Consider the following 57,387-nt stretch of genomic DNA (forward strand, 5'->3'; position numbering starts at 1 on the left):
ACGTAGAACGCATCCGGCAAGTCGCGCCCGTCGACCACCGAGTTGTGGCGTACCACACAACCATTGCCGACTACGCAATTGAACAACACGCTGTTGAAGCCGATGAATACTCGGTCGCCGACCACGCAGGGGCCGTGCACGATCGAGCGGTGGGCGATGGACGTGTATTGGCCAATGGTCACCGCCGCGCCGGACTTGGAATGGATGACCACGCCGTCCTGAATGTTCGAATTGGCGCCGATGGTGATTGGCTCCATCTCGCCAGTCGCGTCGACTTCGTCGGCGCGGATAACCGCGTAGGGGCCGACGAAAACGTTTTCGCCGATCAGCACTTTGCCGCAGATGATCGCGGTTTTATCGACGTAGGCCGACTCGGCAATTTGCGGCAGATCGCCTGAAGGATTTTTGCGGATCATGGTTGGCTCAGCGCGTCGTAAAGGGTGTTGAGGTTGTATTCGAACAGCCCGGTGAAGGTGCTGGCCGGGCCGCTGGCAGCCAGGGCATCGGAGTAGAGCGTGCCGCCAATGTGTGCGCCGCTTTCGTCGGCGATCTGTTTGAGCAGGCGCGCGTCCTTGATGTTTTCCATGAACACCGCTTTGACGTTGGCCTGACGGATCTGGGTAATCAGCGCCGCCACTTCCGCCGCTGACGGTTCACGCTCGGTGGACAATCCTTGCGGTGCCATGAAGTCGATGCCGTACGCCTGACCGAGGTAACCGAAGGCATCGTGGCTGGTGACGATCTTGCGATTGCCCGGCGGCAGCGAACCTAGTTTGGCCTTGGCTTCGGCGAGCAGGGCGTAGATCTGCTTCAAATAGGATTGGCTGTTGCGCTCGTAGTCCGCCTTGTTCGCCGGGTCGGCGGTGATCAGCGCCTTGGTGATGTTGGCGATGTACAACTCGGCGTTGGCCAGATTGTGCCAGGCATGTGGATCGGGAACGGTTTCGCCGTCCTCATCCAGCGAACGCGGAATCACGCCATGGCTGGCACTGATGATGACGGCTTTGGTTTCAGTGCTGGTTACCAGACGATCAAGCCAGGGTTCAAAACCCAAACCGTTCTTGAAGATCAATTTGGCCTTGAGCAACGCTTTGGCGTCGTCCGGCGTCGGTTCGTAGGTGTGCGCGTCAGCGTCCCGGCCGACCAGATTGGTGATCTGAATGTGCTCGCCGCCGACGTGATGAACCATATCGGCGAGGATGCTGAAACTGGTGACCACTGGCAATTTCTCCGCCGCCGACAACGACATCGACAGCATCAGGCTGAACAGCACGAGTAGAACACGCATCGGGAAACACCTCATTGGGATGTGAGCAACGGTGGGCGGCGCAGCAGCCCATGTACCGGTCCGAACACCACGGACAGCAGATAACCAACGCCGGCTACCAATACGATGGCCGGGCCGCTGGGTAGCGAGTAATAGAAAGACAGCAACAAGCCGAGCCACACCGACAAGCAGCCGAGGAGGGCGGCGATGGCAATCAGGATCGGCAAGCGTCGACTCCAGAAACGTGAGGCAGCGGCGGGTAGCATCATCAATCCGACGACCATGAGCGCGCCGATTGCCTGGAATCCGATCACCAGATTCAGTACGACCAGGGTCAGGAACACGCCGTGGGCGAGTGGGCCGAGGCGGCTGACCGTTCGCAGGAACAGTGGATCGAGAGTGTCGAGCAGCAGCGGTTTGTAGATAAACATCATGGCAATCAAGCTGAATGCCGAGACCCACAACATGCCGGTGAGGGTCGGGCCATCGACGGCCAATGCTGAGCCGAACAACAGGTGCAGCAGGTCGAGGCGTTTACCGGCCATACCCAGAATCAACACACCGCAGGCCAGCGATATGGGATAGATCGCCGCCAGGCTTGCGTCTTCACGCAGGCCGGTACGGCGGGTAATCCATGCAGCGAGGCCGGCCATGCTCAGGCCTGCTCCGAGACCGCCGAGTGTCAGCGCCGGCAAACTCAGGCCGGCGAACCAAAAGCCAAGTGCTGCTCCGGGGAGGATGCCGTGGGCGACGGCGTCACCAATCAGGCTCATGCGCCGCAGGATCAAGAACACCCCGAGCGGCGCAGTGCTGCAGGCCAACACCAGGCCGCCAAGCAATGCGCGACGCATGAAGACGAACTCGTAGAACGGTTGCCACAGGGTGACAGTGAGCATCAGGCCACCTGCATGTGCGGGGATTGCTGGATGAGTTCTGCGCTCGCGCCGTAAACGCAAATTCGGTTTTTGATCAGCAACGTTTTCGGGATGTGTTGGCGAACGGCGGCGAGGTCATGGCAGACCAAGACCAGCGTTCGTCCTTCGGCGTGCCAGGCGTGGATGTGTTGCCACAGGAGCTGTTGACCCAGTTCATCGAGTGCGGCGTGGGGTTCGTCGAGGAGCAGCACAGGCGAGTCGGTCAGGCTCAATCGCGCGAGGAGCGCGCGTTGTAGTTCACCACCGGACAGCGCCATCAGCGGGCGATTGTCGAGGCCATTCAGGTGCCAGGCTTCCAATGCCGCGGCGAGGCGCTGGGCACGCAATTGGGTGGAAAGTCTGCGACCCCAGAATCCCGCGGCAACCAGTTCCTGAAGGCTGATCGGGAATTGACGATCCAGATGCTGTTGTTGTGGGAGGAAGGACACACCACTTTGACGTGGAACACTCAGGGTGACCTGTCCTGCCAAGGGTTTTTGCAGTCCGGCAATGACTTTCAGCAGGCTGCTTTTGCCACAACCATTGGCTCCGATGATTGCCGTCAGACTGCCGCTTTCAAGCTCAAGGGTCAGAGGCGAAGTGAGTGCTTGGCCGGGTGCGCCCCAGCTCAGGTCCTGGCAGCGAATCATGCTAGCTCCCGGTGCCAGGTGCTTTCCGCGACAGCGTCATGGGCATGGAGGCTTTCGGCGTGAATCACTCGCAGGTGGAGTGCGCTGACTCCCGGGGAGCGGCGTAGCGCGAGATTCAATCGGCGTGCGGCGTCTTCGCAGAACATCAGGTTCTGCCCATTGGCCAAGGCGAAGGCTTGTTCGTCCGCACGTTTCACCGCTGTTTGTACGGCGGTGCCGAGCGCTGCTTCAGCGTCGTTGATGATCGTGCTCAGCGGCAACTCGTCTATAAATTCGTCGAGGTGCACGTGCAGTTGGGCGGTGCTGCGTTGACTGTGTGGCGTGGCAACAATGCCTTGGGACGAGCCTAGCCAGGTTAGAACTTCGGCATGTTGCAGTGGCTTATTGGCGAAATCATTGATGAATTGTTGCTGGATCAATTGTCTCGCCAAGGCTGCTGAGCATGGACAAGTTGAAGAGTATGGCACCTCGATTTTGAGTTCCACGTGGAACACTGTGTTTTTCAGGCTGGCTGAAATGATCGCGGGGTAGGACTTCCACCCAGCCAGAGGACTGACCATCGCCGGCCTTTTCAGCAGCAAATTGGTATGAATATTCAGGTAGGCGTTAGTGGATAAACCATGGTGGCTGTCGAGGAAAAACTGGAGAAGTCGGCGCAATAGAGCAGGGCGGAGGTTCTCCTCCTCAAGGGCTTCCAAAGCCAGATACAGGCGCGACATGTGAATACCGCGCGCTTCACCATCGTCAAGGCTCACGCCTGCATCAGCCTTCGCGGTCAAGCGTTGGCCATCTAACAAGACCGGTAGCGCTATGCCGCACATGCCCACCCATTCGAGCGGCAAGGCTTGGCGAGCAGATTGTGCGGCGATATCCGGGAGTGTCAGCGAATTCATGTTCGGAACCATCGTGTTGATTGAATTGAATGTTACATTATAACAATTCAAATCACGATGCCTTTTTCATGAACAGGCTTTCATATGCACAGACGTCATTTGCTCACTCTGATTCTAGCCAGCGCCGCCTTCGCTTTACCTATAAGTGGCTCCGCGACACAAATCCGCCAAGCGAGGTTCTGGCGCTCCGATAAAAAGCTTCGGTTGGTGTTCGATTTAAGCGCACCTGTTCGATACAAGGCGTTCAGCCTCAGCGCACCAGAGCGGCTTATTATTGATTTGAGCGGTGCAACGCTCAGTGGAGATTTGAGCCAACTGGCTCTCAACGACACGGTGATTCGTACGATTCGATCAGGGCAAACGGGGCTGGGCGACACCCGTATCGTTCTCGATCTGAGGATTCCAGTGCTGGTTAACAGCTTCCTGTTGGCCCCTCAGGATGGTCAAGGTCATCGTCTGGTTCTGGATCTGGTCAGCGCAAAACAAGAGTCGACAGTCGCAATGGTTCCACGTGAAACACCTGCGATTAAGGTCCATCGAAAGCGCGACATCATTGTGGTTGTCGATCCTGGCCATGGCGGCAAAGATCCCGGCGCAGTTGGTGCGAAAGGTGAGCGTGAGAAGGACGTTGTACTTTCAATCGCTCAGATGCTCGCCAAGCGCCTGAAAAAAGAGAAGGGCTTTGACGTAAAACTAGTGCGAAACGACGACTTTTTTGTGCCCTTGCGCAAGCGGGTGGAGATTGCCCGTCAGCATAAGGCTGACCTGTTTATCTCCGTGCATGCTGACGCAGCGCCGCGACTGACGGCCTCAGGCGCATCGGTTTACTGCCTCTCCGAAGGTGGTGCGACATCGGCGACTGCGCGGTTCATGGCGCAGCGCGAGAACGGTGCGGATTTGCTTGGCGCAACAAGTCTGCTCAACCTCAAAGACAAGGATCCGATGCTTGCGGGTGTCATCCTCGACATGTCGATGAACGCCACCATTGCTGCCAGTTTGCAGCTTGGCAGCAACATTCTGGAGAGTCTGGCGGGGATTACCACACTGCATCAGAAGCGTGTGGAACAGGCAGGATTTGCAGTGCTCAAGTCACCCGATGTGCCATCGATCCTGGTGGAAACCGGCTTCATTTCCAATGCTCGCGACAGTCAACGTTTAGTCACCAAGAGACATCAGCAGGCCATTGCGGACGGGTTGTACGAGGGCTTGCAGCGCTACTTTCAGAAAAATCCGCCAATCGACAGCTTTCTGGCCTGGCAGCAGGAGCAGCCCAAAAGCCTGGTTTAGCAGCCGCTAATCCGGCTACAGGTAAATTTTGCGCTACTGCCTCCCGAGCTGGAGAAACGATTGATCGTCGTCCAACCCACGCGTCGGGTGTAGCCCACCCAGGCTTCACCGTCGGAGGCGATACCGGTGAAGAACGTCAGTTGGCCGAAGCGGCTGTTGGTTTGTGCCCAATAGCGTTGGCCGTTCTTCTCGAAACCTCGCAGGTAGAGCGTACTGCCAACAGTGTTGACGCTGTAGGCATTGCCGTCGACATCCATGCAGGCCAGCAGATTGGCGCTACGCGTGCAGGTGGCGGGCGCAGGATTTTTCCCCCAGGCGCTAGCGGCTGTTAACAACGCCAGACTCAATATTGAGCATTTCAGCGCTTCTTTCATGACATTTCCTGAGCGGCGTATTGATCGCAGCTTCCGACTCTTGGTCGTGAAGAGCAAGGGCGGGGCTGGCTAATTCACATTGTTATACTATAACATCAATTTGAACTGAGCCTGATTCGGTCGATTTCAAGCGTTTAGCTTCATGCGAATCCATTGTCTGAAGCCCAAAAACGTCCAGCGCTACGCAAAAGCGCAGATCGGCTGCCACCTGTAGAGGATTACCCAATGTCAGCCGCACTGCCTGTGACCGTTCTTTCCGGATTTTTGGGCGCCGGAAAAAGTACACTTTTGAATTACGTACTACGTAATCGGCAAGGGCTGCGTGTGGCAGTCATCGTCAACGATATGAGCGAGATCAATATCGATGGCAGCGAAGTTCAGCGTGATGTAAGCCTGAACCGCGCTGAAGAAAAGCTTGTGGAAATGAGTAATGGCTGTATCTGCTGTACGTTACGCGAAGACTTGCTTGAAGAAGTCAGCAAACTGGCCCGCGATGGACGATTCGATTACTTGTTGATCGAATCCACCGGCATCTCCGAGCCGCTGCCGGTCGCGGAGACCTTCACCTTCCGCGATGAGCAGGGCCAAAGCCTCGCCGATATCGCCCGGCTGGACACCATGGTCACTGTAGTCGACGGGGTGAATTTCCTCCTCGACTATCAGGCCGCAGAAAGTCTCGCCTCCCGCGGGGAAGTCCTTGGCGAAGAGGACGAACGCTCCATCACCGACTTGTTGATCGAGCAAATCGAATTCGCCGATGTACTGCTGATCAGCAAGATCGATTTGATCAGCCAGCGGGAGCGTGAAGAACTGGTCGCCATTCTCAAGCGCCTCAACGCCCACGCCGAAATCATCCCGATGGTGATGGGGGAGGTACCGCTGGAGAGCATTATCAATACCGGCCGTTTCGACTTCGAGAAAGCCGCACAAGCGCCGGGTTGGTTAAAGGAATTGCGCGGTGCGCACATCCCGGAAACCGACGAGTACGGCATCGCATCCACTGCTTATCGCGCGCGCCGACCCTTTCACCCGCAACGCTTCTTCAACTTCATCGACCGCCCGTGGCTCAACGGCAAATTGCTGCGCTCCAAAGGTTTTTTCTGGCTGGCCAGCAAGCCGAATGACGCCGGCAGTTGGTCGCAGGCCGGCGGTTTGATGCGTCATGGTTTTGCCGGGCGTTGGTGGCGTTTTGTGCCAAAAGACCAGTGGCCGCAAGATCAGGAAAGCACCCTGGCGATCATGGAAAACTGGACGCCGAGCGTCGGAGATTGTCGTCAGGAGCTGGTGTTCATCGGCCAGAACATCAATTTCCCTCAGCTCTCAGGCGAACTCGATGATTGCCTGCTGACCGACGAGGAAATGGCGCTCGGTGTGGAAGGCTGGCGGTCGCTGCCGGATCCGTTTGGCCCTTGGCACGCAGAGGTGGCCTGATGCTCGCGTTGAAAATGCTCCACGACCGTACGCGTCATCAGCATCAAGGCAATACGCCAAAAGCACTGATACGGATTCTTGAAGATGACGTAAACCTCGCCATATGGCAGCGTCAATTGCCGCTGCACATCGCCGACTTTGCCAGTTTGCTGCTGTCACTCAACGTACCCTTGGCCGAGTCGCTGTGCCTGGAGATCAATGACGAAGACGCCGATCCTGATCTCACTGGGCTGGCCACAAGCTTCCGCGAACTGGAGGGCTACGAAGGCTTTATCGCTGACTTGAAATGGCTGGTCGGCGCGTTCGCCTGCCTGCTCGGTGCGCGACGCATTGGCCTGCGCTTGCGCGTGCTGGATAAGGCCATGTGCCCGCGTTTCCACGTCGACCATGTTCCGGTGCGGCTGATCACGACCTATGCGGGCATTGGCAGTGAATGGCTCAAGGAAGGTGCAATGGATCGTCGTCAGCTTGGCCAGGCAAACGCCGAGCCGCACGAGCCCCGGCAGATTCAGCGACTCAAGAGTGGCGAAGTGGCGCTATTGAAAGGCGAAAAATGGCACGGCAACGAAGGTTTCGGGCTGATCCACCGCTCGCCGCAATTGGCACCCGGCGAGCGTCGGTTGATGCTGACCCTTGACTGGCTCGGCTAGCGCTTCAAGGCTTGAGCCACGCGCCTTGGCTCTGACTTTCGCAATACGGCTTCAAGTAGGCCGCATCGGTGGCGACGCCGTAATAGTGGATATCCTGGCGATAGGGCATATTGGCGACTTGGGCGTTGCTGCACACGCCAAATGCCCCGCTCGGGCATTGATCGACGTACTGCACGTCGACCTTTTGCCCGGCCAGCGTTGGCTGACAGAAGCCGTCGTTAAACAGTTTTTCCGGGATGTTGCGGTTCTGCTGGCAGACTTTGACGTCGAGCCGTTCGCCTTGGCTATGCACCACGCAGGCCTGGGCCAGGACTTCGCTCGACACCAGCAGCAACAGCAACGACCATCCGTTTAAACGCATCTTCGACCCCCTCAGAAACTCTCCTCAGACAAGTGCCAGCCATGTTGCAGAACATTCCTACCCATGTCATCGCAGGCCCGCTGGGCGCTGGCAAGACCAGCCTGATTCGCCAGCTCATGGCGCAACGGCCGGCGGATGAGCGCTGGGCGGTGCTGATCAACGAGTTCGGTCAGATCGGCCTCGATGCCGCGCTGCTGACCAGCGACGGCGATGGTATCGCACTGGGCGAAGTGGCCGGGGGCTGTTTGTGTTGCGTGAATGGTGCGCCGTTTCAGATCGGCCTTGGACGGTTGCTGCGCAAAGCCAGGCCGCATCGGCTGTTTATAGAACCGTCCGGACTGGGCCATCCTGCGCAATTGCTCAAGCAACTGAGCGAGGCGCCATGGCTGGGTGTACTGACGGTTCAGCCGTGTGTTTTGGTACTGGATGCTCAAGCACTCCAGGCGGGTAAACCGTTGCCGGCAGCTCAACAGCAAGCATTGGCCAGCGCCGGTTTGCTGTTGCTGAACAAGGCTGAAAATCTGGATGAAGCCGCCCGACAGACGATATCCAGTCAGTTGCCGCCAGTCAGGCAGATCTGGACACAGCAGGCACAACTGTCAGTGAGCGAATTGCCGGGGTTGGCCATTCGAGCGGTGGCAGCTGTGGATAACCGGATCATGCCAAACGGTGCCGCGCCAATGCCGGCGCTCTGGAGCGACCCGACGCTGCCGATTTGTCTGAGTCAGGCGCAGGAGGGCGGATGGAGTGTCGGTTGGCGCTGGCATCCGAGCCAGACATTCGATCGACAAAGCCTCGACGATTGGCTCAGCGGTCTTACCTGGAACAGAGCGAAAATGGTTATCCACAGCACCGATGGCTGGACGTCAGCCAATGCTCTGGATAACGCAGCGCTCATTTGGCAAATCAGTGAATGGCGCAAGGACTCACGGATCGAACTGATTTTCGCCGATCCACAGAGCATCGCCGAGTTGCAGGCCGGGTTGGCGCAGTGCCGGATTCAGCCGAGCTGATTCACGGCTTCCACTTGGTGTGTTCCTGCCGCCACTGACTCAGCTCGATCACCTCGGCCCGGGGCTTGTGCACCTCGACCACTGGCGGCGTATCGTCGAACGGTGCCGGGTAGGGCGCTAGCTCGATCTGCGCACTGTGCGCGCCAAACTGGGTGATGGTGCCGTTGTGACGGGTCTCGCCGGTCACGGTGAACTCGAAGTTGTACACCCGCGCCAGACGTCGACGGCCGTTGGCGTCCTTGATGAAACCGATTTTCTTCAGCGCCACGTTGCCGTCGAGCAGCTCGACACGCACGTTCAGGCAATGCTGCTTGACCCGTTCCAGCGCCCGCTCGCGCAAACCATGGTTGTGCCACAACCAGGCGCCGGCAGCGGCGAACAGCATCAGCACGAAGATGTTTTCGAGGGTCAGCATCAACAAGGGACTCCAAAAGATAGCGTCAGCTTAACTGCGTCGCCGGTCTGTCGTACAGGCTGCGTTTCGTCGCATACTGCGCGGCTTGAATTTCAATCGTTTTACGGAAAAACCCGAATGAAACGTACGCCTCATCTGCTCGCCATCCAGTCCCATGTGGTGTTCGGCCACGCCGGCAACAGCGCTGCGGTTTTTCCGATGCAGCGCGTCGGGGTGAATGTCTGGCCACTCAACACCGTGCAGTTTTCCAACCACACGCAGTACGGCCAATGGGCGGGCGAAGTGCTGCCGCCGCAGCAGATTCCCGAATTGATCGAAGGCATCGCGGCCATCGGCGAGCTGGGCAACTGCGACGCGGTGCTGTCCGGCTATCTCGGCAGCGCGGCGCAGGGCCGGGCGATTCTCAGTGGTGTGGCGCGCATCAAAGCGGTCAATCCCAAGGCTTTGTATCTGTGCGATCCGGTGATGGGGCATCCGGAGAAGGGTTGCAGTGTGCCCGCCGAAGTCAGCGACTTTCTGTTGGACGAGGCGGCCGCCGTGGCGGACTTCATGTGCCCGAATCAACTGGAGCTGGACAGCTTCTCCGGGCGCAAGCCGCAGTCGCTGTTCGATTGCCTGGCGATGGCGCGGGCGCTACTGGCGCGTGGGCCGAAAGCCGTGCTGGTCAAGCATCTGGATTACCCGGGCAAGCCGGCGGATGGTTTCGAGATGTTGTTGGTAACCGCCGAGGGCAGTTGGCATCTGCGTCGCCCGCTGCTGGCATTTCCGCGTCAGCCGGTGGGCGTGGGCGACCTGACGTCCGGATTGTTCCTGGCGCGGGTTTTACTGGGCGACAGTCTGGTCGCTGCGTTCGAATTCACGGCGGCGGCAGTGCATGAAGTGCTGCTGGAGACTCAGGCGTGCGCCAGTTATGAGCTGCAACTGGTGCGGGCGCAGGATCGGATTGCGCATCCGCGGGTGAAGTTCGAGGCGACCGCGATCAGTCTGTAAGACCGCGTTACCCCATTCGCGAGCAGGCTCGCTCCCACATTTGGTTTTGTGTACGCCACCGATCCTATGTGGGAGCGAGCCTGCTCGCGAAAGCTTTCGTCAGAGCGCTACCAATCTCAGGCGTCGCCCTTGATCTCCTGATAGCGCTTTTCCAGCTCCTGGCGAATCTGTCGGCGCTGCTGAGCCTGCATGTAGCGGCGTTTGTCTTCACTGTTTTGCGGTTGCAGCGGCGGCACGGCGGCCGGTTTGCGCTGGTCATCCACCGCGACCATGGTGAAGAAACAGCTATTGGTGTGGCGCACCGAGCGCTCGCGGATGTTTTCCGTCACCACTTTGATGCCGACCTCCATCGAGGTATTGCCGGTGTAGTTGACCGACGCGAGGAAGGTCACCAGTTCGCCAACATGAATCGGCTCGCGGAAAATCACCTGATCCACCGACAGCGTCACCACGTAGCGGCCGGCATAACGGCTCGCGCAGGCGTAGGCCACTTCGTCGAGGTATTTGAGCAGGGTGCCGCCGTGGACATTGCCAGAGAAGTTGGCCATGTCGGGGGTCATCAGTACCGTCATCGACAGCTGGGCGTTTCCGGGTTCCATAACGTTCTCACGGATCAAGGCTGGTTTGCTGGAAGCGCCTCTGCGGGCGCCTGGTCGCTTTTCAAAAGCACCGTTATCGGGACGCCGGGCGACTGGCCGCCGTCACGCCGGGATCGATCTGTTTCCATATATTGCACCGCCTTTCAGGCGTAAGTCGCGGTGTTACCCTGCAAAAGCCCACCCCAAGGGCAATTCCCACACGAAAAGCGGATTTTTACCCTGCTCGCTCAGATCTTTCTGACGCCTGACTGCGAGCCTCGTCATTCAAGGAGCCCACGCCATGCATGCCATCAGTTTTATTCAGGACCTGGCAGTGATCATGTTGGTCGCGGGTGTGGTGACTGTCCTGTTTCACCGTTTCAAGCAGCCGGTGGTGCTGGGCTACATCGTCGCGGGATTCATCATCGGCCCGCACACCCCGCCATTCGGCCTGATCCACGATGAAGAAACCATCAAGACCCTCGCCGAGCTGGGGGTGATCTTCCTGATGTTCTGTCTCGGGCTGGAGTTCAGCCTGCGCAAGCTGTTCAAGGTCGGCGCCACGGCGTTTATTGCGGCGTTCCTCGAAATCGTCCTGATGATCTGGATTGGCTATGAAATAGGTCGCTGGTTCGACTGGAACACCATGGATTCGCTGTTCCTCGGCGCAATTCTGGCGATCTCCTCGACCACCATCATCGTCAAGGCGCTCAATGATCTGAAGATGAAGAACGAGCGTTTTGCGCAGTTGATCTTCGGCGTGCTGATCGTCGAGGACATTCTCGGCATCGGCATCATCGCTTTGCTCTCGAGCATCGCGGTCAGCGGCACCGTCAGTTCCGGCGAAGTGTTCTCCACGGTGGGCAAGTTGTCGCTGTTCATGATCGTCGCACTGGTCATCGGCATTCTGCTGGTGCCACGTTTGCTGGCCTACGTCGCCAAATTCGAAAGCAACGAGATGTTGCTGATCACCGTGCTGGGCCTGTGTTTCGGCTTCTGCCTGCTGGTGGTCAAGCTCGAATACAGCATGGTGCTGGGCGCGTTCCTGATCGGCGCGATCATGGCCGAGTCGCGGCAACTGCTGAAGATCGAGCGGCTGATCGAGCCGGTGCGTGACCTGTTCAGCGCGATTTTCTTTGTCGCCATCGGCCTGATGCTCGACCCGATGATTCTTCTCCAGTACGCGTGGCCGATTGCGGTCATCACTGTAGCGGTGGTGCTTGGCAAGATGCTGTCCTGCGGGCTCGGTGCGTTTATCGCCGGCAATGACGGACGCACCTCACTGCGGGTAGGGATGGGGCTGTCACAGATTGGCGAATTTTCCTTCATCATCGCCGCGCTCGGGATGACTTTGCAGGTCACCAGCAACTTCCTCTATCCGGTGGCCGTGGCGGTGTCGGTCATCACCACGCTGCTGACGCCTTACCTCATTCGCGCGGCTGACCCGCTGTCGATCAAGCTGTCCGCCGCAATGCCTAAGCGTCTCGGGCGTGTGTTCGGGATGTATGGCGAGTGGCTGCGCAGCATCCAGCCGCAAGGCGAAGGCGCCATGCTGGCGTCGATGATCCGGCGGATCCTGTTGCAGGTGGGGGTCAATCTGGCGCTGGTGATTGCGATCTTCTTCGCCGGAGCGTACTTCGCAGAACGCATCTCGCTGTCGCTGCACGACTGGATCAACGATCCGAGCTGGCAGAAGGCGCTGATCTGGGGCGGGGCGTTGCTGGTATCGTTGCCGTTCCTGATCGCCGCCTATCGCAAGCTCAAGGCGTTGTCGATGCTGCTGGCCGAGATGGGCGTGAAGCCGGAGATGGCCGGAAGGCACACGCAGCGAGTGCGCCGGGTGATCTCCGAGGTGATCCCGATTCTCTCGCTGCTGGTGATTTTCCTGCTGCTGGCAGCCTTGTCGGCCAGTATTCTGCCGACCAACAAGTTGCTCGTGCTGATCGCCGTGGTCGCGGCCGCCGTGGCGGCGCTGCTCTGGCGCTGGTTCATCCGCGTGCACACGCGGATGCAGGTGGCTTTGCTGGAAACCCTCGACAATCACAAGGAGTCGTCGGGGCATTGACCACCCGGGGCGTTTGGCAAATCAGCTTTCCAGCCAGACGTCCCGCGCCCAGTGCCACACCGATTCCCAGGATTCTTCGGTGATCAGCTCTTCTTCGCCGGACCACAGCACCACGGTGCCGTCTTCTTCGACACAGTAATAGTTGTCGCCGTCCTGGCAGATCGGGATCAGATCGCGCGGCACGCCGGCGTCCCAGGCATTCGCTGCCACATCCGGCAAATAGGTATGCGATTGCGGGTCGGTGACAGTCACCGGCTCCAGGCTGCCGTAAACCACGTCGCTGACGGTCAGCAAAAACTCTTTGAAGACGAACGGAATGTTGATGAAGAGTTCTTCTTCGACTTCCACCAGTTGGTCTTCGTCAGGCAACTCCAATGGAACCGGTACGGGTTCGTTGGCTTCGCGCAGTTGTTCGATGATTTCTTCCACGTCCGGGATCCTCTTGCTTGAATGGCGCGGTTTATATGGGCCGGTTTATACAGTAGCTCGCTATAGATGCAACCGCGAAATAGAAAAACCCCGGACAAGTCCGGGGTTTTCTTTAACCGTTGCCTGGCGCAGAAGGGATCAACCGTTCTGGCGGATACCGGCCACCAGCCAAGGCTGGTTCTCGCCTTGCGGACGTTCCATGTTCCAGCTTTCGCTGAAGACTTCGCCCTGGTCGAAACGCGAGGTCTTCGACACACCGCTGAAGGTCAGGGTGGCAATAGTCTTGTCGGCACGGTCATCCACGCCGTCCAGTTGAACCTGAAGGTTGTCGATGTAGGTCGACTGGAAGCCGTCGCCCAGATCCGCACGCTCACGCTTGAGGAACTCAAGCATTTGCGGAGTCACGAACTCGGCGATCTTGTCCATTTCGTTAGCGTCCCAGTGTTGCTGCAGCGACTGGAAGTGGCTGCGCGCAGCGGCCAGGAAGTTCTGTTCGTTGAACCAGGCTGGCGCGTTGATTACCGGACGGGCGGCAGCCGGAGCAGCCGAACCACCGAAGATAGAACCCATGCCAGCAGGCTTCTGCTCGAATGCCTCACGCTGCATCGGCGCGCCGGCCGGAGCCAGGTGCTCCTGTTGCTTGCGTCGACGAGCGGCGATGAAGCGGAAGATCACGAACGCGATCAGGGCCATGATCAGGATGTCGAAAATCTGCATGCCCTGGAAGCCGCCACCCATGAACATGGAAGCAAGCAGGCCACCGGCGGCGATGCCGGCCAGAGGGCCGAGCCATTTCGAAGCGCCGCCAGCCTTGGCAGCAGCACCGGCGGCACCGGCAGCACCCGCGGTCGCCGCAGCACCGCCCATGCCTGGAGAAGAAGGAGCCATCTGGCTGGTCTGGTGCGTCGGCGCAGCGCCGGCGCTTTTGCCACCACCAAAGCGCTTGGCATTGGCGTCGAGGCTCATCGTCAGGCCGATGCACAACGCCATGGCGATGCTAAGAAAACGTTTCATAAAGGGAATTCCCGTTTGTGGAGACACGCGCGCCATGTTGCACAGCTCAAGTGGCACTGGCTAGCGAGAGAGTGTTTCGGGCTTTTGCCTGACAGCTTACGTTCAGCTCGGTCGCGGCAATAGGACCCTGTACTTTTGTCTGTAGGAAAAAGGGATAGGTTCAGCGGGAAATGTTGCCTAGCGACGAAACGCCAGCATCACCACGCCGGCAGTGATCAAGCCGATACCGCCCCATTGGCGCAGATCGAGTTTCTCACCCAGCAACATCACGCCAAGTACCGCCACCAACACCACACTGAGCTTGTCCACCGGAGCGACCAGTGAAGCCGGACCCACCTTTAACGCGCGGAAGTAGCACAGCCACGAAGCGCCGGTGCCCAGACCGGACAGCAACAGGAACAGATAGCTCTTGGCGGATATCGATCCCAATGACTGATATTGGCCCGTGGCGTACAGAATCAAGGCCAGACTGACGAGTACCACGATGGTGCGCAGCAGGGTGGCGAAATCGGAATTGACGTTTTCGATGCCGACTTTGGCGAAGATCGCCGTCAAAGCAGCGAAAGTCGCCGAGAGCAGGGCCCAGAATGTCCAGGAAGAAAAGAAGCCTGAGCCCATGGTGTTGCCTCCAGTGTTCATGTGCGATCGTTCTCACGCTCTGCGTGGTAACGCCGCCATGGATGCTCCGCGTCCACAGTGACGCGGAGCGTCACGGGATGCATTCCCACGCCGAGCGTGGGAACGATGAGCAACGACGGGCTGCCTTTAGATCGCTTCCAGCTTCGCGTACCCCAGCATCAGCCACTTGCTGCCTTCGCTGAAGTTCACCTGCACCCGCGCCTGTGCACCCGCACCTTCGAAGTTGAGGATAACGCCGTCACCGAAGATCGAGTGACGAACGGTTTGCCCAAGGCTGAACCCCGTTTCCGGAATCTCGCTGCCGCTGAACAGGTTGCTGCCGCTCATCGACTGATTGCCGCCGAACGGTCGGCTGACGCTGTTCGACAGGCGTACTTCCTGAATCAGACCTTTCGGCACTTCGCGCACGAAACGCGAGACCTTGTTGTAGGTTTCGCTGCCGTACAGGCGTCGGGTTTCAGCATATGTCATCACCAGATTCTGCATCGCCCGGGTGATGCCCACGTAGGCCAGGCGCCGCTCTTCCTCGAGACGGCCAGGTTCTTCCAGGCTCATCTTGTGCGGGAACAAGCCTTCTTCCATGCCCACGAGGAACACGTAAGGGAATTCCAGGCCTTTGGCGCTGTGCAGCGTCATCAACTGAATGCTGTCTTCGTGCTCGTCAGCCTGCGTGTCGCCGGCTTCCAGCGAAGCGTGGCCGAGGAAGGCCGCCAGTGGCGTCAGCTCTTCGTCGTCTTCGGTATTCTCGAAGTTGCGCGCGGCGCTGACCAGTTCCTCAAGGTTTTCTACCCGGGCCTGGCCTTTCTCGCCTTTTTCCGCTTCGTGATAGGCGATCAGGCCGGATTGCTCGATGACGGTTTGCGTCATCAAATGCAGCGGCATCTCCATGCACTTGGCGGCGAGGTTCTCGATCAGTTCGATAAAAGCACCCAGCGCACCGGCGGCGCGACCGGTCAGGCCTTTATTGGCGACCAGTTGGCGCATCGCTTCCCACATCGACACATCGCTGTGGCGTGCATGGTCGCGGATCGCTTCGACGGTTTTTTCACCAATACCACGGGCCGGCACGTTGATCACCCGTTCCAGCGCGGCATCGTTGCCGCGACCTTCGAGCAAGCGCAGGTAGGCCATGGCGTTCTTGATTTCCGCGCGCTCGAAGAAGCGCTGGCCGCCATAGATGCGGTAGGGAATGCGCTCACGCAGCAAGGCTTCTTCCAGAACGCGCGACTGGGCGTTGGAGCGGTACAGAATCGCGATATCGCTACGAGCCAAGCCGGTTTTCAGCGCGCTTTCGATGGTTTCGACAACGTAGCGTGCTTCGTCGTGTTCGTTGAACGCGGCGTACAGATTGATCGCTTCGCCATCGCCGCCATCGGTCCACAGCTCTTTGCCGAGACGACCGGTGTTATTGGCGATCAGAGCGTTGGCGGCTTTGAGAATGCCAGCGGTGGAGCGGTAGTTCTGCTCCAGGCGAATGGTCACCGAATCCGGGAAGTCGGACGAGTACTGATGAATGTTCTCGATTTTCGCGCCGCGCCAACCGTAGATCGACTGGTCGTCGTCGCCGACCACCATCAGGCTGTCGCCACCCTTGCCGAGCAGACGCAACCAGGCGTACTGCACGGCGTTGGTGTCCTGGAACTCGTCCACCAGAATGTGCCGGAAACGCTTTTGATAATGCGCCAGCATGCCCGGGTGATCGCGCCACAGATCGAGGGCGCGCAGCAGCAGTTCGGAGAAATCGATGACGCCGGCACGCTGACACGCGGCCTCGTAGGCCTCATAGATGCCGCGCATGGTCGCCAGATACAAATCGCCGCTGGCTTGAATGTGTTTGGGACGCAGACCTTCGTCTTTCTGCCCGTTGATGAACCACTGGGCCTGACGGGCCGGCCAGCGCTGTTCGTCGAGGCCCAGCTCGCGGATCACCCGCTTGACCAGGCGTTGCTGGTCATCGCTGTCGAGAATCTGGAAGGTCTGGCTCAGCCCGGCCTCCTGCCAGTGCGCCCGCAGCAAGCGGTGCGCCAGGCCGTGGAAGGTGCCGACCCACATGCCGGCCGGGTTGATACCCAGCAACTGCTCGATGCGATGACGCATCTCGGCAGCGGCCTTGTTGGTGAAGGTCACCGACAATATGGAGTGGGGCGAGGCGTTTTCGACCTGGATCAACCAGGCGATACGGTGCACCAGCACTCGGGTTTTACCGGAGCCAGCACCGGCCAGGACCAACTGACGGCCAACGGGGGCGGCTACGGCCTGGCGTTGGGCATCGTTGAGAGAGTTCAGCAGAAGGGAGAGATCATCGCGCATCGGGGCATTCTAGGGTGCGCCGCAGGCCCGGGCAAACCGAGCTTTGCATTAGCCGATGAAAGTGCTGCCGATGACGACCGGTCGGTCACCGGCTACAGGCGTTGGTCCGTCTCGCTTGGAGGGTTTTGCCGGCGAGAGAGGCGGGTAAAGTTTCGCCCGATTTATGATCTGGAGCAGTTTGGCAAAGGGGGCGGCTTGTGTATGCTCCGTCCACGTTTCGGGCGCACGCCCTCCTTATAAGAACAAGAACGTTGCCCATGACCCTCAGCGCCGAACTGTCGGGCCCCTCCGTGGAACCCCGGGTTATCCGCAAGCACTATGCCGTTGAAATGGCGGTGGAGCGCACGCGCCTGCTGTATCAGGGCTCCTTGTTGCCCACCCTTTTCATGTTGATCAATGGTCTGGTCTGCGCCGGTTTGCTCTGGAGCCCGCAGCGCTATTTCGTGGTCAGCGTCTGGCTGGTGTGGTTGCTGTCGCTGGTGGCGTTGCGGGTGATTCAGGTCGCGGCGTTCGATTCGGCGATCCCCAACCGTCAGGCCCAACCGATCTGGTTCCGGATGTTCCTGATCGGTTCGACCATGACCGGCCTGACCCTGGCCGGTGCCGGCATCGCTTTGGTGCCTGCCGACAACTTCATTCAGCAAGCCTGGGTGTTCGGCCTGATTGGCGCCGCGACGCTGTCAGCCAGCGTCGCCTATGCGGTGAGCCTTCCAGCGTTTCTGTCGTTTACCTTGCCGTGTCTGTTGCCGGCGATTGGTTTTCTGTTCTGGGGCGGCGATGAACTGGCGCGAGGCTGGGGCTGGCTCGGGCTGATCCTGCTGGGCTCATTGAGCGTGGTGGCGTGGCAGGTCAATCGGCTGATTGATCGCAGCTTGCTGCGGCGCTTTCAGAATCAGCGCCTGATCGAACACCTGCAGCAAACGCAGTCGCGCAGCGAGCAGCTCAATCAAGAGCTGGCGACGGAAATCGACCATCGCCGCTGTGCCGAGGGCAAGTTGCGCGAAGCGCAGGTCGAGCTGGAGGATCGCGTCGCCCAGCGCAGCCGTGAACTGGATGCCGCCAATCAGGCCCTGAGCAAAAGCGAAGCGCGCCTGGCGCTGGCCTTGAAGGCCAGTGAGCTGGGACTGTGGGACTGGAATCTGCAAACCGATGAAGTCCATCACACGCAAATCCAGGAACTGTTCGGCCTCGCCCCGGAATACGTCACGGCGATCCTGCGTGACCTCAAGCCGCGCTTGCACCCGGAAGACGTGCCACCGCTAAAGCATGCGCTGGTCGAACATCTGAAGGGGCGCACCGAGGATTATCAGATCGAGTATCGCGTGCGTCACGGCGATGGCCACTGGGTGTGGATCGAAGACCGTGGTCGCGCCGTGGAGCGCAGCGACAGCGGGCAAGTGATCCGGATGGTCGGCACCCGTCGTGATATCAGTGCCAGCAAAAGCCTTGAAGAGCAGCAGAGGCTGGCGGCGACGGTGTTCGAAGCGGCCAGCGAAGGCATCGTGATTCTCGACCCGAACTACGCGTTGATCGCGATCAATCAGGCCTTCAGTCGGGTCACCGGTTATGACATCGACGACATGCTCGGGCGCAACGTCGTCGAGCTGCCATGCAGCCGCGATGCCCGTCGTCATTACGTAGCGATCCGTCACGCGCTGGAACAGCACGGCAGTTGGCGGGGCGAACTGGTGGAGACCCGCAAGAATGGCGAGTTGTACCCGCAGTGGCTGCAACTGAATGCGGTGCGCGATCATCGGGGAAATGTCAGTCATATCGTGGGTTTCTTCGCCGATCTTTCCGCTCGCCGCGAATCCGAAGAGCGCATGCGTTACCTGACGCACTACGACGAACTCACCGGGCTGGCCAATCGCTCGCTGTTCCGCGAGCGTCTGCACGAAGCGCATCAGCGGGTCCGGCAGGGCGGGCGGCGCAGTTTGGCGCTGCTGCACATCAATCTGGATCGCTTCAAGTTGCTCAACGACAGCCTCGGTCATGAAGTCGCTGACCAGTTGCTGCAGAAAATGGCCCGTCGTCTGATTAATGCTTTACCGGAAGCCGACACCATCGCGCGCCTGTCCGGTGATGAGTTTGCAGTGCTATTCGATGCCTACGGCAACCTGTCGAGTCTGGCCCGTGTCGCCACGCGGTTGTCGGCCAAGCTGCGTCTGCCGCTGACTGTGGAAGGGCATGAGCTGGTGGTCAGCGCGTCGATGGGCATCAGCATGCTGCCGGACAATGCGCGGGAGATTTCCGCGCTGGTCAGTCAGTCGAACATGGCCATGCAACATGCCAAGCATCTGGGCGGTAACAACTTCCAGTTCTACACCGAGAGCTTGCAGGCCAGCACCCTTGAGCGTTTGCAACTGGAAAACCAGCTGCGCAAAGCCATCGACGAGAAGCAACTGAAGGTGTTCTACCAGCCGAAGCTGTGTCTGGAGACGGGACGCCTGAATGCGGCGGAGGCGCTGGTGCGCTGGGATCATCCGACGATGGGTCGGGTGCCGCCGGGGGATTTCATCGGGTTGGCCGAGGAGACCGGTCTGATCGGGCCGATCGGTGAGTTCGTGTTGCGTCAGGCCTGCTGGCAGGCGTGCGAATGGCAGCGACAGGGGCTCGCGCCGATTCGTGTTTCGGTGAATCTGTCGGTGCATCAACTGCGTCAGGGCAAACTGGTCAGCCTGGTGCGTCAGGTGCTCGAAGAAACCGGGCTGGCGCCGCACTACCTTGAGCTGGAACTCACCGAAAGCCAGTTGCTCGACAGCGTTGAACACATCATCGCGACGTTCCAGCAACTGCGCGATCTGGGGGTGAAACTGGCCATCGATGATTTCGGCACCGGCTATTCGTCGCTTAGTTACCTCAAGCGCATTCCGGTGGATTACGTGAAGATCGATCAGGCATTCATTCGTGGCCTGGGCGAGGGCAGTGAAGATGCGGCAATCACTCGGGCAATCATTGCCATGGCTCATGGCTTGTCACTGAAAGTGGTGGCCGAAGGGGTTGAGCGGCAGGAGCAGCTGGAATTTTTACGCGCTGAACGTTGCGATGAAGTGCAGGGCTATCTGATCAGCCGACCGGTGGAAGCTGCCGGGCTGGCCGGGCTTTTGCGCGAACAGGAAAACCCGGATTAAGGGCTACATGGATGCCATCGCGCCTGATATGGGGACATGGAGTTACGCATTGAGCAGGCAAAAAGCCGATTCATGTAGTATAACTACAAGCTTGCTACATCCCCGACCATAAGAAGAGTCCAGCCCCTTGAATCTGCTGCAACACATCGCCCAGTCACGTCACCTGTTACGCAAGTCGGAGCTCAAGGTCGCCGACCACGTGCTGCTTGACCCTGCGGCCGTGATGCACAGTTCCATGGCCGACCTGGCCCACAGCGTCGGCATCAGTGAGCCGACCATCGTGCGCTTCTGTCGCGCCATCGGTTGTTCCGGTTTTCAGGATCTGAAGCTCAAGCTTGCGCAAAGCCTTGCGGCGGGTGCCAGCTTCGGTCAGTTCGCGATCCATGAAGATGACTCGGTCGCCGATTACAGCCTGAAGATTTTCGACACCACGCTGCACACGCTGATGGAGGTTCGCGAGAAGCTCGATCCGGTGGAGTTGCAGCGCGCGGTGACGCTGATGTCGCAGGCGCAGCGTGTCGAGTTCTACGGCTTCGGTGCCTCAGGCGCGGTGGCGGCGGATGCCCAGCACAAGTTCTTTCGCCTGCTGCTGACGGCGGCGGCGTATTCCGATCCGCACATGCAGGCGATGTCGGCGGTAACGTTGAAGCCGACGGACGTGGCGATCTGCATTTCCCAGTCCGGGCGTTCGAAAGACCTGCTGATCACCGCCAACCTCGTTCGCGAGAGCGGTGCGTCGCTGATCACGCTGTGTCCGAGCCAGACGCCGTTGGCGGAGCTGTCCACCGTCAACCTGGCGATCGATGTGCACGAAGACACTGAAATCTATACGCCGCTGACCTCGCGTATCGCCCACCTGGTGGTGATCGACGTGCTGGCGATGGGCGTGGCCATGGCGCGCGGGCCGAGCCTGGTCAATCACCTGAAGAGTGTGAAGCGCAGCCTGCGCAGCTTGCGGCTGTCGCCGAAAGCGGTGAAAGCGCTGGATGACTGATGACTGACGTCATCGTAAGCTCGTTCCGACCTTAATCGCGGGCAAGCCCGCTCCCACAGTGGCAGGTGGTGTTCACAAATATTGTGTTCGACACAAAGCTCTGTGGGAGCGGGCTTGCCCGCGATGGCGTCCGCAAAAAACAACGCAAATTCATTGGACTGTCATCCTCCGGCAGCCAAACCGTCATCCCTCAGGCCTATCGTGAAACTCCCGTAAACGCCTTGGGAGACTCGAAATGGCTCAGCCTTACGAAGAACGCAACAGCGCCGCGAAAACCCGTCGTCAGCAGGAAGACCAGCGCCGCATGGAGTTTCGCCGCGCTATCGAAGATCGCTTCGAACTTCGTCAGCTTCAAGCCGAAATCGGCGACTTTCCCGAAATCAATCACTGGCAGGCAGCGCCCGCAGCTTCCCGTCGAAACGCTCAACCAGCGCGCTGATCTGCACGCGCTCGCTGCGGATAAACGCCAGGAAGGCGTGCGCCACCGGTGACAGCCGTTTGGCCTTGGCTTGCACCAGGCACCAACTGCGAAACAGCGGCAGCTCCTCGACCGGCAACTCTACCAGGCCGCCGGTCGCCAGTTCCAGGTTCAGGGCGTGGCGCGTCAACAGCGCCAGGCCCAGACCCGCCAACACGCATTCGCGCTGGGCTTCGGCCGAAGCGACCTCCTGGGTCTGAGTGAAGTGCACGCGCTTTTCCTTGAAATACTCCTCACACGCCAAACGTGTACCCGAACCCGGTTCGCGAATCAGCAATGTGTACGGTTCAAGATCCTGCAAGCGCAACGGGCCCATGTGTGCCAGCGGATGATCCGGACGCGCCACGGCAACAATCGGATTATTGAGAAACGGCAGAAACTCCAGGCCCATGTCTTGCGGCACCATCGACATGATCACCAGGTCGTCGCGGTTGTCGGAGAGGCGGCGAATCACCTGGCCCCGGTTGACCACGGTCAGTTGCAGGTTCACTTCCGGATGCTGGCGCTTGAACGCTGCGAACAGGTGCGGCACGAAGTATTTGGCGCTGGATTCCACCGCGAGTTTCAGTTGGCCCTGCAGCGAGCCCTGCATGTCCGACAGCTGCATATCGAGATTTTCCAGGCGCCCGAAAATATCCCGACTGGCCCGTTGGAGTGCTTCGGCGGCCTCGGTCATGTAGAGTTTTTTGCCGACGTAATCGAATAATGGCTGGCCGATCAGCTCTTCCAGCTGACGAATCTGTAGGCTGACAGCCGGTTGTGTGAGCGACATTTCTTCCGCCGCGCGGCTGTAAGAACGCAAATCGCACACTTCGTTGAAGATCTGCAATTGACGCAATGTCATACGCATCAAGGACTTACGCATTTTCTACAGGCTCTGAACGCGGGAAGATGCGCTGACTATAAGTCTTTACTTATGCCTGACCCAATTTTTATTCATTTTTGTTAATCCCTCATGAGCGCTAGTGTGGACCTGCGACTAAATTGAAACATTTGGTCACGCGTCGACCTGGGTCTAGCAGGTCGTGGTGCCACCGGCTCAAGGGAACCTCCAAGTGATAACAAAGATCCTGATCGCCAACCGTGGTGAGATTGCCGTACGAATTGTGCGGGCCTGCGCCGAAATGGGCATTCGCTCGGTTGCGATTTTTTCCGACGCCGACCGTCATGCGTTGCATGTGAAGCGTGCGGACGAGGCCCATAGCATCGGTGCCGAGCCATTGGCCGGTTACCTCAACCCGCGCAAACTGGTGAACCTGGCGGTTGAAACCGGCTGCGATGCGTTGCACCCCGGTTACGGTTTCCTTTCGGAAAACGCCGAGCTGGCAGACATCTGCGCCGAGCGCGGCATCAAATTCATCGGCCCGTCGGCAGAAGTCATTCGCCGCATGGGCGACAAGACCGAAGCCCGGCGCAGCATGATCAAGGCCGGCGTACCGGTGACGCCGGGCACCGAAGGCAACGTTGCCGATATCGAAGAGGCGTTGGCCGAGGGCGACCGTATCGGTTACCCGGTTATGCTCAAGGCCACTTCCGGTGGTGGCGGTCGCGGTATCCGTCGCTGCAACAGCCGCGAAGAACTCGAACAGAATTTCCCCCGCGTTATCTCCGAGGCCACCAAGGCCTTCGGTTCGGCGGAAGTGTTCCTGGAAAAATGCATCGTCAATCCCAAGCACATCGAAGCGCAGATCCTCGGCGACAGCTTCGGCAACGTCGTGCATCTGTTCGAGCGCGACTGCTCGATCCAGCGTCGCAACCAGAAGCTGATCGAGATCGCGCCGAGCCCGCAACTGACCCCGGAACAGCGCGCCTACATCGGCGACCTGTCGGTGCGTGCGGCCAAGGCGGTGGGCTACGAGAACGCCGGCACCGTGGAGTTCCTGCTCGCCGAGGGCGAGGTGTACTTCATGGAGATGAACACCCGGGTGCAGGTGGAGCACACCATCACCGAAGAAATCACCGGGATCGACATTGTCCGCGAACAGATCCGCATCGCTTCCGGTCTGCCGCTGTCGGTGAAGCAGGAAGACATACAGCACCGTGGTTTCGCGTTGCAGTTCCGCATCAACGCCGAAGACCCGAAAAACAACTTCCTGCCGAGCTTCGGCAAGATCACCCGTTACTACGCCCCTGGCGGTCCGGGTGTGCGCACCGACACGGCGATCTACACCGGTTACACCATCCCGCCGTTCTACGACTCGATGTGCCTGAAGCTGGTGGTCTGGGCGCTGACCTGGGAAGAGGCGATGGACCGTGGCCTGCGCGCCCTCGACGACATGCGTCTGCAAGGCGTGAAAACCACCGCTGCCTACTATCAGGAAATCCTGCGCAACCCGGAATTCCGTAGCGGCCAGTTCAACACCAGCTTCGTTGAAAGCCATCCTGAACTGACCAACTACTCGATCAAGCGCAAACCCGAAGAGCTGGCCCTGGCCATCGCCGCCGCCATCGCCGCCCACGCAGGCCTGTGAGGAATATAAGAATGAGCAAGAAGATCTTCGTAACCGATACCATCCTGCGCGACGCTCACCAATCGCTGCTCGCCACCCGCATGCGCACCGAAGACATGCTGCCGATCTGCGACAAGCTCGACAAAGTCGGCTACTGGTCGCTGGAATGCTGGGGCGGCGCGACGTTCGATGCCTGCGTACGTTTTCTGAAAGAGGACCCGTGGGAGCGCCTGCGCCAACTGCGTGCGGCGTTGCCTAACACCCGCCTGCAAATGCTCCTGCGCGGCCAGAACCTGCTGGGCTACCGCCACTACAGCGACGACGTGGTCAAAGCCTTCGTCGCCAAGGCTGCGGTCAACGGCATTGACGTGTTCCGCATCTTCGACGCGATGAACGATGTGCGTAACCTGCGCGTGGCCATCGAAGCGGTGAAAGCGGCCGGCAAACATGCCCAAGGCACCATCGCTTACACCACCAGCCCGGTGCACACCATCGACGCTTTTGTGGCTCAAGCCAAACAAATGGAAGCCATGGGTTGCGACTCGGTGGCGATCAAGGACATGGCCGGTCTGTTGACTCCGTATGCCACCGGCGAACTGGTCCGGGCGTTGAAAGCCGAGCAGTCGTTGCCAGTGTTCATCCACTCCCACGACACCGCTGGCCTGGCGACCATGTGCCAACTGAAGGCTATCGAAAACGGCGCCGACCACATCGATACCGCGATCTCCAGCTTCGCCTCGGGCACCAGCCACCCGGGCACCGAGTCGATGGTTGCTGCGCTCAAAGGCACCGAGTACGACACCGGCCTGAATCTGGAATTGCTGCAGGAAATCGGCCTGTACTTCTACGCTGTGCGCAAGAAGTACCACCAGTTCGAAAGCGAGTTCACCGCTGTCGATACCCGTGTGCAGGTCAACCAGGTGCCGGGCGGGATGATCTCCAACCTCGCCAACCAGTTGAAAGAGCAGGGCGCACTGAACCGCATGGGCGAAGTGCTGGCGGAAATCCCGCGCGTGCGTGAAGACCTCGGCTTCCCGCCGCTGGTGACCCCGACTTCGCAGATCGTCGGCACTCAGGCGTTCTTCAACGTGCTGGCCGGCGAGCGTTACAAGACCATCACCAACGAAGTGAAGCTTTACCTGCAAGGTGGCTACGGCAAGGCGCCGGGCGTGGTTAACGAAAAACTGCGTCGTCAGGCGATCGGCAGCGAAGAGGTCATCGACGTGCGTCCGGCCGACCTGCTCAAGCCGGAAATGACCAAGCTGCGTGCCGACATCGGCGCCTTGGCCAAGTCGGAAGAAGACGTGCTGACCTTCGCCATGTTCCCGGACATCGGCCGCAAGTTCCTCGAAGAACGTGCCGCCGGCACCCTCGTGCCGGAAGTGCTGCTGCCGATTCCCGAGGCTGGTGCAGTGGCGTCGGCGGGTGGCGAAGGTGTACCGACCGAGTTCGTTATCGACGTCCACGGCGAAACCTACCGCGTCGACATCACCGGTGTCGGTGTGAAGGCTGAAGGCAAGCGTCATTTCTACCTGTCCATCGACGGCATGCCGGAAGAAGTGGTGTTCGAGCCGCTCAACGAATTCGTCGGCGGTGGCAGCAGCAAACGCAAACAGGCGTCCGCGCCGGGGCACGTCAGCACCACCATGCCGGGCAACATCGTCGATGTGCTGGTCAAGGAAGGCGACACCGTCAAGGCCGGCCAGGCAGTACTGATCACCGAAGCGATGAAGATGGAAACCGAAGTCCAGGCCGCCATCGCCGGCAAGGTCACTGCGATCCACGTCGCTAAAGGCGACCGGGTGAACCCGGGCGAAATCCTGATCGAAATCGAAGGCTGAGATAACTGCCGCGATCCAACGCTTTAAACCTCGGGGGAGCATGGTGCTCCCCTTTTTTTCGTCCGGGATTTGTCTGAATCACGCAAATCCCCTGTGGGAGCGAGCCGGCTCGCGATAGCGGCGGATCAGCCAACACTTATAGCGACTGACACTCAGTCATCGCGAGCAGGCTCACTCCTGCAATGAAGGCGTTCAGACCATCAGAATGCCATTCGCCATTGGCCCATCACGCTGTGAGTACGGCTTTCCGTTCCGAAATCACCAGTGATGCCCAGACCTACGGTGTGATTGGCTGACAGTCCGAGGTCAAGTCCTGCATCGACGCCCAGACTGTTGCGATCCAGCGCCGCACCGGCCACTTCGAAACGCTTGCCACCCTTGACCAGCTGTTGCCGTGTATCGATGTCGAGCTCGCCGAAGGTGTGTTTCCAGCCGGCACTGAGTCGCGGTGTCAGGCTCATGCCGTTGTCCAGTCGGTTGATCTGCGCCGTGCGCAGGCCAAAGGTGCTGCTGAGGTTGTCACGGGTTTGCCCGAACACTTTCAGCGCCGCATCCCCACCTTTTTCACTGTAGCTGTCGCGTTGATAGCGCTGGTAGCCGAGGCTGGCGAAGGGTTCCAGCGTTACGTTGTTACGACCGAGATTGAAGCCCAGTTCGGCAAAGGCTTGCTGGGTGTTCGCGTCGTAGTCGCCCTTAAGGTTGTCGCTGAAACCCTTGAACGCCACCCGACGTTTGCTGCTGCCGTCGTGGCTGGCATAGGTGGCGCCCAAGCGCAGTGCCAACGGTCCGTCCTGACGCACGGCGTAGGCACCGAGGTGCCAGCTGTCGAGGTCGCCGTCGTACTGGCGGGCATCGAGTCGGGTCTGGGATTTGCCGCCCAGCAGACCGACATGCCATTGCTCATTGAGCCGCCAGTCAGCGCCCATGACCAGACCTTGGGTAGCGTGTTTCAGGGTGCTGTCGTAGTCTCGGTCGACCTTGCCGCCATGGCCAAGGGCCTGAACCCAGACTCGTCCGGAATCTGCACCGCCCGCCGCATGGCGAGGTGAGTTGCCGGAACCACGCGTATTGTTGGAGCGGTTATCCAGTTGGCGCATGGCCGACAGCATGCTGGTACTCACGGGCGTGATGCTGTTCAGCGTGGCTTTGGCGAGGTTGGCGTTGCTGCCGGCGGCGAGTTGTTCGAGGGCGATGGAGGCTGTTTTCCTGTCGCTGGCCAGTATCGCGGCGACGGCGTTGTTGGCGGGTTTTTGCGGTGCTGAGGCCGGCGCTTCGACAGCTTCGCTGACCGGCGCAGTCACGAATTCATCCTGAGCGGGTGATGAAACTGAGGTCGCAGCAGGAGCAGTCACTGAAGCGGAAGTGGGAGCCGTTGCTGTTGAAGCTGACGCTGTATCCGCATTTGGTAGGGGAGCTGATGCCGTCAGCGGTGTCGACGGTGCGGAAGACGATGGCACCATCGGCTCGACAATACTTTCTGCCACCGCACGACCACTGTCCGTAGTGGCGACGCTTTTCAGCGGTACGTCGTTGCGGGCGTAAGTCAGTCCGACAGACTTTTTGTTGTATTGAGCTGTGGCCGTCATGAAAGCCAGATCGTTCTGGATCGTGCCGAACTCACCTTCAATCTTGGCGGCTTCGATGATTTTGTACGGGCTGCTTGCTGGATATTCCCCTGGCGCCGCAACGATTTTCAGGGTGGCGCCACCAAGCTCGGCGGTGCCGTCGACTTTGATCGTCTGGCCACGGCCCTCAGGGGTGACCTCGTAGGCCAGCTCGGCTGTCCGGGACAGGCTCAAATCGCCTTTGACCCGGGGGCTGCCATGCAATCCATTGATGGTGAGCAGGCCTTCAACGTGCAGGTTTCTTACCGTCCCCTTACCTGCAAAACTGCCGCCCGTCTCGACATGTACATCGCCTTTGATGCTTCCCTTGTTGAAAAGCTTGCCGACGCTGATAGCACCACCCTCGATGCTGCCAAGGTTGGTCAGTGTGCCGTCGCGATCTACCAACACGCCTTCCGTGAAGTCTCCCTTGCTGCTCAATGTCCAGTCTCCACGCAGGAGATGCAGTCCATTGAAATTACGGGTGTCTTTGATCGTTCCGCCGTCAGCGGCGTTGAGTACCAGGTAGTTTACGCCCCCGTCACCGTCCAGCCGACCACTGAAGCTGGCACCGTCTTTGAGAACGATGAAATCGTTGATAGCAGTGCCCTGGAAAGTACTTTCGGGCGAGTCGAAGGAGATTGGAACGGTGTTTATATGGGTGGAAAAATCTTTAAGCCTTTGAAGAGCCGCTTCATATGGCGTGGCCTCCGGCAGTTCCGGGACTTCCATGATCACAGGTGAGTCAGTCATTTGCGAAGGTAGCTGTGCGTTCGCAAGCTCTACGCCGCCAAGTGCCAGCGCAATGGCCAAAGCCAGGTGTTGTGGTTTGTATCGATGTTGAACGGGCATCAAGTTCGGCCTCTTTTGACAGGAGACCCAACTCTATTGATGCGCCAGAAAATCCGATGTCGGCTACTTCCCGCAGCCTTGCAGGCGACGTCGGATCGTTTTGTAGAAAATCGCCACGGTGGTACCAACCGGTGCTTTTACTCGGCTGCACCGATCCCTTTTCCTACAACCAACCCGGACCTCGCCGACTGTTCAAACTCAAAAGCTCATCTGCCACTGCCCAATCAACCCATGATTGCGACTGTTGCTGCCGATCTCGCCGCTATACCCCACTCCCAGCGTATGCCGCGCAGAAATTCCCACGTCCAGCCCGGCCTCCAACACCAGACTGTCGCGATCCAGCGAACTGCCATCGACACTGAACGCCGTGCCGCCAACCACGAAGGCCTGACGCGTCGAGCTGCTGATATCACCGTAGGTGTGCTTCCAGCCAACGGCCATTCGCGGTGTCACGCTCATGCCGTTGTCCAGGCTGCTCAGGTGCGCCAGACGCAGGCCGAAGGTGCTGCTGAAGTTGTCCTGGGTCTGGCTGTCGACTTGCAGCGCCGCAGCGCCACCCTTTTCCCGATAGCTGTCGCGGTGGTAGCGCTGGTAGCCGAGGTTGGCGAAAGGTTCGGCGCTGAGGCGGCCGCTGCCCATGGCGTAACCGAGTTCGGCGAAGGCTTGCTGGCTATCGGCGTCGTAATCGCCTTTGGGGCGATCGCTGAAACCATTGAAAGCGATGGTGCGCTTGCTCTCACCTTGATGGCCGCTGTAGGCCGCACCGAGACGCAAAGCCATCGGGCCGTTTTGATGCAAGGCATAAACGCCAGCGTGCCAGCTCTCGACGTTGCCATCGACGCCGGTGGCATCCAGGTCGGTTTTCGAATAACCGCCGAGTACCCCCAGTCGCCACTGCGGATTGAGTGACCAGTCAGCGCCGAGCAAGCTGCCCTTGCTGCGTTGTTCCAGGCCGCTGTTGCCGTGTTCGCCGTCAAGCTTGCCGTAGCCGCCGATCGCTTGCAGCCAGAGTCGGCCGCGAGCGTTCGGATCGTTCAGATTGCGTGCGGCGGACGGCACGCCATTCGCTGCCAACACCGGGGTGTCGCGCTGATCGAGGCCGACCATCAAGCCCGGGCTGCCGCCCATTTGCTGCATCGCCGAGAGCATGCTGCTGCCGACCTGACTGCTGGCGCCGAGGGTGGCGCTGGTCAGGTTGGCATTGCTGGCGCCGGCCAGTTGCTCGATCGCTGCACCCGCCGTGCTTTGGGTGGTGTTGAGCAGGGCGTTGTAGAGGGCGTTGTTCTTGCCCATCGAGGCCAGACTGTTGGCGGCATTGCTGCCGTTGCTGGTGGCGGCGAAGTTATTGAAGGCGACGTCGTTGCGGGTGTACGTCAGGTCGACTTGAGTCGGCGTATAGGCCAGCGTCGGCGTGAGAAACGCGTAGTCGCTGGTGACCTTGCCAAAGGTGCCGTTGACCTGCGCAGCTTGCAGCACGGTGTAATGGCTCTGCCACGGATAGGTGCCGCTGCCGGGATTCACCGCCAGGGTCGCGCCATTGAGATTGGCCGTGCCGCCGATTTGCACCGGCGCACTGCTGCCGTCGGCGTTGACGCCGTAGGCGAGGGTGGACGCACTGCCCATGTTCAAGTCATGCACAACCGTTGCGCGACCGAGGCCGGTGTCAGTACGCAATGTGCCGTTGACGTTGAGGCTGCCCACCGAGCCGCCACCGGCATAGACACCGCCGGCATCCACGTTTAGGTTGCCGGCAATGCTGCCCTGATTGATCAGGGTCGCGCCGTTGCGCACTGCACCGCCGTCGCTGAAATCGCCCTTGCCGGTCAGCGTCCACGCGCCTTGGCTGACTTCCAGCCATTCGAAGTTACGACTGTCGCCGAAGCTGCCACCCGCCGCGTCGTCCATCACCACCCGGTCGTAACCGCTGCCGCCGTCCACGGCGCCGACGAAGCGGCTGCCATGGCGCAAGGTCAGGCTGTCGTTGCCGCCTCCCAGATCCAGCGCCAGGCCATTGCTGCCGCTGAAAGTGCCGCCGTTGACGACGTTGTCGGCAAACTCGCCAACGAACTTCACGCCAAAGCCGTCGAGCCCTTGAATGGTGCCGAAGTTCTCCAGTGTGGTCGCCGCGAGTCCCGAACCACCGCTGCCATCGTCCACCAGAATCGCGCTGTTGGCACCGCTGATCAGCGCGCCGCTGGCGTTGAGAATGTAGCCGCCGCCGAGGGCAATGCCCTCACTGCCATTGGCAAAGCCACCCTTGTCGACGCCGCCAGCGCCAACGCCTTGAATGGTCCCGTAGTTTTCGATGTGGGCGATCTTGTCGATGTCCACGCCATCGCCGTCACCGTTGGCTTGCAAGCCGGAATAGGCGCCGGTAATGGTGCCGTGGTTGATCACCGTGCCGTCACCGTCGGAACCGAATCCGGAACCGTTGCGCCCGGTGATCTGCCCGTAGTTGACCAGCGTCGCGCCGAGGTCGGTGGTGATGCCGTGACGGCCGCCGGAAATCACCCCGTAGTTGGTTACGCTGACGCCGCTCGCGGAGTCGATGTCGATGCCGTCGAATTTCTCGTCGGCATTGTGCGAGTCGCCCGTGGAGATCTCGCCGTAGTTGGTAATGGTCGCGTTGGCGCCGGTCTTCATGCCGTCGCTGGCATCGCCGCGAATCAAGCCGCCCTCACGGTTGATGATCGTGGTTTTCACGCCGTCGCTGCGCAATGCATCCAGATCCAGCCCTTGGCCGGTGGTTGAGCGAATGATGCCGCTGTTGTCGATCAACAGGCTGCCGCTGACGAAGTTGCTGTCGATGCGTAAAGCGTCGTTGGCGCCGAGAATCTGCCCACCGCTGCGGTTGTAGATGACGTAGTTGCGCGCCTGGGTCAGATCGCCGCTGCTGTCGATGGCCCGACCGCCCGTGGAGATGATCTTGCCGGCGTTATCGATCACCACGCCGGCACCGCTGGTCTTGTCTTTAAGGCTCACGGTCTTACCGCTGTTGGTGATACTGCCCGGCGCCGAAATCGTCAACGTGTCGCTGCCACCGAGGGTTTGCGCGGCGGTGGTGGCGGTGTCGATCTGTACGTTTTTGCCGTGGGCGGCGGTGGCGGAAATCAACAGAGCGATTGCGAGCGACAGACGCTGCGGCGGGAAGGGCATGAGAGGACGGCCTTTTGATAGAGACGGGCCGTCCTGTATAGCGATGGGTTTTTACAGAATGATGTCTGTTACGTTGCCGTTCACCTTAGGAACGGCGCACGTAAGCCTTGCCGTAATGCCGTTCCATGCGCGCCTGAATCAGCTCCAGTCCGATCGACATCAGCCAGTAAATGATCGCCGCCGTCGTCAGCATCTCGATGTAGCGATAGCTTGAACGGCCATACGACTGCGCCAGAAACATCACTTCCCAAACGCCCATCACCGAAATCAGCGACGAGTCTTTGAGCATCGAAATGAACTGATTGGTTGTGGGCGGGATGATCGTGCGCATGGCCTGGGGCAGTGTGATGCGCCAGAGAATTACGGAGTCGCGCATGCCCAGAGCCAGTGACGCTTCGCGTTGGCCATAGGGAACACCGAGGATGCCGGCGCGGAAAATCTCGCTGAGATAGGCGCCGTAGTTCAGCGACAGCGCAATGATTCCGGCGACGATGGCGCCGGGCACGATGCCCAATTGCGGCAAGCCGAGGTAGATCAGCAGGATCTGGATCAGCAGCGGCGTGCCGCGAAAGAACGAGGCGTAGAAACTGGCGATGCCGAACGCCACCGCGCTTTTCGACAGTCGCGCCAAGGCGGTAACGAAGCCCAGCAATGACGAAGCGACAATCGAGCACACGCACAGAAACAGGGTCAGCGCCGCGCCTTGCAGAAAGCCATTGGGAGCAAGCTTGAGGCCGACAAGATTGGGCAGTTTGTCGACGATGATCGAGAACTTCAGGTCGAAGCTCAGGAAGAATCCGGCGAACAGGCAGAACATCACCGCCCAAGTCAGGTACAGCCGCGTACGAAAACCGAACAAGCGTTGCAGGCGTGATTCAGCCACCGGTTGTGGTGGCTTTGGAGGTGTCGGGAAAGAAGTCATTGGCTGATATCAGCGCCGATCCATTTTTGCGAGAGCTTGCTCAGGGTGCCGTCCTGCTTGAGCTGGGCAAACACCTCGCGCACTTTCGCATCCCACTGGGCGTCACCCTTTTCGATGGCCACCGAGTTCGGCTCCGAGTACAGCGCCTCGCCAGCAAGCTTGAAGCGTTTGTCTTCGTTCAGGCGTGGCTGGGCAGTGACGAGGTTGGTGAGGATCGCATCCAGACGCACGCCGGCACCCAGGCCCAAGTCCTGGAAGGCGACGTTGTCGGTGTCATACGGGGCGATCTGCACATCTTCGAACGGGTACTGCAACTGCGTGTCTTCAGCGCCTTCGATGACCAGATTCTTGTTCAGATAACTTTCGTAGCTGGAGGCGCTGGTGAGCCCGACTTTCTTGCCGCTCAGATCCTTGGCGCCGTGGATACGATCGTCTTTGGCGTTGACCACGATCACTGCGGGCGAGGCGTAGTACTCGACCGGGAAGTCGAACACTTCGGCGCGGGCCTTGCTCGGGGTCATCGAGCAGATGCAGATGTCGTAGCGCCCGCTCCAGCGGCCGGCGGCAATGACGTCCCAGGACGGCGTTTCGAGTCGCAGCTTAACCCCGAGTTTGTCGGCCACGGCTTTGGCCACATCGACGTCAAAGCCGTCGAGCTGGTTCTGCTCGTTGAGGAAAGAGAAGGGTGGGTAGCTTTCCATCAACACGCCGACCAGTTCCTTTTTCTGCTCGACGCGATCCAGCGTGGCGCCACCGAAGGCTTGAGTCGAGGCGGCCAGAATGGTCAGGCCCAGGGCCAGTAGCGGTTGAAATTTCACAGTCGATCCCTGGGCAAAAAAGAGGTTGTTATTAACCGATTGGTGCGTATTAAATAGTTATAAGAACGACTCTGATAGTGAGTTATTTTCATAAGCATATGAGTGAAAAGCATATGGGCGCAGCAAGCACGATTATTCTCGATGGCGGCATGGGCCGTGAGTTGCAACGCGCCGGTGCGCCATTCCGGCAGCCAGAGTGGTCAGCCCTGGCGTTGAGCGAAGCGCCGCAAGCGGTGGAAGCGGTACACGCCGCCTACATCGACAGCGGTGCCAATGTGATCACCAGCAACAGTTACGCGGTGGTGCCGTTCCACATCGGCGAAGAACGTTTCGCCGCTGAAGGTCAGGCGCTGGCGGCACTGGCCGGTGAACTGGCACGGCGTGCGGTGCAGGCATCGGGCAAAGCCGTGCGAGTGGCCGGTTCCTTGCCGCCGTTGTTCGGCTCTTATCGCCCGGATCTGTTCGAGGCGTCCCGGGTGACCGAATTGCTCAACCCGTTGGTCAAGGGCCTGGCACCACACGTGGACCTGTGGCTGGCGGAAACCCAGAGCTCGATTGTCGAGGCGCGCGCCATTCACGCCGGGCTGCCGCAGGACGGCAAACCGTTCTGGCTGTCCTTTACCTTGAAGGACGAAGACACTGACGAAGTGCCGCGCTTGCGCTCCGGCGAGCCGGTGGCCGAAGCGGCTGCGGTGGCTGCCGAGTTGGGCGTCGAGACGCTGCTGTTCAATTGCAGTCAGCCGGAAGTGATCGGCGCGGCGATTGATGCGGCGCGCGACACCTTCGAGCATCTGGGGGTGAAGATTCACATCGGCGCGTACGCCAATGCGTTTCCGCCGCAGCCCAAAGAAGCCACGGCCAATGATGGACTCGACCCGTTGCGCGAAGATCTTGATCCGCCGGGTTATCTGCATTGGGCGCGTGATTGGCAGCAACGTGGTGCTAGTCATTTGGGCGGTTGCTGCGGGATCGGGCCGGAGCACATTGCGGTGTTGGCGCAGAAACTCGGTTAAGAGAAGAGGCCTAATACGACAGATAAATCGCCAATTGTTCTTGCGCGGTAAACCTCTGTCGTCGCTCTTGTTTAAAGCCTGTTGGCTTTACGTCTTGCGACTTACAAATCCTTGCGCCGCTGCCTACGCATGCACCAGAATCCGCCGGCTTGTGCGCCCTGGGCGGGCTGCGTAACTTGATCGGGTCACTGATTCCCAGTGATCGGGTTTAGCAGCCCGGCAGTTGCCCAGTCGTACGAGTCTCATCCAGTCAGGCATTTGCCTGCGCTCGATGGTGGCTGTGCGCATGGCACCTTCGGGTGCGCCGGGTTTTGGGTGACTACCGGTCTGCTAACTTGCGCACAGCTGCCACCCAATCGTTTAGCAGCGAGAAGGACGCAGCCTTACCAGAGGTTAGTCCCCATGTTCAAAGTAACGCCAAACCCGCCGATCCCCGACCCGACATCCCCCTACGAATCGCCCGATTCAAAGAAATTCCACGAAGCCGCCGAGCGCGCCCTCGACCACTATCTCAGCCCATCGGCGGCCGACATCATGGCCGCGCCTTACAAGCCCAACACGCTGTACATGGCCAGTCCCGAGGCCGACAACGAGTCTTTGCTGGTAGATGCCAGTGAGACCCTCGGCTCGGCCACCGTCATGATCAACAACCATATCGCGCAGGTTGAAGGTACCCACCGCAAAACCCTGCAAGGCATCGCTCAGGTGGTGATGCTGGCAGAGTTGGCGGTCAATCGGGTGCTGGACAGGTTAGTGCCAACGGAGTGATCAACGCGCTGGCGGCGCATGCGCATGTGCTGCCAGCGCACTGGTTGGGAAATACGTTATTGCTGCTTGATTGAATTGGCATAGGTCATGGCATATCTGCATTTTGTTGCAGATGAGCTTATAAGCTTCGACAAAATATGCACTATATTGCATTTATGGCTGAAAGATTCTTCGCAAAAATGCATTTAAATGCAGGTGAAAAGCTCATGTACAACCTGACATTACAGATATTCGCGGTTGGGCAATGGCATGACGCGATGATTCTGAGTTTCGCTGACCCCGAAAAGGGTTTCGAAAGTCGCTGCGATTTCGGTTATCAAACCACCTATCTCTTCGATAACTTCGACGAGATAGGGTCGCCGTTCTCAAAAGCTGTGAGTGTACGGTTCCCATTGGAATGGGATAGCCGGAGATCCGCTGTGCCAGCCTTCATCCATGACATCGCTCCTGCCGGTGCGGCGAAACGTTTTCTTCTTGCTCGTGTGGGGCAAGAAAAACCCGCAGGCATCAGCGCCGATCTTTATCTGTTGGGTCGAAGTACAGCGGCACCGATCGGCAACATGCGGATAAAGGAGTCTGCCGAATCTGTGGATGAGCGCGAGCCCATTGGGTTTCAGCGTCAAGACGTGATCCTGCGTGACAACCGGTTTCTCGAGTACGCCTATGAACTGGGTGCAGCCATTGGCGGCGCGACGGGGGCGGGGGGGGAAGCACCGAAGCTTTTGTTGGCAGAGAACAAGGCCGGTCTCCTGTTCCCCGATGCAGTCCTTGAGGACTCAGAGGTCAGTCAACACTGGTTTGTGAAGTTTGCCCGAAACAAAGGTAACCGGACCGATCAGGACATCTTGCGAAGTGAGTTCCACTACTACAAAGCCCTTCAGACATTAGGCATCGAAACGGTCGCCTCACAGGGGCTGGCACTGGAAGAGGCGACGAAACCCAGTTTGTGGATGCAGCGCTTTGATCGTCGGGTAACGGCTCAAGGTGTTGAGCGTTACGCGGTCGAATCTATTTATTCGCTGGCTAACGTGACAACGCCAGGCAGCGCGATGGACCATTTGGATGTGATTCGCATGCTTGCCGGCCTATGGCGTGAGGCAGGGCAAGCGGATCAGATTCCTGATCTGGTGGCGGACTACTTGCGTCGGGATCTGATCAACAAAATTCTCGGTAACTCGGATAACCATGGCCGCAATACCGCGATCATTCGTGGGGCAAGTTCGTTTCGACTTGCTCCAATTTATGATTTGGCGCCGATGGTCATGGACGATGAAGGCGTTACCCGTACGACTAAGTGGCCGAAAGCGTTGGAAAGAGCGGGTGATGTCGATTGGCGAGGCGTTTGTCGTGCATTGGCTGAAATTGCAGATCCGGATGACCCCTTGGCTGCTTTGGCTGGCGCGCCGGATTCATTCGAGCGCCTGCGTCTGGATGCACAACGCCTCGCGGCCCTTCCCGATATTTTGACCGAGAGTGGCTTGCCGGACCGAACCATGAATCACCCAGGCATCGCATTGAAGAATCTGGAGCAGCGATTGAAAGAGTGGGATCTGAAATGAGCCTGACCGTTGCCGAACGCACTGTGCTTATTGAAAACATACGGGAAGCGCTGGCCCAAGGAACGCTTGAGATCGGCGAAGCAGTTCGCCGCCTGCGCGTAGAAGTGACGGGGTTGCATCAAACCCAGTTCGCGAAAATGTGCAAAATCTCGGTGCGTACCTTGGTGCACATCGAGCATGGTGAAGGTAATCAGACACTGAAGTCGCTGAACGCCGTGTTTCGTCCGTTTGGGATGAAGATGGGTGTTGTGCGGATTCGGCGAGATATCAGTTAAAGATCAAAACATCGTCCGAACGCGGCCCGAGCCTGCGGCAGCTCCTGCATAAGGCAAATGTGGGGCCTGCCGCAGGCTGCGATTTTTTGCTTTTAAAAGGTTAAGAACGGCACTCGACCAAGCCTTTCACCTGCCCGGTCGGTGTCTGGTTTTCATCACTCAACCATTGCTCAAACCCCGCCGCAATCGCCGGCCACTCACCATCCAGAATCGAATACCACGCGGTATCGCGGTTCTGCCCCTTGACCACCATGTGCTGGCGGAACACGCCTTCAAAACTGAAACCCAAACGTTCGGCCGCGTATTTGGAGCGGGCGTTGCCGTTGTTGCACTTCCATTCGAGGCGACGATAGCCCAGCTCGAAGGCGTATTTGCCCAGCAGGTAAACCGCCTCGGTGCTCTTCGGCGAGCGCTGCATCGGTGCGCCGAAGGTGACGTGGCCGATTTCGATGCGGCCCTGAGCCGGAACAATCGACATCAGGCTGAGGATGCCTTGCACCTGGCCGCTGGCGCGGTCGATGACGCTGAAGAAATACGGGTCGCTGCTGGCTGCGTGATTGTTCAGCCAGTCATTGAACACACCGCGCTCGGGGAACGGGCCGTAGGGCAAATAATCCCAGAGTTTCGGATCGGCGCCGGGACCTTGCAGCGCGTTGAACAACTCGTCGCCGTGGCGCGCCGGGTCGAGTCTTTCCAGGCGGATGAAGCGTCCTTCGAGCAGCTTGGTCGTGGGGGCAGGAACGCCTTTCCAGTCAGCAAGTGAAGCAGTCATTCGCGTCTCTCCTTAAAGGGCTTTGCGAAACTGGATGAGGCCCGGGCGCTCGGCGATGCGCTCGTAGAGCTGGATCGCCGTGGCGTTGCTTTCGTGGGTCAGCCAATGGACTTTGCAGCAACCGTCGGCTTTGGCGGTGGCGTAGACATGTTCGATCAGTTGGCGACCGACACCCGTGCCGCGGGTGTGCTCTGCGACCAGCAGGTCTTGCAGGTAGCAGGAGTTTTCGATGCTCCAGTTCGAGCGATGGTAGATGTAATGCACCATGCCCAGCGCTTCGCCGTCAGCCCAGGCGAGCGCCGCGTGAGTCGGCTCGCTCGGGTCGAGGAAGCGCTGCCAGGTGCTGTGCGTGACGGCGTCCGGCAATTCGGTGTTGTAAAAGCGCAGGTAGGCCTGCCACAGCGGCAGCCAGGCGGTGTGGTCGTCGGCGCTGACCTGACGGATCTCGATCTGACTCATGGGGTTTTCCTTAACGCATCAATTGGGCAAGGGTTTGGTCGTTGATGTCGGGGCTGGCGGCCAGACCTTCGCGCACGCCGGCAATGTCTTCGGCGCTGCGGTTCTGGCTGAGCTTGCGCTTGCCTTCCAGGCGGTCGATGGGAATGGCGAAACCGACGATGGCCTTGAGCATGCCGTCGATGTAGTCGGCGGGGGCGTCGTCGACCTTCCACGGTAGCGCGCGGCCCGCTTCATGACGGTCGGTGAGGGTGCTGACGATGTCGAGCAGCCGTCCGCCATCGCTGAAGGTTTCGGCATGGCCGTAGGCGTGCACGGCGATGTAGTTCCAGGTCGGCACGACTTTGCCGTGTTCGGCCTTGCTCGGATAAAAGCCCGGGCTGACGTAGGCGTCGGGGCCGGCAAAAATCAGCATGGCTTCGGCGCCGTCGCGCAGGTCTTTCCACTGCGGATTGGCCTTGGCCAGATGCCCGTACAGCGTGCCATTTTCGCCTTGCTCGCAATGCAGCAGCACGGGGACATGACTGGCCTGCAGACCGTTTTCGCCGTGGGTCACGAGAATGGCGAGGCGGGTGGCGAGGATAAGTTCGTGGAGTTGCGACAACTCGTCGATGGCAAAGGCGCGCGGCGTGTACATGGAGATATTTCCCTTGGCGAATGCCTGCATCGTAGGCAGGCTATTGGTCTGTTGTAAGAGCCATTGATGACCAATTTCATAGGTCCATTGCCATGCCTGATGCCTCCACGTTGTCCATGCCCTTCAATCCGGCCGGTATCGAGCTTGATCGCCGTCAGGGCCTGACTCGTCAGCTCTACCAGGCGTTGCGCTTGCGCGTGCTCGACGGCCGTCTGGCCAGCGGTACACGATTGCCGGCCAGTCGCGATCTGGCGCTGGCCTTGGGTATTTCCCGCAACAGCGTGGTGCGGGCCTACGATCAGCTGTATGCCGAAGGCTTTATCGAGGGCAAAGTCGGGGATGGCACCTACGTCGCTCAATTACCCCAGACCGCGTCTTCGGATAAAAAATTATCCACAAAAGTATCCACAGGGTTTTCAACAGGCTTACCCACAGCCTTATCCACAAATTTGCTGGATTTACCTGTTGATCCATCCAGCAAAGTTATCCACAGCGACGCAATGAACCGGGTCCAGAACAACCATTTGGCTCGTCCTCCGAGTGGCCCGCCACGCGCATTTCGAGTGGGCGTCCCGGCCTTTGATCTGTTCCCGTTCGACGTCTGGGCCAAGCTCAACGCGGCTTTCTGGCGCAAACCGGATCTTCAGCAACTGTGCTACGGCGATCCTGCCGGTGATGCGCGCTTGCGCAGCTTGATTGCGGCTTATTTGCGCAGCTCACGCGGTTTGCAGTGCACGGCTGAACAAATTGTGATCACCAGTGGCGCGCAACAGGGCATCAGCCTTTGTGCACAGCTGCTGGTGGCGCCGGGTGACGGCGTTGGCATCGAAAATCCCGGTTACCGCGCGGCGGGTCATGCCTTCGCTGTGGCAGGGGGCCGCTTGCGCGGTATCGCCGTGGATGAAGAAGGCATCGATTGCGCGGCGTTATCGGCGGCCAGTGATTGTCGCGTGGCGTACGTGACGCCCTCCCATCAATACCCGACAGGGGTGGTGATGAGTCTGGCGCGACGTCTGGAATTGCTCGCCTGGGCCGAACGGACCCAAGGCTGGATCGTCGAGGACGATTACGATGGCGAGTACCGCTATACCGGTGCGCCCTTGGCACCTTTGGCGGCACTCGATCGCCAGGGACGGGTGTTGTATGTCGGCACCTTCGGCAAAGTCGCCTTCCCGGCGTTGCGCCTTGGTTATCTGGTGCTGCCACCGGGGCTGGTGGACGCGTTCTCGCAACGCCGGGCGGTGGACGTCCGGCATTCCGAGGTGAGCACCCAAGCGGTGATGGCCGAGTTCATGGCCGCCGGGCATTTCCAGCGGCATATCCGGCGCATGCGCCGCGCTGCGCTCAGCCGTCGCAATGCGTTGCTCGACGGCTGGCCGACGGGCATTGCCGGCGTGGGTAAATTGCCCGCAGTGTCTGCCGGACTGCACCTGACCGTGCCGGTAGAGAGCATCGCCCGCGAGCAGCAACTGATTGAACAGGCTGCCCGCGTGGATGTGGAAATCAACGGTTTGAGCCATTACTGGCTGCCCGATTCATCGACCGCTTCCGATCAGCGCGCCGGTCTGGTCCTGGGCTTTGCCGCTGTGCCCGAACCTGCAATCAGGGCAGCACTGACGCGGTTGCAGCAGGCTTGGCAGGAGGGAAAAACAGCTCTTCGGCCAATTTAGGCGTCATCGCGCTGCGGTGAATTTTGATGAGCTCCTGATTGCTCAGGTTGCGCATGTCGTAGGCACCGCCAAGGCGCCGCTGCTCCAGGGTTTTCATATGGCGAGCCGTCGACGCGGTGGCCGGGGCGGTGGCGTTGTCATAGTGAATGTGCGCGTACCAGAACGCTGCGCCGGTTCTGGCGTCGCTGATTTCATATTCATCGAGAAAATCTTTAGGGCCTTTGAGGCGGCGGCGAGAAACGGTTTTGCTGATTTTCACTTCACCGACATTGTTCAGCCATTGAACATGGGCGGCCGTCGGCGGCTGCTGTTTGATCAAGGTAATCCGCGTTTTTCGGCCCTTTTTATCGAGCGCAGCCGCTGCGCTGTCGAGCGCGTCCACCAGCGTGGACGCCACACGGTCTGCGGTCTCGTTGCTGGCGATCAAGGCCTGATCGATGGCCTCTCTGGCGCTGCGCAGAGTCACGGCATGCACTTGGTAGAGCGATTCAGCTTCGGCCGGTATGCGCTTGGCCCGTTTGATATGGCCATCGGTTCGCCTCTGGAATGCCGGCAAGTCGTCGATCAAGGTTTGTCCCACGGCAAGACTGTTTTTCAGATTCGGCCTGGACGGGGTTGGCGATGTCTTCGGTGTAACTCGCTCGACCCACTCCCCGGGCGTTTTTTCATGAAACGTGGCGATGAGTCTGCCCGATACTTTCGCTCGCACGTCCACCAGGTCAGTGTCCTGGCCATCGGCGCTTTTTCGGACTTCACCGACAAGCGTGCCTTTGTAGCGGGTCTTGATGATTTTTTTGCCGAAGTTTGTCCTGGGGCGTGAGGGGCCGGGCTTCGGCCCCAGCAGGAGTTGGTCGCGCAACAGGTTGCCCAGCCTGTTCACCGTGGCTTCGCTGAATGCATTGATCTGCTTGCGCACTTGCGCCATCCGCTCGGGCTGAAAGTGTTCGGGGTACTCGACGAGCAGGTCGACAAAGCGCTGGTCGATGGCGGTAAATTGTTCGGCCAGATTGCTCGTGGCTTCTATTCGTTCGGCGAGGTTGTCCAGGTTTTCATCAGTGCTCAGGTCCATCGAACTCTGGATGTTGAGTGCGGCATCTTCAATCACGTCTTCCAGGGCAATTCTGGCGTCAGCCGCGCTTTCTGGCGGACCCGCCTTGAGACAGAGTCTCTGCGCCAGGCTGATCTCGAGCATTTTCAGGTCGTTGATTTCATAAGCGGGGAGCTTGGCCTGGTAACGGCGTTGGGTCTCGACACCTTCTTTGCCAAGCAGTTTCAGTTCATCGAAGCGCGTGTGGGCAAACTCCAGCTTCGCAATGAACTTGCCGGTCAGCTCGTTCAATTTTTCGAAGGCCGCGACATGGTCTGCTTGCGCCGTCGCGTTGTGATCGAACAGGTCCGTCGTCGCCGTCAGGGTAGTGCTGTAATCGAGATTGCGTTCGATAAACCAGGAGTGGCACAAAAACATTTGCATGGTCAGCCGGTCGATCATCGCCGTGCGGTAGTTGGGTACCGGCTCCGCCAGGTTCAGTGCCTTGAGCTGGTCGATGTGGGCCGTGTATTCGCTGAGTTGCGATTCAAGGGTGTCGAGGTACTGCTTGCGAGTCTCCTCTACTTTTTCCGGCAGTGCCTCAAGCAAGGCTGTATGGAAATCGGCCAGTGTGTCCTGCTTGGGTTGCATCGTCAGATCGAACGCGCTGATGTCACTCTTCAACTGAGCCAGCTTCTGTTGTTTTTCCAGGCGTGCTTGCGCGATACGACTGCGCAGCGCGCCGCCGCGCAGACGCAACCGCAGATCGATGACCCATCGCCCGCCGGCGGTAACGGTCAGCAAAGGCCCAGTACGTGTGGGCACTTGATGCGAATCGATGATTTGCACATCGCCGTTGTCGTTAAGTTGCACCTCGAACCAGCGTTTGCCGACGGGGGCGTACCATTTTTTCTGGTGAGCAAAGAGGTGCCGATGCAGGCCTTCGGTGGTTGCAGTGCCGAGGTCTTTGGGCTTTGTGGTTTTCAGGCTGTCGAGCAGTGACTCAAGACTGGGGCCTGAACGCGCCAATGCAACGCTCGCATTGAGCGATGTGTCATGGCCGACCGGCAGTTCGAGGGTTGTAACGTCTGGCAGCCGCACCGGTTTGACGACTTCGGGAACAACTGTTGGCAGCAACCGTTCTGCCGTTTCCGCCGCGCTGATGATTTCGCGCCGGGGCGCCTTGCCGACGGCAGCGCGGTGGGCCAGCACCATGCCGAGCGCCAGCAGGATATCGGCGAGCGCGGTCCAGGCGATCTTGCCGGTCGGCTGATTTGCGCCATCGCTGACTTCCTGCAAATCGTCGAGGATCTGCCAGATCCAGGCGGCGGTACTGATGCCCCGCCCGAGGAACGGCAGGGCGGCGTTGAACAGCATCCAGCCGCCGTGTTTTACCGAGGCCCAGCGTGCTTCGGCGTTGGAGACCGTCTGGCGGTCGGCCTGAGTGAGGATGGCCTCGACGTTGGCTTTGTGCAGCGTCTGCAGGACATCGTCGGTGATCGCGCGGGTGTGCAACTGGGCGACACCGAGCATGTCGACGGCAGTGACGGGATTGACCACTGCTTGAGGAATGACCCACACCGACGGCATCTTGGCCGGGAACACGTACTGGCTGTAGTTGAAACGAACATCATCCGGCAACCAGGCGAGCACCGACTCGCGCAGCAGGCGCGAGTGCTTGATCGCATAGAGCAGATTGGTGCGACTGGGGTACTGGATCAACGGTTTTTCGAACAGGGGTCGATAAAGCAGATAAGGACCCTTGTCGGTCTGACGCGGGCCGATGACAAACATGTTGACCACGGTGTCGGCCCTTGAGCTGATGTGGTGGGCATTGAACGCCAGGGGGCTGATGATGATTTCCTGCCCGTCGACTACACGGTCCTCGGCGCTGTCACCGAGGGCGGCCAACAGGTAGCGGTAACCTTGCTCGTCAATGCCGGCCTCGCCACGAATCTTGTGCTGCAGCGCCAGCATCGGCAGTTCGATCGGCAACTGACGGACATATAACTTCTGCAGGGCCGATGCCTGGACGCTATCGTCGACCAGGCGCTTCTGCAGGTACGCCGGATAGGTTTTGCCAATGTTGACGGTGGTGACCAGTTTTTCCACATAGGCCACGGTGAGCCAGTCCGGCAAGGCGCTGCCGTCCCTGTAACGCACGGTTTTGTTGCCCAGCGGCATCCCTTCGAGGTTTTGCAGCGTCAGTTCGCTCAACGAGAACGTCTGGTTCTCGCTGTTGAACGGCACGACAAACGTGCCCCAGACATCCAGGCTGGTGATGCTGATCTCGATCTCATCGATTTTTACCTCGCCGGCCTTGGGATGATCCTTGCGGATCTGCCGGGTCAGCGCTTCGCGGGTAAAAGTGTCGAGGCTGGCCACTTCACTCTGAAACGATTTGCCGGCGTTCTGGTGCTGCACCACGGTCAGGTCCAGCAGGTGTCGGCTGAAGCTGGTCTGATCGGCCGCATTGGCGTTGTCGAGCCAGGACGGCAGCATCGGTTGCAGACGGTCGACGTGGGGTTTGAGGCGTGGCGCCGGCTCTGAGTGATCGCCGGCCGTACCGTTATGGGGAAAGAGGTTATTGAGGGTCGAGCCTGCGAAGAAGTTGATCTCGCCAAGGGCATCGGCCTCTAGAGCGATCAGCGTGCAAGCCTGATGATCGAAGAAGTTGCCGTCGGGCTCAAACAACCGCCAGTGCAGGTCACCGGCGGCGGTGTTCTCACGATAGCGACGCGGCAGGGCATCACCCAGCGCCTCCATCGAATCGAAACGGCGGAAACCATTCACCAGCGAATGGGTCACGATCAGCGTGCGCTTTTCATGGGTACCGACCAGCACGGCGGTATCGAGAACGTGCACATGGGTGCGCTTTTCACCGTCACCCTGATCCAGGTCGATCAGGCAGGCGCGGGTCTTGTACTTGTCGCCGGACAGCCGCTGGTGCTTGTCGGGGTGACGGAACACGGCGTGAGCCATGGCTTGCTGATCCGCGTCCCAGCCCAGACTCGCGTCGACATTCCACAGGTTGCGCAAAGCATCCGACAGTTGATACCAGCGCGGGTGTGCGGGAGAGGTATGTCGGTTCCAGTAATCAACCTGTTGTTCCCGGTACGCCACGAACAGCAGCGGCGCGAGTTCGTTGAGCAGGCTGGCGAGGGCGTCGACCTCTACGGGCAACTGGAACGCGGACTCGCTGCCGGGGTGCTGGGTCAGAAAGTGTTCATCGTCCAGATACGTGACGGTGGTACCGGACAGGCCGAGCCGCACCAGCACGTTGGTCAGGGACTCGACCTGATCGCCGCCGCTAACGACGCGGTCGTCTTTGACGATCCAGGTCGGGGTCACGACCATCGCCAATTGCGGATCGATTTTCAGGTTCGGATATAAGGTCTTGAGCTCTGGGCGCAAAGCCTGGGTGGCGACTTCCCGCAGCGACGGACCGGTCACCAGTTGCGTCAGCACATCAACGGCGCTGGGCAAGGAGATTTCGGGCATGGGTAATTCCTGCTCTGACAAGGGCGGCGCGCCAAATGGCGCCGGGTCAGGGCAAGGTAAAAGTCGCGGGCCGCCGGTGTGCGGTACATACAGATTGCAGGCAAAAAAAGACCCGCGAATGCGGGTCTCTGGCGAGGGTTTGCTTACTGAGCGCTTTCAAAACCTTCCAGTACGTTCACGGCGTTAATGCCGATTTCCTCCACGGCATAACCGCCTTCCATGACGAACAGCGTGGGTTTGCCCAGGGCGGCAATGCGTTTGCCCATCGCCAGGTAGTCCGGGCTGTCGAGTTTGAATTGCGAGATCGGATCGTCCTTGAATGTATCGACACCGAGCGACACGACAATGATGTCGGCGCCGTAGCGGTCGATCTCGTTGCAGGCCTGGTCCAGCGCCGCGCTCCAGACATCCCAGCCCGATCCGGCCGGCAACGGATAGTTGAAATTGAAACCCTCACCGGCCCCTTCGCCGCGCTCATCGTCATAGCCGAGAAAGAACGGAAACTCCGCTTCCGGGTGACCGTGGATCGAGGTGAACAACACGTCGCTGCGCTCATAGAAAATCGACTGCGTGCCGTTGCCGTGGTGATAGTCGACGTCGAGGATCGCAACCTTTTGGTGGCCCTGATCGAGAAACGCCTGCGCAGCAATGGCAGCGTTGTTGAGGTAGCAATAACCACCCATCAAATCGCTGGCCGCGTGGTGTCCCGGTGGCCGACACAAGGCAAAGGCACTGCGTGCGCCATGTTGAATGGCCGCTTGCGCGGTCAGTGCGACCTGCGCTGCGCTGTACGCCGCTTGCCAGGTGCCGGCGGTGATCGGCGCGCCGCCGTCGAAGCTGTAGTAACCGAGCTGACCATGCAGGCTGGTCGGTTTGATCGCGCGCAAGGTGCGCGCCGGCCAGGTGTAGGGCAGCAGATCGCCGTCGGTGTTGAATTCGGTCCAGCGCGCCCATGCACCTTTGAAAAAGTCGAGGTAGTCGCGGCTGTGGATGCGCGTGATCGGTTCAAGGCCAAAATCCTTCGGTGCCTCGACCGGCCCCAGGTGCTGGTTCTGCACACGTTGCAGTACATGGTCGGCGCGCGACGGCATCTCGAAACACGGCTTGAGCTGGCCGTCGATCAATTCGCAGCGGCCATGGTGCAGGTGATGATCGTCCGAGTAGATCGTCAGCATTTGTTGTTCTCCGCAGGGCTGATTCGGTTGCGCCCAGTGTTGCGGTGCAATGCGATTCGGAGAACGGCAGGAAAGGCCAAAAGGGGATCGATCTGGCCAAAAAATCTGACCGAAAATCGCCCCGTCAAAGACCGAAGCGCCCCTTTACGGGGCGCGATACACATTCAGGGACGGCTTGCGGTTTTATCCGTCGTGGCTTGATGGCGGTCGAGCGCCTCCAGCCAATCCGGTCGCTCGCGTTGTTCAAGCACCTTGCGCAACTTGCTGTAGGCATCCTTGCTGCAATCATTTCCCAGCGTCGGGTCGGCGCCTTTTTCCAGCATCAACGTGAACAGCCCGAACATCTGCTGATGGTCGAGTTCTTTGTCGATGTTGCTTCTCGGGGCCTGGCTTGCCAGCAGATAGAGCACCGAATCCAGGCGGTCACCCTTGTAGCAACGTCCGGAAGGATAGAGAAAATTCAACTGCGCCCCGGCGTCAACAAGACGTTTTGCCGCCGGATAGTTGTTGCGGTAAATCGCTTCGTACAGCGCGGTTCGCTGTTCCTCGCTTTCCCGCAAATCCAGGTTTTGCGGGTGCTTGAACAGCCAGTTGAACACCTCTTCATCCTTGGCCGATGCTCGCTGCATCAGCAGGGTCTTGCCGCGCGCATCGGGCTCGTCGATGGCGGCACCGGCGTTGAGCAGGAACTGCGTGCGCTGGGCTTGCTGCGGATCCTTGTCAGCCTTGAGGTCCTTGTTCAGTGCCTGCATCACCAGCGGCTCGCTGCCGTTGATGCCGTGGGTTTCGGCGCCGCGTTCGAGCAGCAGGCGGGCGATGGCGAAGTTCGGCGCATCCAGTGCATGCAACAAGGCACTGCGGCCGTCCTCGCCGAGGGTTTTGGCTTGCAGGCCGCTGTCGAGCAACTGCCGCACGCGCGGCTCGTCCTGATTGTCGACGGCCTCGATCAAGGGCCACTGCGCCTGGCAGGCCTGCGGGTCGGCCTGGGTGAGGTCGAGATTCTGCAGGACACGCTCGGGAACACTCAGACTACGTTGCAGGCGCAGCCCGCAGTAGATCCGGTAATACTCCTGCGCCAATGCGTATTGGGTGGTGTAGGTCGGTGCCTTTTCATAGTACTGCCAGGCCTGATCCGCGAGGTTGAGATACACCGGAATGCGTTGTGGCGCACGCCGTACGACTTCCAGCAGCCATTGCCGTGAACCCTCGTCCGGTGCCACTTGGCTCTTCCAGTAGGCAATGTCATTGAGCTGGCCGATGAACTCCGGCTGATCGGCACCAATCCGCCGAAAGTCCTGATTCAAAAACAGCTCATCGACTTTCTTCAGCCCCGGGCCTTTGTCACTGGCCTGGCTCAGTTGTCGGTGCAGTTCCCACAGCTCTAGCGCGCCGTCGCCGGCCAGGTAAGGTTTGGGGTCGACTTCAATGCTCAGCGGGGCGTCGGGTACTTGGTAGCGCATGGCGCCCCGGGCGCCTTCGACGCCTTTTAGCCAGGTGTCGAGCACTGCTGCCGGAGTGTCCTGCAATGGCTGGAACGACAGCAGGTGATCGTTGCGAATCCGCCCCAGCGCCAGCAACGGTGTACCGGGTGCGCGCGAATCGATCAGCAGATAACGCTTGGTTTCCCAGCCGCTGCTTTTGACGCAGTCGAACGCCAGCGTATCGACCACAATGCCGGGTGCGATGTCGGTACGACTGGCCGACGAGCCCAGATTCAAGTACTGGAACTCGGTAATGCAGCTGTGAAACTCCTCGGCGGTGAGCAGCGGAATCGGCCCGAGTTTTTGCGTGCGTTCGCGGTAGTCCTGATCGCGATAGACGTTCAGGTAAAACAGACCGCGAAAACCGCTGAGCAACCCCACCGATGGCGTCGGTGTTTCAGCAGCGGTGGGCATCGGGATGATGGTGCGGGCGTACTCGGGCTTATCGACCACCGCTTTGGGTGGCAGCCCCCACCAGTTCAGCTCGATGGCGTGGGCGGCCATGGGCAGGTTGATCAGAGCAGCGAGAACGACACGTTGTGCGCAGTAACGAAAAAGGGCCATCGAGCAAAAACACCGGCGACAGAATCAGGCCGCGTAATGTAGTGCAGTCTTTGGCGCTGCGCCTGATTTATCTCAAGGGCGGAACTGACTGGGCGCCACGCCACTCCAGCGCACAAAGGCATGACGGAAACTTGCGGTCTCGCTGAAGCCCAGTGTCTCGGCGATGCGATAGATCGGCAGTTGCTCCTCACACAGCATCTGCTTGGCGCGCTCGAAGCGCAGTTCATCGAGCAATTCCTGATAGCTGCTGCCCATGTCCTTGAGATGCCGGCGCAAGGTACGCGGCGAGCACTTCATCTGCTGGGCCAGACCTTCCAGCCCCGGCGCGGCGTTCAATTGCGCGCTGAGCAATTGACGAATCCGCCCTAGCCAGGCCTGACGCCCGGTGAACTCCAGATTCTGTTTGCGGCAACGTTCGGCCATTGCTTGATGGGTGATGCTGTCGGCCAGCGGCAGCGGTTGGTCGAGCCAGTGCCGGTCGAAGGCGAAGGCATTGTCCTTGGCGGCAAAGTGCAGCGGGCTGGCGAAGTGTTCGGCGTAGCTGGCGCGATAGTCCGGCGCCGCGTGTTCAAACCGTGTGGCCAGCAATGGCAGCGGGTGACCGAGCAAGTCATCGCAAATGACTTTGAGTGAAACCAGACAGAACTCGGCATTGAACACCGCCATCGCTGGGCTCTCGCGATAGTCGGCGGCGACAAACCAGATACGTTCGCCATCGTCTTCCAGACTCAGTTCGAAAAGTGTTCCCAGCAGCGCCGGATAACGGATCGCCAGGCGCAAAGCGTCACCGAAGGTGGCACAGGTGAGCAAGGCGTAACCGAGAATGCCGTAGCAGGAAACGTGCATGCGCCGGCCCAGTTCCAGACCGATATCGCGCTTGAGCGCGACCGCGTTGGCGCAGACCTGCATCTCCTGATTGGTGGTGATGCGCGTGTCGGCCCGGGCCAGATCCGCCGCACTGATGCCGCTGCCGGCCAGCAAGGCATCGCTCGACAAGCCTTCCGCCTTGAAGGTGTTGAGGACCAGTGAGACGGCGTTGAGGGTGGTGAGGTGGGAGTGGAGCATAAGATCTTCCAGCCTGATGATGGCTGGAACGCAGCAAGTTGCATGCCGGGTGAAACTCCTTTGTAGGAGTGAGCCTGCTCGCGATTACGGTCTGGCAGCCAACATCAATGTTGAATGAAAGATTGCTATCGCGAGCAGGCTCACTCCTACAGAGTCGTGTGGTGTGTCAGATCAGTTCGCCGCAGAGGTCGAGCTCAATCAGTCGGCGGACTTCTTGAGTTTCAAGGCCGGCACCGAGCAGCCCAGTCAACTTGCCGAACGCCGCCTCGCGGGTCATGCCGCCACCGGACAATACGCCAACGCCACGCAAGCGGCTGCCGGCCTCGTAAACGTCCAGCTCGACACCGCCTTCATGGCACTGCGTGACCGCGACCACGACCACGCCGTTATCCCGCGCGCGGCCGAGGCTGGCGAGGAACTCTGGATTGTCGCTCGGTCCGGTGCCGCTGCCGTAGCACTCCAGCACCAGTCCCTGAATGCCACCGTCGAGCAGGCCGTCGACTATTCCGGCGCTGATACCGGGGAACAGCGGCAGCACCGCGACATTCGCCTGTTGCTTCGGCTGGTTGTAGTTCAACGCTGCAGGAATCGACGGGGCTTTCACGCCGCCGCCCTGACGCTCCAGACGCTTGAACGGATGACGGCCGAAGCTGCGTACTTTCGCGCAACGGGTCGGTGGCAGCAGTTCGCCGTGGAAGTACAGATGTACACCCGGTGCCAGGCCTTGGCCCAGCGCAACCAGCGCACCGCTGAGGTTTTCCCAGGCATCGCTGTCGGTCACGCCGGCCGGCAACATCGAGCCGGTGAAGCACACGCGAGCCTGCAGGCCGAGCAACTGGAAGCTCATCGCCGCCGCGCTGTAGGCCAGGGTGTCGGTGCCGTGCAGGATCAGCACGCTGTCGCAGCCTTGCACATCCACAGCGTCGACCACTGCTTCACGCAGTTGCTGCCAGTAGGCCGGTGTCATGTTGGCGCTGTCGATCAGCGGCGACATCTCGCGAAAGCGCCACTGCGGTACGACGAGTTCAGGCTGACTGTGCAGGTAGTCGCGCATCCGCGCTTCGAAACCGGATGCAGGGGCCAGACCGTTGGCGCTGGCCTGCATGCCGATGGTGCCACCGGTGTAGAGCACCATGACGTGCTGGGCGGCGGGGTAGGAATTGGCAATCATCTGAAGGTCTCCACAAGAGATGACATTGCAGGAGTGAGCCTGCTCGCGATGGCGGTTCATCATTCAACATTGATGTTGGCTGAAAGACAGCCATCGCGAGCAGGCTCACTCCTGCAAGTTATTGCATCACAATAACTGACGGGCGCAGGGGATGCGCCCGTCATTCACCTGTCAGCGTTGCGCTGCAGGGACGCCTTGCGGCTGAGCATCGGCTTGAGTGGCGGACGACGGGTTGGTCGGCCAGGCCTTCAGGTCGAGATCCAGATCAGTAAATTTGCTGGAGTCGAACACGGGCTGTTTGACGCCGGCACGGCGCTGCTCGTCGTAGTCGCGCATCACGCGCATGCCAACCTTGAACAGCATGGCCAGGGCCACCAGGTTGACGAAGGCCAGGCAGGTCATGGTGATGTCGGCGAAGGCAAACACGGTCGAAAGGTCCTGCATCGAACCCCATACCACCAGCGCCAGCACCAGGCCGCGGAAAACCATCAGCGCGGCGCGGTTGCGGGTGAGGAACTGCAAGCTGTTCTCGCCCAGGTAGTAGTTGTAGAGGATGCAGGTGAAGACGAACAGCGACAGCGCGACGCTGACGAACATGCGACCCCAGTCACCGACCACGGCGGCCAGCGAGTTCTGGGTCAGGACGATGCCGTCACCTTCAAAGCCCGGGGTGTAGAAGCCCGACAACAGGATCAGCAGCGCGGTGCAGGTGCAGATCACGAAGGTGTCGAGGAACACGCTGAAAGCCTGAACCACGCCTTGGGCGCCCGGGTGCTTCACGGCGGCCACGGCGGCGACGTTCGGCGCACTGCCCAGGCCCGCTTCGTTGGCGAACACGCCACGCTTCACGCCCATGACGATGGCGCTGCCGAGCAGGCCGCCAAAGGCCGGATCGAGGCCGAAGGCGCTCTTGAAGATGGTTTCCAGCATGGCTGGCACGTGTTCGATCTGGGTGCCGATCACGTACAGAGTCACGCCGATGTAGGCCAGGGTCTTGATCGGTACCAGCAGGTCGGACACCGAAGCGATGCGCTTGATGCCGCCGATGAAGGTGATGGCCAGCAACACCGCCAGGACGATCCCGGTGTGTTGAGGGTTAAAGGCAAAGGCGTTCTGCAACGAGTGGGTCACGGTGTAGGACTGCAGGCCAATGAAGGCGAAGCCGTAGGTGACCAGCAGCAGAATCGAGAACACCACCGCCATGCCTTTCAGTTTCAGGCCGTGCTGGATGTAGTAAGCCGGGCCGCCACGGTACAGACCGTCACCATCGGCGCGCTTGTAGACTTGGGCCAGGGTGCATTCGAAGAAGCTGCTGGACATGCCGACCAGTGCGGTCACCCACATCCAGAACACCGCACCTGGCCCGCCGAGGGTCACGGCGATGCCGACACCGGCGATGTTGCCTGCACCGACACGGCCGGCGAGGCTGAGCATCAGGGCCTGGAACGAGCTGAGTTGCCCGGCGCTGCCTTTCAAGCTGTCGCGGAACACCGCGAACATGTGGAAGAAGTGGCGCAGTTGTACGAAACGCGAGCGAATCGTGAAGTAGCTACCGAGCCCGACAATGAGCACGATCAGTACTTTCCCTGAGAGGAAGTCGTTAATGACTTCGAGCATGGATTTTTCCTCGCTGTTTTTTGTGTAAGCAAATGCTGGATGTTCAGAAACATCGCGTTACACCGGTCTGCGCGCGGCACGACAGGCGAGGCGAGGGTTTCGTCCCGGATCCATTTCGCGGGTTTGTTATTAGTTCGGGTTTCGCATGGGTTATGGCCTCGTTACCGACGACCGCTCACGCGAAGAGGGGCGGCACTATACCGATCAGTGGCGCGCCCGTCTGCACGGTAGTGGTGCAAGCGACGAAACGAAGCTGTGAAGCACCCGACGTTACCGGCGTCGGGTTTGTGTGGGAGCCGCTTCTGTGTTGACTCAAACCCTGTGGCGAGGGGATTTATCCCCGAAGGGCCGCGTAGCGGCCCCAAAACCTGTAATCACGCTGTATCAGGCACATCGCGTGGCAGGGTTTTGCGACTGCTTCGCAGTCGATCGGGGATGAATCCCCTCGCCACAAGGGCTTATTTCCACATGAAGCAATCCCCAGACATACGGGTCTCAGGATCAGAAAGTTAAAAAAAAGGGCCTGGGGAAATATCCCCAAGCCCTCAAAAGGTGAGAGGTGTCTAGTCCCTCGACCTGGTGAGCGGTGCTACAAGTAACGCGTCGGCTCAGGCTTTGAGCGGAACCAGACGCGGAGCAATCATGTTTTCCGGGCGCAGGATGTCGGCAAGACTCTCTTCGTCGAGCAGACCTTCTTCGCGCACCAGTTCCAGCACGCCGCGGCCGCTTTCAAGAGCGATACGGGCGATGCGGGTGGCGTTTTTGTAGCCGATGTACGGGTTCAATGCGGTGACCAGACCGATCGAGTGTTCGACCAGTTCACGGCAACGTGCTTCGTTGGCGGTGATGCCGACGATGCAGTGCTCGCGCAGCATGTCCATGGCGCGTTGCAGCAGGCGGATCGAGTCGAAGATCTTGAAAGCGATCAAAGGCTCCATCACGTTCAGTTGCAGTTGGCCGCCTTCGGCTGCCATGGTCAGCGCCAGGTCGTTACCGATAACCTGGAATGCCACCTGGTTGACGGCTTCCGGGATTACCGGGTTGACCTTGCCGGGCATGATCGAGCTGCCTGGCTGACGCGCCGGCAAGTTGATTTCGTTGATGCCGGTGCGTGGGCCGCTGGACAGCAGGCGCAGGTCGTTGCAGATCTTCGACAGCTTGACCGCGGTGCGCTTGAGCATGCCGGAGAACAGCACGAAGGCGCCCATGTCGGAAGTCGCTTCGATCAGGTCGGCCGCCGGTACTACCGGTTGGCCGCTGATCAGCGCCAGACGCTGAACAGCCAGCGCTTGATAACGCGGGTCGGCGTTGATGCCGGTACCGATCGCGGTGCCGCCCAGGTTCACTTCAGTCAGCAGTTCCGGGGCCAGCGTCTTCAGACGGGCCAGGTCTTCGCCCATGGTGGTGGCGAAGGCACGGAATTCCTGGCCGAGGGTCATCGGCACGGCGTCTTGCAGCTGGGTACGGCCCATCTTCAGGACGTGGTTGAATTCTTCACCCTTGGCCGCGAATGCCTGAATCAAGCTGTCGAGGCTGGCGAGCAGGGTGTCGTGACCCAACAGCAGACCCAGGCGGATGGCCGTCGGGTAAGCGTCGTTGGTCGACTGCGCCATGTTCACGTCGTCGTTCGGGTGCAGGTACTGGTACTCGCCTTTCTGGTGACCCATTGCTTCGAGCGCAATGTTGGCGATCACTTCGTTGGCGTTCATGTTGGTGGAAGTACCGGCGCCACCTTGAATCATGTCGACCACGAACTCTTCGTGGAAATCACCGCGGATCAATCGTGCACAGGCTTCGCTGATGGCGGCGTGCTTGGCTTCGCTCAGGTGACCCAACTCGCGGTTGGCGTCAGCAGCGGCCTGTTTGACCATTGCCAGGCCGACAACCAGTTTCGGGTAATGCGAAATCGGAACGCCCGAGAGGCGGAAGTTGTTCACCGCTCGCAGGGTCTGGATGCCGTAATACGCTTGAGCGGGTACGTCGAGGGCGCCAAGCAGGTCGGTTTCTGTGCGGAAAGATGCAGCGGAGGACATGATAGAAATCATCTCGATATGGACCCGGTCTGTGCCGGACCGCTGCGAATGCTAGGCTTGTGGGAATTTTTGGGCCAATGCTGTTAAGCACTGGCCTATGCGCATTCGGCATATTGCCCGTTTGACGCCGCGTGCGCGGCAGACGTGTGACCTGTTTTGGTGCGTGTCCGGGAGGACGTGATGAATCTGGAAAGCAAATGGCTCGAGGACTTCAGTGCTCTGGCCGCCACCCGCAGCTTCTCGCAGGCAGCCGAACGGCGCTTCGTGACGCAACCGGCGTTCAGTCGACGGATTCGCAGCCTGGAAGCGGCGTTGGGGCTGACATTGGTCAATCGCTCGCGTACGCCGGTCGAACTGACGGCTGCAGGGCAGTTGTTTCTGGTAACCGCGCGCACCGTGGTCGAACAGCTCGGCGAAGTGCTGCGCCATCTGCATCATCTGGAAGGCGGGCAGGGCGAGGTGATGCAGGTCGCTGCGGCGCACTCGCTGGCGCTGGGCTTTTTCCCGCGCTGGATCGCGCAACTGCGCAATGAAGGGCTGAACATCGCCACGCGACTCGTCGCGACCAACGTCGGTGACGCTGTGCATGCCTTGCGTGAGGGCGGTTGCGATCTGATGTTGGCGTTCTACGACCCGGACGCGGCCATGCAGATGGACCCGGAAATCTTCCCGTCGCTGCACCTGGGCCAGACCGAAATGCTCCCGGTGTGCGCAGCCGATGCCGACGGCAAGCCGCTGTTCGATCTGGAAGGCGAGGCCAGCGTGCCGTTGCTGGCGTATAGCGCAGGCGCCTTTCTCGGGCGTTCGGTGAACGGTTTGCTGCGCCAGCGTCAGCTGCGGTTCACCACGATCTATGAAACGGCGATGGCTGACAGCCTGAAGAGCATGGCGCTGGAAGGCCTCGGCATCGCCTGGGTGCCGCAGTTGAGCGTGCGTGCGGAACTGGCACGGGGTGAACTCGTCGTCTGCGGCGGCCCGCAATGGCATGTGCCGCTGGAGATTCGCCTTTACCGCTGCGCGCTGGTGCGCAAGGCCAATGTGCGCCTGTTGTGGCGCAAGCTCGAAGGCGGAGCTGCGCACGGATCTTGAATCCGGCAACTAATCCTGTGGGAGCTGGCTTGCCAGCGATGCGGTGTGTCAGTCACCCTCTCTGTTTACTGGTCTGACGCCATCGCTGGCAAGCCAGCTCCCACAGGGATCAAAGTGATGTCTTGGCGCTGACCTTCAGGTCAATAAAACCGGGCTTTTGCGGCAGATGACAGATGGTCGCGATGGGGGCTGTTTATTGCTTTCATTGCGGTATACTGCGCGGCCTTCGGCCGGTACGTCCGGCCATTTTTCGTACAATCAAGCCACGCAATCCTGCGTGGCTTGTTGTTTTTGACGCGCCTGCGGGCGCCCAGAGAGAAGAGGCGCGACGATGAGTGCACTGGTTGGCGTGATCATGGGCTCCAAGTCCGATTGGTCCACCCTTAGCCACACCGCCGATATGCTGGAAAAGCTCGGCATCCCGTACGAGGTCAAGGTGGTTTCTGCCCACCGCACCCCGGATCTGCTGTTCCAGTACGCCGAAGAGGCTGAAGGCCGCGGCATCGAGGTGATTATCGCCGGTGCTGGTGGCGCGGCCCATTTGCCAGGCATGTGTGCGGCCAAGACCCACCTGCCGGTGCTGGGCGTTCCGGTGCAGTCGTCGATGCTGTCGGGCGTCGATTCGCTGCTGTCGATCGTGCAGATGCCAGCGGGCATTCCGGTCGCCACCCTGGCCATCGGCAAGGCCGGCGCGATCAACGCCGCGCTGCTCTCGGCAAGCATCCTCGGCGCCAAGCATCCGCAGTTCCACGCGGTACTGAAAACCTTCCGTGCCGAGCAGACAGACAGCGTCCTGGACAATCCAGACCCACGTATTGCCTGAGGTTGTTGAGATGAAGATCGGTGTAATCGGTGGCGGCCAGTTGGGCCGCATGTTGGCCCTGGCGGGCACTCCGCTGGGCATGAACTTCGCTTTTCTCGACCCTGCGCCGGACGCCTGTGCGGCCGCATTGGGCGAACACCTGCGGGCCGATTACGGCGATCAGGATCATCTGCGCCAACTGGCCGATGAAGTCGATCTGGTGACCTTCGAGTTCGAAAGCGTCCCGGCGGAAACTGTCGCGTTCCTCTCGCAATTCGTCCCGGTATATCCGAGCGCCGAAGCTCTGCGCATTGCTCGCGACCGCTGGTTCGAAAAGAGCATGTTCAAGGATCTGGGCATCCCGACTCCGGCCTTCGCCGACATTCAGTCGCAAGCCGATCTGGATGCGGCCGTCGCTTCGATCGGCCTGCCGGCCGTGCTGAAAACCCGCACTTTGGGTTACGACGGCAAGGGCCAGAAAGTCCTGCGCAAGCCAGAAGATGTGGTTGGTACCTTCGCCGAGCTGGGCAGCGTTGCCTGCCTGCTGGAAGGCTTCGTGCCGTTCACCGGTGAAGTCTCGCTGATCGCCGTGCGTGCCCGTGATGGTGAAACGAAGTTTTATCCGCTGGTGCACAACACCCACGAGAGCGGCATCCTCAAGCTGTCGGTCGCCAGTACCGATCACCCGTTGCAGGCATTGGCCGAAGACTATTCCAGCCGTGTGCTCAAGCAGCTGGATTACGTCGGCGTGATGGCGTTCGAGTTCTTTGAAGTCGACGGTGGCTTAAAAGCCAACGAAATCGCCCCGCGCGTGCACAACTCCGGGCACTGGACCACCGAAGGCGCCGAGTGCAGCCAGTTCGAAAACCATCTGCGCGCCGTTGCCGGCCTGCCGCTGGGTTCGACGGCCAAGGTCGGCGAGAGCGCAATGCTCAACTTCATTGGCGTGGTTCCGCCGGTGGAGAAAGTCATCGCCATCGAAGACTGCCATTTGCATCACTACGGCAAGGCCTTCAAGGCCGGGCGCAAGGTCGGTCACGCCAACCTGCGCTGCGCAGACATGGCCACCCTTCAGGCGCAGATCGTCAAGGTCGAAGCGCTGATCGCCGAGTAAAACAGTTTCATGTGGCAGCGGCGGAACCATTCAGGGGCCGCCGTTCTCTCATGGCAGGATGCGAAACACTGG

General features: G+C 59.9%; 48 protein-coding genes (1 of these 48 only partly in view). 20 read left to right on the plus strand and 28 right to left on the minus strand.

All coding sequences use genetic code 11. From position 1 onward, the window contains the following. The 5 genes in view from ACIONG_RS10555 to folE2 are tightly spaced (at most 11 nt apart) and all read right to left on the minus strand, a layout consistent with a single transcriptional unit that may run on beyond the window. Positions 1 to 416: the 5' portion of a carbonate dehydratase gene (locus ACIONG_RS10555; protein ID WP_103302781.1), read on the minus strand. It extends 145 nt beyond the left edge of the window; 416 of the gene's 561 nt are visible here — the first part of the coding sequence; it begins with the start codon at positions 414 to 416; its stop codon lies off the left edge, out of view. After that, positions 413 to 1,288 carry a metal ABC transporter substrate-binding protein gene (locus ACIONG_RS10560; RefSeq protein ID WP_401298985.1) on the minus strand — a complete coding sequence of 292 codons (876 nt, stop codon included), beginning with the start codon at positions 1,286 to 1,288 and terminating at the stop codon, positions 413 to 415. The genes ACIONG_RS10555 and ACIONG_RS10560 overlap by 4 nt, the downstream gene beginning before the upstream one ends. Positions 1,289 to 1,299: 11 nt before the next feature. After that, a complete protein-coding gene (locus tag ACIONG_RS10565) occupies positions 1,300 to 2,163 on the minus strand; it encodes a metal ABC transporter permease (protein WP_401298988.1) in 864 nt (287 codons plus the stop codon). Next, the gene (locus ACIONG_RS10570) at positions 2,163 to 2,831 is read right to left on the minus strand and encodes a metal ABC transporter ATP-binding protein (protein ID WP_213027036.1); all 669 of its coding nucleotides are present in this window, start codon (positions 2,829 to 2,831) and stop codon (positions 2,163 to 2,165) included. Before ACIONG_RS10570 ends, ACIONG_RS10565 begins: the two co-directional genes overlap by 1 nt. Next, a complete protein-coding gene (gene folE2, locus ACIONG_RS10575; RefSeq protein WP_103302774.1) occupies positions 2,828 to 3,724 on the minus strand; it encodes a GTP cyclohydrolase FolE2 in 897 nt (298 codons plus the stop codon). Before folE2 ends, ACIONG_RS10570 begins: the two co-directional genes overlap by 4 nt. An 84-nt stretch (positions 3,725 to 3,808) precedes the next feature. On the opposite strand from folE2, the gene ACIONG_RS10580 reads away from it, so the two are divergent. After that, entirely contained in the window at positions 3,809 to 5,011 is a 1,203-nt protein-coding gene (locus ACIONG_RS10580) for an N-acetylmuramoyl-L-alanine amidase (protein ID WP_401298992.1), read from the plus strand. Here ACIONG_RS10580 and ACIONG_RS10585 read toward each other — a convergent pair. After that, a complete protein-coding gene (locus ACIONG_RS10585) occupies positions 5,008 to 5,385 on the minus strand; it encodes a glutamine synthetase (RefSeq protein ID WP_315444961.1) in 378 nt (125 codons plus the stop codon). The genes ACIONG_RS10580 and ACIONG_RS10585 overlap by 4 nt on opposite strands. A gap of 225 nt (positions 5,386 to 5,610) precedes the next feature. Between ACIONG_RS10585 and zigA the strand changes: the two genes are divergently transcribed. Further along, a complete protein-coding gene (gene zigA, locus ACIONG_RS10590; RefSeq protein ID WP_401298996.1) occupies positions 5,611 to 6,816 on the plus strand; it encodes a zinc metallochaperone GTPase ZigA in 1,206 nt (401 codons plus the stop codon). Then, a complete protein-coding gene (locus tag ACIONG_RS10595; protein WP_401298999.1) occupies positions 6,816 to 7,466 on the plus strand; it encodes a DUF1826 domain-containing protein in 651 nt (216 codons plus the stop codon). Before zigA ends, ACIONG_RS10595 begins: the two co-directional genes overlap by 1 nt. Before the next feature lie 4 nt (positions 7,467 to 7,470). Here ACIONG_RS10595 and ACIONG_RS10600 read toward each other — a convergent pair whose 3' ends face one another. Further along, entirely contained in the window at positions 7,471 to 7,827 is a 357-nt protein-coding gene (locus tag ACIONG_RS10600) for an NADH:ubiquinone oxidoreductase (RefSeq protein ID WP_401299001.1), read from the minus strand. Between the two features lie 41 nt (positions 7,828 to 7,868). On the opposite strand from ACIONG_RS10600, the gene ACIONG_RS10605 reads away from it, so the two are divergent. Further along, positions 7,869 to 8,840, plus strand: coding sequence for a CobW family GTP-binding protein (locus ACIONG_RS10605; RefSeq protein ID WP_401299003.1), 972 nt, complete (start codon positions 7,869 to 7,871; stop codon positions 8,838 to 8,840). Position 8,841: 1 nt separating this feature from the next. Here the strand turns inward: ACIONG_RS10605 and ACIONG_RS10610 are convergent, their stop codons facing one another. After that, on the minus strand, positions 8,842 to 9,255 hold the full coding sequence (locus ACIONG_RS10610) for a DUF3301 domain-containing protein (protein WP_064389782.1): 414 nt from the start codon (positions 9,253 to 9,255) through the stop codon (positions 8,842 to 8,844). Between the two features lie 117 nt (positions 9,256 to 9,372). Between ACIONG_RS10610 and pdxY the strand changes: the two genes are divergently transcribed. Continuing rightward, positions 9,373 to 10,245: a pyridoxal kinase PdxY gene (gene pdxY / locus ACIONG_RS10615; RefSeq protein WP_166221993.1), complete on the plus strand. Its 873-nt coding sequence runs from the start codon at positions 9,373 to 9,375 to the stop codon at positions 10,243 to 10,245. A 116-nt stretch (positions 10,246 to 10,361) separates the two neighbouring features. Here the strand turns inward: pdxY and ACIONG_RS10620 are convergent, their stop codons facing one another. After that, positions 10,362 to 10,844 (minus strand): acyl-CoA thioesterase, encoded by a 483-nt coding sequence (locus ACIONG_RS10620; RefSeq protein WP_003229693.1) that lies wholly within the window; start codon positions 10,842 to 10,844, stop codon positions 10,362 to 10,364. A gap of 280 nt (positions 10,845 to 11,124) precedes the next feature. Between ACIONG_RS10620 and ACIONG_RS10625 the strand changes: the two genes are divergently transcribed. Continuing rightward, positions 11,125 to 12,888 carry a cation:proton antiporter gene (locus ACIONG_RS10625; RefSeq protein ID WP_401299006.1) on the plus strand — a complete coding sequence of 588 codons (1,764 nt, stop codon included), beginning with the start codon at positions 11,125 to 11,127 and terminating at the stop codon, positions 12,886 to 12,888. Between the two features lie 21 nt (positions 12,889 to 12,909). Here the strand turns inward: ACIONG_RS10625 and ACIONG_RS10630 are convergent, their stop codons facing one another. The 4 genes from ACIONG_RS10630 to uvrD form a co-directional block, all read right to left on the minus strand. Further along, positions 12,910 to 13,317, minus strand: coding sequence for an SMI1/KNR4 family protein (locus ACIONG_RS10630; protein WP_007995855.1), 408 nt, complete (start codon positions 13,315 to 13,317; stop codon positions 12,910 to 12,912). Positions 13,318 to 13,455: 138 nt separating this feature from the next. Beyond that, positions 13,456 to 14,331, minus strand: coding sequence for a Tim44 domain-containing protein (locus ACIONG_RS10635; RefSeq protein ID WP_103302758.1), 876 nt, complete (start codon positions 14,329 to 14,331; stop codon positions 13,456 to 13,458). 177 nt (positions 14,332 to 14,508) lie between these two features. Then, on the minus strand, positions 14,509 to 14,949 hold the full coding sequence (locus ACIONG_RS10640; RefSeq protein WP_401299075.1) for an EamA family transporter: 441 nt from the start codon (positions 14,947 to 14,949) through the stop codon (positions 14,509 to 14,511). Between the two features lie 147 nt (positions 14,950 to 15,096). Then, on the minus strand, positions 15,097 to 17,280 hold the full coding sequence (uvrD, locus tag ACIONG_RS10645; protein ID WP_401299013.1) for a DNA helicase II: 2,184 nt from the start codon (positions 17,278 to 17,280) through the stop codon (positions 15,097 to 15,099). 257 nt (positions 17,281 to 17,537) lie between these two features. On the opposite strand from uvrD, the gene ACIONG_RS10650 reads away from it, so the two are divergent. From ACIONG_RS10650 to ACIONG_RS10660, 3 genes are all read left to right on the plus strand, one after another. Beyond that, positions 17,538 to 20,411 (plus strand): EAL domain-containing protein, encoded by a 2,874-nt coding sequence (locus tag ACIONG_RS10650; RefSeq protein ID WP_401299016.1) that lies wholly within the window; start codon positions 17,538 to 17,540, stop codon positions 20,409 to 20,411. 127 nt (positions 20,412 to 20,538) lie between these two features. Further along, on the plus strand, positions 20,539 to 21,405 hold the full coding sequence (hexR, locus tag ACIONG_RS10655; RefSeq protein WP_007962240.1) for a transcriptional regulator HexR: 867 nt from the start codon (positions 20,539 to 20,541) through the stop codon (positions 21,403 to 21,405). A 235-nt stretch (positions 21,406 to 21,640) separates the two neighbouring features. Beyond that, a complete protein-coding gene (locus ACIONG_RS10660; RefSeq protein ID WP_103302750.1) occupies positions 21,641 to 21,844 on the plus strand; it encodes a PA3496 family putative envelope integrity protein in 204 nt (67 codons plus the stop codon). Here ACIONG_RS10660 and ACIONG_RS10665 read toward each other — a convergent pair. Continuing rightward, positions 21,786 to 22,748, minus strand: coding sequence for a LysR family transcriptional regulator (locus ACIONG_RS10665; RefSeq protein WP_103302748.1), 963 nt, complete (start codon positions 22,746 to 22,748; stop codon positions 21,786 to 21,788). The two genes, ACIONG_RS10660 and ACIONG_RS10665, sit on opposite strands and share 59 nt — an antisense overlap. A gap of 190 nt (positions 22,749 to 22,938) precedes the next feature. Here ACIONG_RS10665 and ACIONG_RS10670 point away from each other — a divergent pair, with 190 nt between their 5' ends. Next, positions 22,939 to 24,354, plus strand: coding sequence for an acetyl-CoA carboxylase biotin carboxylase subunit (locus ACIONG_RS10670; protein WP_025112637.1), 1,416 nt, complete (start codon positions 22,939 to 22,941; stop codon positions 24,352 to 24,354). An 11-nt stretch (positions 24,355 to 24,365) separates the two neighbouring features. After that, entirely contained in the window at positions 24,366 to 26,174 is a 1,809-nt protein-coding gene (oadA, locus tag ACIONG_RS10675) for a sodium-extruding oxaloacetate decarboxylase subunit alpha (protein ID WP_123536726.1), read from the plus strand. Between the two features lie 200 nt (positions 26,175 to 26,374). On the opposite strand, the gene ACIONG_RS10680 is transcribed toward oadA, so the two are convergent. Continuing rightward, the gene (locus ACIONG_RS10680; protein WP_401299021.1) at positions 26,375 to 27,973 is read right to left on the minus strand and encodes an autotransporter domain-containing protein; all 1,599 of its coding nucleotides are present in this window, start codon (positions 27,971 to 27,973) and stop codon (positions 26,375 to 26,377) included. Positions 27,974 to 27,997: 24 nt separating this feature from the next. On the opposite strand from ACIONG_RS10680, the gene ACIONG_RS10685 reads away from it, so the two are divergent. Next, positions 27,998 to 28,522, plus strand: coding sequence for a hypothetical protein (locus tag ACIONG_RS10685; RefSeq protein WP_401299024.1), 525 nt, complete (start codon positions 27,998 to 28,000; stop codon positions 28,520 to 28,522). A 306-nt stretch (positions 28,523 to 28,828) separates the two neighbouring features. Here ACIONG_RS10685 and ACIONG_RS10690 read toward each other — a convergent pair whose 3' ends face one another. The 3 genes from ACIONG_RS10690 to ACIONG_RS10700 form a co-directional block, all read right to left on the minus strand. Continuing rightward, positions 28,829 to 31,786, minus strand: coding sequence for an autotransporter domain-containing protein (locus ACIONG_RS10690; protein ID WP_401299027.1), 2,958 nt, complete (start codon positions 31,784 to 31,786; stop codon positions 28,829 to 28,831). 85 nt (positions 31,787 to 31,871) lie between these two features. Beyond that, a complete protein-coding gene (locus ACIONG_RS10695) occupies positions 31,872 to 32,708 on the minus strand; it encodes an amino acid ABC transporter permease (RefSeq protein WP_315444970.1) in 837 nt (278 codons plus the stop codon). Then, positions 32,705 to 33,526, minus strand: coding sequence for an ABC transporter substrate-binding protein (locus ACIONG_RS10700; RefSeq protein WP_401299031.1), 822 nt, complete (start codon positions 33,524 to 33,526; stop codon positions 32,705 to 32,707). Before ACIONG_RS10700 ends, ACIONG_RS10695 begins: the two co-directional genes overlap by 4 nt. Positions 33,527 to 33,639: 113 nt before the next feature. Here ACIONG_RS10700 and ACIONG_RS10705 point away from each other — a divergent pair, with 113 nt between their 5' ends. The 4 genes from ACIONG_RS10705 (at position 33,640) to ACIONG_RS10720 (ending at position 37,141) form a co-directional block, all read left to right on the plus strand. Next, positions 33,640 to 34,539, plus strand: coding sequence for a homocysteine S-methyltransferase family protein (locus ACIONG_RS10705; RefSeq protein ID WP_401299034.1), 900 nt, complete (start codon positions 33,640 to 33,642; stop codon positions 34,537 to 34,539). A 402-nt stretch (positions 34,540 to 34,941) separates the two neighbouring features. Beyond that, positions 34,942 to 35,307: a DUF6124 family protein gene (locus tag ACIONG_RS10710; protein ID WP_401299037.1), complete on the plus strand. Its 366-nt coding sequence runs from the start codon at positions 34,942 to 34,944 to the stop codon at positions 35,305 to 35,307. Between the two features lie 206 nt (positions 35,308 to 35,513). Continuing rightward, positions 35,514 to 36,866 (plus strand): HipA domain-containing protein, encoded by a 1,353-nt coding sequence (locus ACIONG_RS10715; protein WP_401299078.1) that lies wholly within the window; start codon positions 35,514 to 35,516, stop codon positions 36,864 to 36,866. Continuing rightward, positions 36,863 to 37,141, plus strand: a complete 279-nt coding sequence (locus ACIONG_RS10720; protein WP_095191927.1) for a helix-turn-helix domain-containing protein — start codon at positions 36,863 to 36,865, stop codon at positions 37,139 to 37,141. The genes ACIONG_RS10715 and ACIONG_RS10720 overlap by 4 nt, the downstream gene beginning before the upstream one ends. 100 nt (positions 37,142 to 37,241) lie before the next feature. Here the strand turns inward: ACIONG_RS10720 and ACIONG_RS10725 are convergent, their stop codons facing one another. From ACIONG_RS10725 to ACIONG_RS10735, 3 genes are read right to left on the minus strand one after another with little or no spacing between them, the layout of a single operon-like run. Next, positions 37,242 to 37,913 carry a GNAT family N-acetyltransferase gene (locus ACIONG_RS10725; RefSeq protein ID WP_401299040.1) on the minus strand — a complete coding sequence of 224 codons (672 nt, stop codon included), beginning with the start codon at positions 37,911 to 37,913 and terminating at the stop codon, positions 37,242 to 37,244. Between the two features lie 12 nt (positions 37,914 to 37,925). Beyond that, positions 37,926 to 38,372 (minus strand): GNAT family N-acetyltransferase, encoded by a 447-nt coding sequence (locus ACIONG_RS10730; protein WP_401299043.1) that lies wholly within the window; start codon positions 38,370 to 38,372, stop codon positions 37,926 to 37,928. 10 nt (positions 38,373 to 38,382) lie between these two features. Next, a complete protein-coding gene (locus ACIONG_RS10735; protein ID WP_123536708.1) occupies positions 38,383 to 39,006 on the minus strand; it encodes an FMN-binding negative transcriptional regulator in 624 nt (207 codons plus the stop codon). 92 nt (positions 39,007 to 39,098) lie between these two features. On the opposite strand from ACIONG_RS10735, the gene ACIONG_RS10740 reads away from it, so the two are divergent. Continuing rightward, the gene (locus ACIONG_RS10740; protein ID WP_401299046.1) at positions 39,099 to 40,676 is read left to right on the plus strand and encodes a PLP-dependent aminotransferase family protein; all 1,578 of its coding nucleotides are present in this window, start codon (positions 39,099 to 39,101) and stop codon (positions 40,674 to 40,676) included. Here the strand turns inward: ACIONG_RS10740 and ACIONG_RS10745 are convergent. From ACIONG_RS10745 to aspA, 7 genes are all read right to left on the minus strand, one after another. After that, positions 40,609 to 45,204 (minus strand): hypothetical protein, encoded by a 4,596-nt coding sequence (locus ACIONG_RS10745; protein WP_401299049.1) that lies wholly within the window; start codon positions 45,202 to 45,204, stop codon positions 40,609 to 40,611. The two genes, ACIONG_RS10740 and ACIONG_RS10745, sit on opposite strands and share 68 nt — an antisense overlap. Positions 45,205 to 45,347: 143 nt before the next feature. After that, the gene (locus ACIONG_RS10750; protein ID WP_401299052.1) at positions 45,348 to 46,379 is read right to left on the minus strand and encodes a histone deacetylase family protein; all 1,032 of its coding nucleotides are present in this window, start codon (positions 46,377 to 46,379) and stop codon (positions 45,348 to 45,350) included. 164 nt (positions 46,380 to 46,543) lie between these two features. Then, positions 46,544 to 48,424 (minus strand): ankyrin repeat domain-containing protein, encoded by a 1,881-nt coding sequence (locus ACIONG_RS10755; protein WP_401299055.1) that lies wholly within the window; start codon positions 48,422 to 48,424, stop codon positions 46,544 to 46,546. A gap of 72 nt (positions 48,425 to 48,496) precedes the next feature. Further along, positions 48,497 to 49,489: an AraC family transcriptional regulator gene (locus tag ACIONG_RS10760; protein WP_401299058.1), complete on the minus strand. Its 993-nt coding sequence runs from the start codon at positions 49,487 to 49,489 to the stop codon at positions 48,497 to 48,499. A 166-nt stretch (positions 49,490 to 49,655) separates the two neighbouring features. After that, a complete protein-coding gene (locus ACIONG_RS10765) occupies positions 49,656 to 50,660 on the minus strand; it encodes an asparaginase (RefSeq protein ID WP_401299061.1) in 1,005 nt (334 codons plus the stop codon). 171 nt (positions 50,661 to 50,831) lie between these two features. After that, positions 50,832 to 52,277, minus strand: coding sequence for an alanine/glycine:cation symporter family protein (locus ACIONG_RS10770; protein ID WP_401299064.1), 1,446 nt, complete (start codon positions 52,275 to 52,277; stop codon positions 50,832 to 50,834). A 608-nt stretch (positions 52,278 to 52,885) separates the two neighbouring features. Beyond that, positions 52,886 to 54,310, minus strand: a complete 1,425-nt coding sequence (gene aspA / locus ACIONG_RS10775) for an aspartate ammonia-lyase (protein WP_103302711.1) — start codon at positions 54,308 to 54,310, stop codon at positions 52,886 to 52,888. Between the two features lie 180 nt (positions 54,311 to 54,490). Between aspA and ACIONG_RS10780 the strand changes: the two genes are divergently transcribed. From ACIONG_RS10780 to ACIONG_RS10790, 3 genes are all read left to right on the plus strand, one after another. Continuing rightward, the gene (locus ACIONG_RS10780) at positions 54,491 to 55,399 is read left to right on the plus strand and encodes a LysR substrate-binding domain-containing protein (protein WP_103302709.1); all 909 of its coding nucleotides are present in this window, start codon (positions 54,491 to 54,493) and stop codon (positions 55,397 to 55,399) included. A 331-nt stretch (positions 55,400 to 55,730) separates the two neighbouring features. Then, entirely contained in the window at positions 55,731 to 56,222 is a 492-nt protein-coding gene (gene purE, locus ACIONG_RS10785) for a 5-(carboxyamino)imidazole ribonucleotide mutase (protein ID WP_003229641.1), read from the plus strand. A gap of 10 nt (positions 56,223 to 56,232) precedes the next feature. Then, positions 56,233 to 57,315: a 5-(carboxyamino)imidazole ribonucleotide synthase gene (locus tag ACIONG_RS10790; RefSeq protein ID WP_103302706.1), complete on the plus strand. Its 1,083-nt coding sequence runs from the start codon at positions 56,233 to 56,235 to the stop codon at positions 57,313 to 57,315. The last annotated feature ends 72 nt before the right edge of the window (positions 57,316 to 57,387 follow it).

The sequence above is a fragment of the Pseudomonas sp. NPDC087817 genome (assembly GCF_044742875.1).
In the GTDB taxonomy this organism is placed as follows: Bacteria; Pseudomonadota; Gammaproteobacteria; order Pseudomonadales; family Pseudomonadaceae; genus Aquipseudomonas.

Excerpts from the sequence above, each read along its gene's own strand:
- pdxY (WP_166221993.1), top strand. The coding sequence starts at position 9,373 with ATGAAACGTACGCCTCATCTGCTCGCCATCCAGTCCCATGTGGTGTTC.
- ACIONG_RS10605 (WP_401299003.1), top strand. The coding sequence starts at position 7,869 with ATGTTGCAGAACATTCCTACCCATGTCATCGCAGGCCCGCTGGGCGCT.
- ACIONG_RS10570 (WP_213027036.1), bottom strand. The coding sequence starts at position 2,831 with ATGATTCGCTGCCAGGACCTGAGCTGGGGCGCACCCGGCCAAGCACTC.
- ACIONG_RS10690 (WP_401299027.1), bottom strand. The coding sequence starts at position 31,786 with ATGCCCTTCCCGCCGCAGCGTCTGTCGCTCGCAATCGCTCTGTTGATT.
- ACIONG_RS10650 (WP_401299016.1), top strand. The coding sequence starts at position 17,538 with ATGACCCTCAGCGCCGAACTGTCGGGCCCCTCCGTGGAACCCCGGGTT.
- ACIONG_RS10640 (WP_401299075.1), bottom strand. The coding sequence starts at position 14,949 with ATGGGCTCAGGCTTCTTTTCTTCCTGGACATTCTGGGCCCTGCTCTCG.
- ACIONG_RS10620 (WP_003229693.1), bottom strand. The coding sequence starts at position 10,844 with ATGGAACCCGGAAACGCCCAGCTGTCGATGACGGTACTGATGACCCCC.
- aspA (WP_103302711.1), bottom strand. The coding sequence starts at position 54,310 with ATGTCCTCCGCTGCATCTTTCCGCACAGAAACCGACCTGCTTGGCGCC.
- ACIONG_RS10715 (WP_401299078.1), top strand. The coding sequence starts at position 35,514 with ATGTACAACCTGACATTACAGATATTCGCGGTTGGGCAATGGCATGAC.
- ACIONG_RS10600 (WP_401299001.1), bottom strand. The coding sequence starts at position 7,827 with ATGCGTTTAAACGGATGGTCGTTGCTGTTGCTGCTGGTGTCGAGCGAA.
- ACIONG_RS10740 (WP_401299046.1), top strand. The coding sequence starts at position 39,099 with ATGCCTGATGCCTCCACGTTGTCCATGCCCTTCAATCCGGCCGGTATC.
- ACIONG_RS10765 (WP_401299061.1), bottom strand. The coding sequence starts at position 50,660 with ATGATTGCCAATTCCTACCCCGCCGCCCAGCACGTCATGGTGCTCTAC.
- ACIONG_RS10625 (WP_401299006.1), top strand. The coding sequence starts at position 11,125 with ATGCATGCCATCAGTTTTATTCAGGACCTGGCAGTGATCATGTTGGTC.
- zigA (WP_401298996.1), top strand. The coding sequence starts at position 5,611 with ATGTCAGCCGCACTGCCTGTGACCGTTCTTTCCGGATTTTTGGGCGCC.
- ACIONG_RS10735 (WP_123536708.1), bottom strand. The coding sequence starts at position 39,006 with ATGTACACGCCGCGCGCCTTTGCCATCGACGAGTTGTCGCAACTCCAC.
- uvrD (WP_401299013.1), bottom strand. The coding sequence starts at position 17,280 with ATGCGCGATGATCTCTCCCTTCTGCTGAACTCTCTCAACGATGCCCAA.
- ACIONG_RS10560 (WP_401298985.1), bottom strand. The coding sequence starts at position 1,288 with ATGCGTGTTCTACTCGTGCTGTTCAGCCTGATGCTGTCGATGTCGTTG.
- ACIONG_RS10635 (WP_103302758.1), bottom strand. The coding sequence starts at position 14,331 with ATGAAACGTTTTCTTAGCATCGCCATGGCGTTGTGCATCGGCCTGACG.
- folE2 (WP_103302774.1), bottom strand. The coding sequence starts at position 3,724 with ATGAATTCGCTGACACTCCCGGATATCGCCGCACAATCTGCTCGCCAA.
- ACIONG_RS10695 (WP_315444970.1), bottom strand. The coding sequence starts at position 32,708 with ATGACTTCTTTCCCGACACCTCCAAAGCCACCACAACCGGTGGCTGAA.
- ACIONG_RS10580 (WP_401298992.1), top strand. The coding sequence starts at position 3,809 with ATGCACAGACGTCATTTGCTCACTCTGATTCTAGCCAGCGCCGCCTTC.
- ACIONG_RS10585 (WP_315444961.1), bottom strand. The coding sequence starts at position 5,385 with ATGAAAGAAGCGCTGAAATGCTCAATATTGAGTCTGGCGTTGTTAACA.
- ACIONG_RS10610 (WP_064389782.1), bottom strand. The coding sequence starts at position 9,255 with ATGCTGACCCTCGAAAACATCTTCGTGCTGATGCTGTTCGCCGCTGCC.
- ACIONG_RS10595 (WP_401298999.1), top strand. The coding sequence starts at position 6,816 with ATGCTCGCGTTGAAAATGCTCCACGACCGTACGCGTCATCAGCATCAA.
- oadA (WP_123536726.1), top strand. The coding sequence starts at position 24,366 with ATGAGCAAGAAGATCTTCGTAACCGATACCATCCTGCGCGACGCTCAC.
- ACIONG_RS10760 (WP_401299058.1), bottom strand. The coding sequence starts at position 49,489 with ATGCTCCACTCCCACCTCACCACCCTCAACGCCGTCTCACTGGTCCTC.
- ACIONG_RS10565 (WP_401298988.1), bottom strand. The coding sequence starts at position 2,163 with ATGCTCACTGTCACCCTGTGGCAACCGTTCTACGAGTTCGTCTTCATG.
- ACIONG_RS10755 (WP_401299055.1), bottom strand. The coding sequence starts at position 48,424 with ATGGCCCTTTTTCGTTACTGCGCACAACGTGTCGTTCTCGCTGCTCTG.
- ACIONG_RS10720 (WP_095191927.1), top strand. The coding sequence starts at position 36,863 with ATGAGCCTGACCGTTGCCGAACGCACTGTGCTTATTGAAAACATACGG.
- ACIONG_RS10685 (WP_401299024.1), top strand. The coding sequence starts at position 27,998 with ATGCAATCCATTGATGGTGAGCAGGCCTTCAACGTGCAGGTTTCTTAC.
- purE (WP_003229641.1), top strand. The coding sequence starts at position 55,731 with ATGAGTGCACTGGTTGGCGTGATCATGGGCTCCAAGTCCGATTGGTCC.
- ACIONG_RS10665 (WP_103302748.1), bottom strand. The coding sequence starts at position 22,748 with ATGCGTAAGTCCTTGATGCGTATGACATTGCGTCAATTGCAGATCTTC.
- ACIONG_RS10710 (WP_401299037.1), top strand. The coding sequence starts at position 34,942 with ATGTTCAAAGTAACGCCAAACCCGCCGATCCCCGACCCGACATCCCCC.
- ACIONG_RS10780 (WP_103302709.1), top strand. The coding sequence starts at position 54,491 with ATGAATCTGGAAAGCAAATGGCTCGAGGACTTCAGTGCTCTGGCCGCC.
- ACIONG_RS10790 (WP_103302706.1), top strand. The coding sequence starts at position 56,233 with ATGAAGATCGGTGTAATCGGTGGCGGCCAGTTGGGCCGCATGTTGGCC.
- ACIONG_RS10705 (WP_401299034.1), top strand. The coding sequence starts at position 33,640 with ATGGGCGCAGCAAGCACGATTATTCTCGATGGCGGCATGGGCCGTGAG.
- ACIONG_RS10750 (WP_401299052.1), bottom strand. The coding sequence starts at position 46,379 with ATGCTGACGATCTACTCGGACGATCATCACCTGCACCATGGCCGCTGC.
- ACIONG_RS10725 (WP_401299040.1), bottom strand. The coding sequence starts at position 37,913 with ATGACTGCTTCACTTGCTGACTGGAAAGGCGTTCCTGCCCCCACGACC.
- ACIONG_RS10745 (WP_401299049.1), bottom strand. The coding sequence starts at position 45,204 with ATGCCCGAAATCTCCTTGCCCAGCGCCGTTGATGTGCTGACGCAACTG.
- ACIONG_RS10660 (WP_103302750.1), top strand. The coding sequence starts at position 21,641 with ATGGCTCAGCCTTACGAAGAACGCAACAGCGCCGCGAAAACCCGTCGT.
- ACIONG_RS10770 (WP_401299064.1), bottom strand. The coding sequence starts at position 52,277 with ATGCTCGAAGTCATTAACGACTTCCTCTCAGGGAAAGTACTGATCGTG.
- ACIONG_RS10730 (WP_401299043.1), bottom strand. The coding sequence starts at position 38,372 with ATGAGTCAGATCGAGATCCGTCAGGTCAGCGCCGACGACCACACCGCC.